We start from the raw sequence: 57671 nt of genomic DNA, 5'->3' as shown, positions 1-57671 counted from the left end.
AAATAAAGGTTACGGTTATGCAAATGTCGAGAAGAAAATTAAAGCAAAGCCTACAACACGATATGAAATTGCATCAAATACCAAAGCATTTACAGGATATGCCATTTTAGAATTAGCTAAAAATGGCAAACTTAGCCTTAATGATCATGTATCTAAATATATTCCAGGCTTTTATATGAAATACGATGGTAAAAAACAAGACATCACGATTAAACAATTGCTTGGTCAGAAAAGTGGTATACCCGAAGATATTACAAGTGAGGATCAAACCGAGGTATATGGTGACTCTATCAAAAATTTAGTTCAAAGTATCAAAGGCAAGGAACTCAATCATAAACCTGGAGACACATTTGAATATTCCAATATGAATTACGATGTATTAGGTCTCATTATTCAGAACGTATCTAAAGAATCTTATAACACGTATATTAAAGATCATATTTTAGAGCCGCTACATATGGAACACACAACATTTAAAAAGACAAACTCTAAAAATAAGCACGAAGCCGTTGGTTATGAACAATCAGGTGGAACGATTAAAAAAAGTGCACCTTCATTCAATATTGGCGATACACCTTCAGCCTTTTTAATGTCTAATACAAAGGATTTAGAACATTGGATTAAAATGCAATTAGCACCATCATCTAAAACAAAAGATATTGTTAAAGCCTCTCAAATAACAATAAATGAATCACAAGGTGAAGATGATGCCAATGGTTATGCTGCTGGATGGTTCACTAATTCACACGCAGATTATGTATACCATACCGGTACACTTGATAACTATTCATCAGTTATATTGCTCAATCCTAAAAAATCATATGGTATCGTCGTATTAGCAAATATGAATTCTAATAAAGTAACACAACTCGCTGACCATTTGAATGCACAAGTCATGAACCACAAACACTATACAACGATTGAGACAAAAATAGATCAAGCTCACAATATGAACGTCATCATCTCTATCATATCCATGATAGGCGTTATTATAAGTCTCTACTTTATCTTACGTCGCTTATTTGCCATCAAACACGGCAAATACATGGTCCAAAGAAGCAAAGTTTCACTATATGCTTTTATTTTAGTCATGGTAGTATTCGTATTAATAAGTGTTGCGATTTATTTATTACCGTACTTTGTCTTAGGCAATAATAGTTGGTCGTTTGTGATGACATGGTTACCTGCACACGCAAAATGGGCTTTATTTAGCTTTTATAGTTGTATCATCTTAATTACTATATTACTTGTAATCATCATTTTAAGTCAGAAACGCACACTTCATTCTAACTAACATTTATGTTTAAAAAATGAACAGTTAAGAATAAGTAACCAAAACGATGTTCAAAGTTTGTTATATTAGATTAAAATTGTATGTAATGATTGATTTCATACCTTTAAAACAAAGATATTTCATATGAAAAGGAAGTCAATGATGGCCAAACGAATTTCTCTATTATTAATCACTGTTTTATGTTTATCAGGATGTGACTATTCAAAATCTGATAATCGTACAGGATTGTTTTATAATACATTTGTACAACCTATGGATCGGTTATTACATTTATTTGGCCGATTATTTAATTATAACTACGGTTTAGCTATTATAGCTATTGTCTTAATCGTGCGTTTTATTTTATTACCATTTATGCTTATTCAAGTAAAAAATATGCATATCATGCGTGAGAAAACGAAGGTCGTTCAACCTCAAATTGATAAAATTAGAGAGAAGATTAAAGAAGCAGATTCTCAAGAGGAACGAAACGCAGCAAATCAACTATTGATGAAAAAATATAAGCAATATGGTATCAATCCATTTAAAAATATTATCGGTTGTTTCCCTGTCATTATACAAATCCCTATCCTTATGGGATTATATATGAGTTTAAAATATCCAAGTAGTGATGGTATTACAAAATATCCACACTTTTTATGGTTTAATTTAACCGAACCGAATATTATGATGACGCTAATAGCAGCACTCATGTATTTGATTCAACCTTTAGTGAATTCAATTCATTATCCTAAAAATGAACGTAAAACGTATTATGTGATGATGATTTTATCACCTATCTTCATTACTTATGCATCTTTACATTCCGCTTCAGCTTTAGGACTATATTGGTCGTTAAGTGCGGCATTTCTAATCATCCAAATGCATTTTGCGCATCGTCATTATGCCAAGGTTGGACGGTCAGAAGCACAACAACTAAGACAATCATTAGAGCAACATAAAGAACAACGTTAAAACTCATTCATAGTAAAAAGCACGACTTAAACCATTAGGCTAAGTCGTGCTTTTTCATATACGCTATTTAATTGGGTTCATTCCATCTTTCCAAGTTGAGTAAATTAATTTACCACCTTGTGCTTTGAACTTATCGTTAGTAATACCACGTTCAAATGGTTGTGCAGGTTGAATGTTAATTTCTGGATCAACATTTAATTGTTGTTTATACCATTCTGCAAAATCTGATCCTTTAACAGGCTCGTCATCTGCCACGTTATAAATACCATTATCAAAGTTTAAAGCTTGAATTGACGTTTCAACTGCATCATCTAGATGTACAAATGATGTAACACCATCTGATAATGTAACGTTACCATCTACGAATTGATTGTATATCATACCATCTTTACCGTACCATGTACCAGGTCCGTATAACCAACCAAATCTTAATACAACATATTCATCCATACGAGATGTTTCTTCCTCAAGTCCAATTACACCATCAACTGTTACTTTACGGTCACCACTTGATTCTAAATCTAATGGTGTTTCTTCTGTAGCAAGGCCTTCCCCTGCTTCGTACATAAAGCCTATACTTTGTGCGATGACTTTTTTAACATTGTATTTCTGAGCTGCATCGATTAAGTTTTTAGAACCTTCGACACGAACTTTAGTATTGGCTGCCATATCTACATTTTTTAAATCTGTAATTTGATTAATAATAATCTCTGGTTGGAAATCCGCAATTGCTGATTCAATCGTATCGTATTTCAAAATATCTCCGACATACGCTTTGACATTTGCTGATTCTAATTTATGTTTACCATTTTCAGATGTTGTAAAGCCAGCTACATCGTGACCTTCTTCTAATAATCTTTTTGTTAATTTGGTACCGATTAAACCAGTTGCACCAGTTACAAATATTTTACTCATAGTCTCACCTTTTCTCTATTTATATAGGGGGTATTTAATTACTTGCTAGACGAGTGTACAAAATCTATCGTATTCATCCAAATAATATGCCCAAGCAATTCTGAAAACCTTTCTTCTTTAGGTAAATCTTCTACTTTAGGTGTTAATGATAATTTTGGTAGTAGGTATTCATGAAAGGCTATGTTTACTAACACACCAAAAATACTTCCTCTTAATACTTTTACTTGAGGACATTTTTCTGCAAGTAGTGCATATCCTAATGCATTCGCTATAGAAAATCCATAATGAACACCCATTATTGTGAGTGGAATCTCATTACCGTTATAATGATAACTTGCATGTTTAACATTCTCCGGTAAATCTAATTGATGAAGCATTGTCATTGGTGGTGGCTCTTCATCACGCTCTGGCGTTCTAGGTGGTAATAATGCTTCCCAACCCATTTTAACAGCGCCTCCTAAGAAGCCACCAACCAGACCAGTCATAATTACTTTCTTGTATGATATAGACATACAAACATCTCCTTAAACTTATCTTTCCTTTTATCATTACCCTTTCATATATACTTAAGACACAATTTATAAATCCTTTTTAAGTATTTTCATGTCTTTGAGCAATTTTCCATTGTCATAAATAGGCTGTTCATATTGGCTAATAAAGAAATTTTTTCTAATATCATAGTCTTCAAAGCCTAATCGATAATAAAAGTTGAGCGTACTTTCAGTGTCACTAGTACCAACATACATTGTCATGTTTCGATATTTATTAAATAACCATGTCATTAGGTAAGTACCTTGTCCTTTTCTGCGATATAAAGGATGAACAGCAATGTTTTTCAGCTCTATCTCTGCATCAGATAATTTTTCTACTGCTGCAATAGCTAGTGTTTGGGATTGGTGATGATCACTAAGTAAATAGACCTGACATTGATTAATATATTGTTCTATTGCCTGTTTTTCAGGATCTGCTAATAATAGTAAATTCATATATTTTTTGACCACCGTATTTTCTAATTCATTAACGATCATATACTCACCTCAAATATTAGAATGTCACACGTCATTTTTCAGTTTAAAAAAGCTTATAAGCAATTCATGGATTTTGCTTATAAGCTTAATAAAAGGTTTCTTACATTTATTGTGCATCTAATTGTTGTTCTTTAGCATGAATCATATTAGCTACGAAATGATTGACTGGTGCATCGATATGGTGTTCCATTCCCAAACGAGCAACCGCACCATTAATATAGTCAATTTCAGTTTTACGATGATTGTTTATTAAATCTTGGTACATCGAAGGATAATGTGGACCTACTTTATCATTTAAGTCGATGAGATATTCAAACACTTCATCTAAGTTCAAATGTACATCATCAATCGTTGCTACGTGCACAATTTCCTGGGTAATTTTATAAATAAGGTTTTTAGCATCATCGCTTTGATTTAACGTTGCTAAATTACATTCTAAAATTGTACATAGTGCATTGGCTGTCCCATTCACACAAATTTTCTTCCATATAGATTGATGTAAATCATCACTCAATACACCATTTAGCTCTGCCTGATTCAAAATGTCTACGATTGTTTTTACGTTATCAGTACCCTCTGTAACTAATGCACCTACTTCAACTGGGCCACTACCCATTAGATGCGTATAACCTGGACTTTCGATACCTGCTGTCCAAGTTGTTACACCTCTCACAATTTGTGGTAATTCGACATATTGCTCAATCAAACGCTCATGTTTTAGCCCATTCATCGTACATACTACGATGGTTGATTGATTTATATGTGTTTGTATATAATCTAACACCTCTTTAAGCTGCATTGATTTTGGAAATAAAAATACAACATCATATAACACATCTTCAGGTATGTCTCTAGAATCATACATTGGTATTTCTAAATGACAATGTTCACCATTAATATCTATGTGTAATCCATTCGTTTGAATTGCCTTAACATGTGATTCCCAACTGTCTATTAGCGTTACATCATATCCATTTTGGAATAATTTAGCACCAAATCCACTTCCTAATGCACCTGAACCTGCAATAGCTATCTTCATTCCAATCCCTCATTCCTCGATAAAGTTACCTTTAAAATACTATTTAAGACTAACATCGTCAATGAACATAACTTAATTTTCATAATTTTCTAACATTAAAATTAATGCTATAAAAAAGGTCGAAACTTTTTCGTTTCGACCTTTCACTAGTAATTATAAATTTCTTGCTTTCTTTGGAACTAATAATAAAATGGCGAAGAATGCAATGATGGCAATGACCGCATTTAAAATCACACCCATAAAGCCGCCTAATTCCATATTCATTTGTGATGCAAACACACCATATATTGTTCCTGAAATAGCAACACCAAATGCATTACCTAAAGATGATGCCATTTTATAAACACCTGAAGCAACACCCACTTTTTCGTCAGGCGCTTGTGCTACAGCTGTATCTGTAGATGGAGTGGCATAGATACCTAGGCCAGTACCAAATAATAAATAACCAATGACACTAGACGTAATATACCAAGGTTCTGGTAAAAACGTTAATGACAGTAATACTAAACCAAGTGCAGTAATTCCGCTACCCATTAATAACGGACGTTTAGGACCAAGTGCTTGTAGTATTTTTTCACCTACACGAATCATAATTAATACTGCTATCAAATAAGTTAATGAAATCATACCTGTTTGTGATTCATTAAAATCTAATTGTTGTTGATAGTAGGTATTAACAACAATGAGTGTCCCACCTGCAACACCATTCAACATAAAGTTAGAAACTGTTGCACCACTATATCCTTTATTTGAGAACAAACTAAAATCTACTAAAGGATATTTAATCTTATTTTCATAGATAATAAAGCCGATAAGTGAAACAATGAAAACCACGATTAGACTTAAAATAATGGGTGAGAATAAGCCTAGTTTAGATGTTTGCGTAATAATCACGTTGATACTTAACATACAAATAATCAAGATCATTAAGCCAACAATATCGAATTTCTTTTTCTCACCATTTTCAGTGATAACTGGTTCAGCTTTTGTTTCAGGTGTATGTTTAATTAAATACATTGATAATAATGTTAATACAATAGAAACGATGAAGATGGTTCTCCAACCAAAGTGCGTTGACATTAAGCCACCAAAGAGTGTACAAATACCACTACCACCCCATGATCCAATTGACCAATAACTTAACGCTCTTTGTCTCGCTGTACCAATATAATATTGGTTAATAATAGCTAGTGTTGCTGGCATAATACATGCAGCAGACAACCCTTGGAATATTCTTCCAGCAATTAAAAATGGTGTAAATGGCGTGATAATAATTAACAAAGAACCAATAATATTTAAAATTAATCCAATATATGTGACTTTCACACGACCAAATTTGTCCGCAAAGTCACCGGCACCTACAATAAATAAGCCTGACATTAAAGCTGTAAGACTGACTGCTATGTTAATCGTACCGATATCACTTTGATATGTAGATTGCAAAGGGACAACTAGATTCACAAGTGTTTGTGCGAATAACCAAAAGGTAATCACACCTAAAATGATACCAAGAAGAAGCCTATTATCTCCTTCAAATTCTCTTGAAGCTTTGTTCATAAAATATCAATTCCTCCTACAAAAAACACTTTCCAACTTTTACTTACTTGGTTTTAAATCGACTTAATGCTATGACCTTTGATTTAATAACAATCTCTTTCCTTCTATTTGTCTAAATTATTAATCTGTTTATATAAATCGATTTAATACTTCTTTACCTTTACCCTTTAATTTCTTTTAATATTTAGAATATTTGTATATATAAATCTATATTTTACACCAATTACTTTTATTTTTCCATAACGTCTTGAACTATACAAATGATAGTATTATCGTTAAAAATAGGTAAGCGTTTTCGATTTGATAATACGAGGATTTGTTAAATTGATAACGATGATCCCTATTAATTATTTTGAAAATTGTCACTGAAATGACGAATTCAATATACAAATTAATATGAAATGTATTGTATAATCACTTGTGAATTACTTCACAAAAGATTCGTTTGAAATTTGCAATTTAAGCTTTATTTATTTTTTTAAAACCTAATAACAAGTCAGTCGCTTTTTTTGTTTTAAATGAGTAAGTGAGTCGTATTTTTGACAAATCCAAACGTTCTTACCAAATCATTTTATACAAATAGAACAGGAGGAATGTATGTTATGGCTAACTCACCTTCTCAAAGTGAACGAGTTCAACATACATCTGGAAGAGTGTATCATTTCTTCCAACAGGCTTTAACACTTGCAGTTATTTTATTTATTTCCAAGATCATTGAAGCAGTCATGCCTATCCCAATGCCCGCTTCAGTAATCGGTTTAGTTTTATTATTTATAGCTTTATGTACTGGCATTGTTAAATTGGAACAGGTTGAATCCGTAGGAACTGCTTTAACGAATAACATCAGTTTCTTATTCGTTCCAGCTGGGATTTCAGTTATCAATTCATTACCGATTTTAAGTAAAAGTCCAATACTGATTATCTTACTTATTATTATTTCAACTATTTTCTTATTAGTATGTACTGGTTATGCATCTCAGTTACTTGTGACTAAATCACTATTCCCAAGTAAAGAGAAAAATGAAGAAACTAGTCGTATAGGAGGTTAATCATGGCGGACTATTTAGGTATTAATACACCCTATTTCGGTATTTTATTATCATTAATCCCATTTGTTATAGCTACATATTTTTATAAAAAGACAAATGGCTTTTTCTTACTTGCACCTTTATTTGTAAGTATGGTTGTAGGTATTGCTTTCTTAAAATTAACAGGTATTAGCTATCAAAGTTACAAAATCGGTGGCGACATTATATATTTCTTCTTAGAGCCAGCGACAATCAGTTTTGCTATACCTTTATATAAAAAACGTGATGTGTTAAAAAAATATTGGTTACAAATATTCGGTGGTATCGCATTAGGTACAGTTGTAGCTTTAATATTAATTTACTTAGTTGCTTCATTATTCCAATTTGGTAATCAAATTGTTGCATCAATGTTACCTCAAGCTGCTACAACAGCGATTGCTTTACCAGTATCTGAAGGTATCGGTGGAGTAAAAGAGTTAACATCATTAGCTGTTATTCTTAATGCTGTTGTTATCTCTGCGCTCGGTACTAAGATTGTACAATGGTTTAAAATTACCAATCCAATTGCACGTGGTTTAGCGTTAGGTTCTAGTGGTCATACACTAGGTGTTGCAGCCGCAAAAGATTTAGGTGAAACTGAAGAATCAATGGGTAGTATTGCCGTTGTTATCGTTGGTGTCATCGTCGTCGCAATTGTGCCAATATTAGCACCTATTTTATTAGGTTAAATCATTTGATATAAGATAAGAGGCCTGAACAAAAATCATAGTTCAGACCTCTTTTTTATATTTTATTTGATTTGTTGTGGTTGATGTTCCAATTTCTTTTTATTTTTACGAGTAGGATCTAATCGTTTTTCTAAAAATCTTAAACCTAAATCAATTAAAATGGCTATTAATGCAATAGGGATTGCCCCTGCAAGGATGAAAGTCGTACCGTCTGTTGAATTGGTACCTCGGATGATAATATCACCAAGCGTTGGCGCTCCGATAAATGAACCAATTGCCACAATTCCAATTGCTACAACGAGCGCAATACGTATACCACCAATGATGACTGAAAGAGATAGTGGTAATTCAATCATACGTAAAACTTGGTTTCTCGTCATACCCATGCCTTTACCAGCATCTTTAATATTCTCATCTACATCTACAATGCCCGTGTACGTATTCTTAATAATTGGTAATAATGAATATAAGAATACGGTAACAACTACTGTAGTTGGACCAAGTCCCATCGCTAACATTAAAATGGCCAACATGGCAATGGCTGGAACAGTTTGAATGATATTAGCAATCGTGATGATTGGCCATGCTAATTTTTTATATCGTGCAATGACAATACCAATCGGTATCCCAATGATACATGCAAAGAGCACACCATATACTGACATAAGTAAATGTTTAAAGAATAGTTCCATTAGGTAGCCAAAGTTTAATGAGTAATATTCAATAATAGATTGGAATAAATTACCTTTCATGATTATTGACCACCTTTCTTACTATTTTTGTCGTTTTCGAAATAGTTATGTTTTTTCAAGTATTCTTCAGCAATGATAGCTGGTTCTTTACCTTTACCATCTGCTTCGTAATTTAATTTCTGCATTTCTTTTGTTGACACTTTACCTTCTAACTTTTTCAAGGCCGTATCAATTTTCGGATTATCTTTAATCACTTTTTCAGTCGCTAGTGGACTACCATCATATGGTGGGAAGAATTTAAGATCATCTTTTAAGATTTTTAAATCATATGCTGCAATACGACCATCAGTAGAATATCCTACAGCAACATCTAATTTTTTATTTTTCAGTGCATCATATACTAGTCCAATTTGCATTGGTCGTGCACTAGCAAATTTGAATCCATAATCTTTAACGAATGCTGGATAGCCATCGCCTGCTCTATTCATCCATTGCGTATCCATACCTAATCGTAATTCGTCTTTATGTTTTTCTAAGTCTGATACTTTTTCTAAGTGATATTTCTTAGCTGTTTCTTTTGTCACCATAAACGCATACGTATTCGCAAAACCTAATGAATTATAATACTTTTGATCATATTTTTTCTTAAATAGTCTTTGTGACTCTGCCATGGCTTTTTTAGGATCTTTCGTCGGTTTGGCATCCAATACACTTGTTAATTCGGTACCTGTGTATCTTACCGCAGACATATTGACGTCACCGCGCTGTAATGCGTTATGTTGAATAATACTAGAACCTAAGTTACCTATAATTGTAGGTTTAATTTTGCCTTTAGTTTCATGTTCAATCATTAATTTTTCCATATTAGCAATGATTTTAGTTTCACTCGTCTCAGTTGTTGTAATTTTTACATCATTCTTTGAATTGCCGTCCCCTAAACCTGGCAAACTACACCCAGATAATACTAAGAGGGACAACGCAATAAGAATCACTGTATATTTGATATGTTTCTTCATATTGATAAATCCTCCCTTTTCTTATCTAGATACTTTTAAACCTTTAGGTACTGCCCATTTTTCAACTAATGATAATAAAAAGTCGACAATTAGTGCTAGTAACGTAACTAATATTGCTGCACTAATAATCATTGGTGGTTGATATAAATTCAATCCGTTAAATACTAAATCACCAAGACCACCTGCGCCGACATAACTCGCTAATGTAGCCCAACTAATAACATATACACTTGAAAGGCGTATACCACTAATAATCATAGGTAACGCCAATGGCATTTGAACATCTTTCATTAATTGAAATTGTGTCATTCCCATACTTTGTCCAGCTTGTATTACATTTTTATCAATGTTTTTCACGCCGAGTACCGTATTATTTAATATTGGTAATAAAACATAGATAAACAACGCCACAATCGCTGGTGTCTTCCCTACACCAAAGATAGGTATCATAATAGCTAATACTGCTAATGTTGGAATAGTTTGTAAAACACCCGCAATAGTTAAAACTACATTGGCCGTTTTCGTTGTTCTAGACAATAGGATGCCTACCGGAACAGCTACGACGATTGCAATCAGTAAAGCAATGATAGAAATATAGAAATGTTCAATCGTCTTAGATACGAGCTGACTTCCATATTCATTCAAGAATGCTTTCATTATCGCTCATCTCCCGTTTCATGCTTATTCGCCTCTTCTGTAACACTAGCATCATTTTGTTGATGAGCTTGATGTTCTGAATTTGCTATATCACTATTAACAGATTCGTCAGAAGGTTGAGTTAGTTGTGTGTCGCTTGCTTCACCCCAAATAGAGTCATAAACGATGTCAACTAAGTTAGCACGTGTAATCAAACCAATGAGGATATTGTCGTCATCAACAACTGGAATATTTCTAACATTACGTTTTAAAATTGTACGTACTGAGTCTTGTAATTTCGAATCGATATGTACTTTATAAATATCACGTTGCATCGTATCAATCAGTTCTTTTCTTGCACGGAGTCCTTGATTGATATCCTCTATGTCTAAAAATCCTAATAATTTGTGATGGTTGTTTACAACAAATATGGTATCTACACGTTTCTCTCTCATGATATTGACCGCATCATTAAGTGAATCATCTGCGTGTACTGTGATCGGTTTAATCATTGCGCCTTCAACCGTTTTCATATTTGGTCTATCTTGAATCAATCTATTCTGACCAATAAAGTCTTTTACAAAATCATTTGCAGGATTTCTTAAAATATTGTCAGGTGTATCGAATTGTACGACTTTACCTTTCGACATAATACAAATTTTATCGGCCAATTTAATAGCTTCATCCATATCATGTGTCACAAAAATAAATGTTTTACCTAATTTTTGTTGAAGTTCTTTCACTAAATCTTGCAATGTATCTCGTGTAATTGGATCAAGCGCACCAAATGGTTCATCCATTAAGATGATGTCTTGTTCAGCCGCAAGGGCTCTTACTACCCCAATACGTTGTTGTTGACCACCAGATAGTTCAGCCGGATAACGGTCTAAATATTCGACTGGTAGGTCTACAAGTTTTATGAGTTCTTCTGCCTTTTGGTCTTTCTTTTCTTTAGACCATTTTAGTAATTTCGGTACAAGTACAATGTTTTCTCTAATAGTCATGTGAGGCATCAAACCAATTTGCTGAATGACATAACCAATACTTCTTCTTAATTCAACTGGGTTCATATTACGTACATCTTTGCCGTTCATTTGAATTTGGCCATCTGTTGCTTCAATCATTCGGTTAATCATTCTTAAAGCAGTGGTTTTACCGCTACCACTTGTCCCAATAAAGGCGATAAATTCACCTGATTCAATATCAAGCGTTAAATTATCTACTGCCTTTTTATTCCCAGAGTAAATCTTGGTTAAATTCTTAATGCTTAACATGATTGTTTTCCCCTTCCATATTGTAAAAAATGACGAATTAATACGATGACAATTAAAAAAGGCCTACAGAGCAGTTGTTAACAAAATAAAATATTAGTTGAACAAGAGCACGAAGGCCTTTCTTTTAAAATTTGTAACTACGATAAAATGCGAATCACACTTCATTAATGTTGTGCTCCCAACACTTAATGCTATTTTAATTGCACGCATATTCGACAACGATATAAATATATACCCTATATAATTTTAGTAAACCTATTGCATTTTTACAAAATTTAACTGTTCACCCTTAACATTTTTATAAAGTTCTTATTTCAATTGATTAATTATATAAAAGGATAAATATGCTTAGTATTTTATAACCTAATGAATTATGAAAATTATTTTAAGAAAAATTGACAATACATTGAATTATACTTTTATGTTACACATTTATAATTTTTTATTTCATTTTTGTGCTATGTTGAGCTTGTAACCAAAATATAGACAAAGAAGGGTTTTATATGAGTCAAGAAAGCAAAGTATCAGTTGTAACAGGCGGTGCACAAGGCATTGGGTATCAAATCGTTAAACGTTTATTTGATGATGGATTCAAAGTTGCCATTGTGGATTTCAACGGAGAAGGCGCAATTCAAGCGGCACAATCTTTAACACAAGATGACTCAAAGGTTTTAGCCATTAAAGCTGATGTAGCCAATCGTGATGATATATTTAGTGCTATAAATCAAACAGTTGAACATTTTGGTGATTTCCATGTTTTAGTGAGCAATGCTGGTTTAGGACCCATGACACCGATTGATTCCATTACTCCTGAAGACTTTGACAAAGTATATGGCGTCAATGTCAAAGGTGTTTTATGGGGGATTCAAGCCGCACATGCACAATTCAAACAATTAGGTCATGGCGGAAAAATTATTAATGCTACGTCTCAAGCTGGCGTAGAAGGTAATGCAGGCTTATCACTTTATAGTAGTAGTAAATTTGCTGTGCGAGGTTTAACTCAAGTTGCTGCACGTGATCTAGCACATGAATCTATTACAGTAAATGCATTTGCGCCTGGTATTGTTCAAACACCAATGATGGAAGGTATTGCTAAGAAAACTGCTGAAGAAGCTGGACAACCTGAATCTTGGGGTTGGAAACAATTTACAGATCAAATCGCTTTAGGCAAACTTTCACAACCTGAAGATGTATCAAATGTTGTTAGTTTCTTAGCTGGCAAAGATTCAGATTATATTACTGGCCAAACGATTATTGTTGATGGTGGGATGAGATTCCATTAATCCTCTTTATTAAATGCTTAAACACTCATAAAAATAAGAAGAGGGACAGAAATATATATTTCAAGTTACATTCATATTTAGGCAGTAGTTGACTGTATAGTCATTCATTTTCTTTAGAAATTAGTATTTCTTATGCATGAGTTTCACTCATGTATTCCTATTTTAAAGTACACATTAGCTGTGGCTAATGCGTAAGAACCACTAAATAAATGATTAGTGGTTCTTTATTATTTCGGTCCCACTCCCTCTTGCTATTTGTCATGCATACCTTTTCCTTCTAAAATGTGATTAATATATTTGTCCACTCTTTTTTGTCTGGTATCTGCTCGTTTGGCATCACCAATATGATGCAAGTATTGACGTTGTCTTCCAGGTGTTAATTGATCGAACGCTTCTTTTAATTCTGGCATCGCATCGAATTGTTGTTGTAATTCCTCTGGCACCTCAAAATCTTCTGTTTTCTTTAATTCAACTTGTTTACCAGACTTTTCAATGTCAATAGCTTGTTTCACATAATCAATAATTTCTTCTTTACGTGATTGAATTTCCTCTAAAGTTGTAAATCGTAGCTGTCTTGCGGCTTGTACATTTTTAGTTTGTCTAATTAAAGTATTTTTAGAATCTTCAATAAGTGCACCTTTAAAGAATAAAAGTGCTACATACGTTTTAAAACCATGAATAAGAACCACATTTTTATTATTAATAGTGTAACAAGGGTGCATCCATTTATAATCTTCGTCCAACTCGTCAAAATCAACTATAAGTTCTCTTAAATAGTTATATTCTTCTTTCCATTGACTATCTTTTTTCAAAAATTTTTCTACTTCCAAATTGTTATTTTTCTCTACCATGTCATTGCCCTACTTTCTATTGATTCTGCCATTTCTCCACTATTATAAACTATAATATTAAAAAAACTAATTTTATACATTTAAATAAAAATTACAATATACACATTTGACTAATATTTTAACTAGCGTATAATAATGGCGTAGTATTTTCAGAATATAAAAGAATGAGGAGTCAATATGGCAAATAAAAATGAAACAGAATCGAATAACAGTAAGATTAATCTGCCCCAGTTAGTGTTACTCGGATTAGGGTCATTAATTGGTTCAGGCTGGTTATTTGGTGCTTGGGAAGCATCGTCAATTGCAGGACCAGCATCTATCATTTCTTGGATTATTGGATTCGTCGTTATAGGAACCATCGCCTATAACTACATTGAAATTGGAACTATGTTCCCACAATCTGGTGGTATGAGTAACTATGCTCAATATACACATGGTTCATTACTCGGTTTCATAGCCGCTTGGGCAAACTGGGTATCACTCGTAACAATTATACCTATTGAAGCAGTTTCAGCTGTTCAATATATGAGTTCTTGGCCTTGGGATTGGGCTAAACCGATGGGTAGTTTAATGAAAGATGGTTCAATCAGTACAACAGGTTTAATCGCTGTTTATGCTATTATTATTATCTTCTCTTTATTAAATTACTGGTCAGTTAAACTATTAACTTCATTTACAAGTTTAATTTCATTCTTCAAACTTGGAGTTCCATTATTAACAATTATTATGTTAATGATTTCTGGCTTTGATACAGGAAATTATGGTCACTCAGTAGGTACATTCATGCCTTACGGTAGTGCACCAATATTCGCAGCAACAACAATGTCAGGTATTATTTTCTCATTTAATGCATTCCAAACAATCATTAATATGGGATCAGAAATTAAAAGCCCTGAAAAGAATATTGCGCGTGGTATTGCTATTTCACTTACAATTAGTGCTGTGCTTTATATCGTGTTACAAAGTACATTCATCACTTCTATGCCACAGTCAATGATTCATGAACATGGTTGGAGTGGTATTAACTTCAACTCTCCATTTGCTGACATGGCCATTTTATTAGGTTTAAATTGGTTAGCCATTTTACTTTATATTGAAGCTGTAGTGTCACCATTTGGTACTGGTGTATCATTTGTTGCTGTAACTGGTCGTGTATTACGCGCCATGGAAAAAAATGGGCACATCCCTAAATTCTTAGGTAAAATGAACGAAAAATATAAAATCCCACGTGTTGCAATTGTGTTTAACGCAATCATCAGTATGGTAATGGTTACACTATTCCGTGACTGGGGTACGTTAGCAGCAGTTATTTCAACTGCAACATTAGTTGCTTATCTAACTGGTCCAACGACAGTTATTGCATTACGTAAAATGGGTCCTAAGATGACACGTCCATTTAGAGCTAGAATTTTAAAATTCATGGCCCCATTATCATTCGTTCTTGCGTCACTAGCTATTTATTGGGCCATGTGGCCAACAACAGCAGAAGTTATATTAATCATCATTTTAGGTTTACCAATTTATTTCTTCTATGAATATAAAATGAATTGGAAAAACACTAAAAAACAAATCGGCGGAAGCTTATGGATTATTGTTTATCTCGTCGTACTTTCATTCCTATCATTTATTGGTAGTAAAGAATTCAAAGGTTTAAACTGGATACATTATCCATGGGATTTCTTAGTTATCATCATCGTTGCACTTATTTTCTATCAATTAGGTGCAATTAGTTCATTCGAAAGTGTCTACTTCAGACGTGCTAAGAAAATGAATAGTAACATGGGTGATAAACTTAAGAAACGTAAACGTCGTGAGAAACGCGAAAAAATCGCTGAAAAACGTCAAGAACAACAAGATAAAGAAGAAAAACGCCAAAACAAAGAAGAATAAACTCATAAATCAAATTAAAACTGCTAACGATTGTAAACATCGTTAGCAGTTTTTTTATACATATAGCTGACTTTAATCATTTATTATATAGTGTTATTAAAGATGACTTTGAAAGGACGATTGACAATGATGGTTAACATAACTTTAAATAACCGTATCGTTAAAGGTATTTATAATAATGAAAATGATATTGACGCATTCCTTGGTATTCGTTATGCCGATCTCAAATATGGTCGATTTAAACATTCTGAATTGATTACATCATTGCCTAAATCGGTAGACGCAACCTTTTTCAATAACATCCCCCCACAACCGTATAACCAACTTGAAGATTTTTTCTCAAGTGGTGTTTACTTTCATTTCAATCAATTTACACAAGATGAAGATTGTTTATATTTAAATATATGGCGACGTCATCACTCTCAAAATAAAACTCGACCTGTCATCATCTATTTTTACGGTGGCGGATTTGTCAATGGCCACGGTAGCGCTGAACTATATCAACCTCAATCTGTCGTCGAACAAGAAGATGTGATTGTCGTCACATTTAACTATCGATTAGGTTCTTGGGGATTTTTAGATTGGTCCTTTTTCAATTCAAATTACGAATGTAATAATGGGCTTTCTGATCAAATCAATGCGATCAAATGGGTACACCACCATATTAAAAATTTCGGTGGAGATCCTAATAACGTTACGTTAATAGGGCAATCTGCAGGGAGTATGAGTATCATGGCTTTGATGCAATTGCCAGAGACAGAATCCTATTTCCATAAAGTCATGTTATTAAGCGGTACATTGCGCTTAGACAGTCGAAAGATAGGCTATGAAAAAGCACAAAATTTTAGTGAAATCATAGCGGAAAACTACCCTAACTCAACCATAGATTCATTAACTACAGAAAATATCATGAATATCATGAATTTAGACCAAACAACTCGTGGCCAGTCCAAAGGTTTAGAATTAATTTACGCACCTATTCAAACATCATCAATGACAATGAATAATCCCAATTTCTCAAAGCCGATATTTGTTTCTTATACTCAAAATGAAGGTGATATTTATATAAAAAATGAATCTCGAAAGTTATCACCTGATCGCTTTGTTAAAGCTATGGCTTTTAATGGTGTAGAAATAGAAATCAGTGATGCCATTAGTGCGCAACAACAATCTACATGTATTACTGACTATATTTTTCAACAACCCGCACATGACTTTTTGAAAAGCATCAGTCATAATCCCAACAGATGGCTAGCTTCCTTTCAATGGCACCAACCAAATAACACTTATTATCACTCTGCTTATCATATATTAGATATAGTCTTTTGGTTCGGTCATTTGGACATTTTAAAAGCTAATGGCTTAGATGTCACGACTCACGAACGTGAATTAAGTATGAAAATGATTCACGACCTTGCATACTTTGCAAGATTTAGTAAGATGCCGTGGCTACCATATCAAGTGGGTCATACAACACCACATATTTATGACTAAAAAAGGAGTAGGACAGAAATAAATTTTTAAGAAAATATTATTTCTGTCCCACTCCCTTTCATTATGCTTCTTTTTTAGCAAAGTGAATATTCTTTAATGTAAGGGTAACGACTAATCCTAGAAAGCCAATCAAGGCACTTGTGTATGTCACTGCATGTACTGATAGATGTGATACGACTAAACCACCGATTATACCACCCATTCCGATACCTGCGTTTAAGCTAGACATGTTCCAACTCATCACCTGGCTTGTATCTCCTTCAACATGTTCTATAAGACCACTCTGCACTGCAGGATTCGTACTCCATTGCATAATATTCCAAACAAATAATCCGATTAATAACATGATCGTACCTGATAGAATGAAATTTAAGACAAGCATCATAACGATAAATATCGTAATAGAGATGATTAACCAACGCTTACTTGTCCATTTATCTGCAAAGATACCTCCCAATGATGTACCTATCACACCAGCAACACCATTAATTAGTAATGCCAGTGATACAAATGACATTTCATGGCCATTTGATAAAATCAGTGGATTAATATATACAAATGTGACTGAGTTCGCTACTAAAATTAAAAATGTAATTATAATGAATTTTGCTACTTCAGCTGGACGTAATACTTTAGATATTACCTGATTAGAATGGTCAGCGTCTGTATGATTAGCATGACTCAGTTCATGTTCTTTAGGTAAATACAACATCATTAGTATACCTACAATGACACTGACAGCCACAATAAATATAAAAGTAAAACGCCAACCTACCCAATCGCCTATTAATGTTCCAATAGGTACACCAAATACATTGGCACCACTAAATCCTGAATAGACAACACCAATCATCTTACCTCGATTTTTAGGTGAAGTTAACATTGCAGTCAACGCAAGTACTTTAACAATAATGAGTGATGCTGCTGCAGAGGACAGAATACGTCCTATCACTAAAATAGTGAAATTAGGCGCTATTGCTATAATTAAATTCCCTATAATAAAAGTCACTAATGTCCAAAGTAATATCGATTTAGCTTTAAAACGTTGCGTCACTTTAACCAGAATCGGTCCACAAATGGCAAATGTTAAAGCATATAACGTAACAAGTTGGCCAATGACGGCTTCAGATACATGTAAATCTTGGCTCATTAAATTCATAATACCTGCTACCATCATCTCGACCATACCAACGATAAACACACTAAAAATGAAAGTAACGATACGCATCATCGACATTTTTCATATCCCCCTTTCATAAATTTTTCAATGTTTATAGCATAAAAAAACAGCTACAAACCCATTTAACTAAGATAAGTAACTGTTTCATTATATAATATTTTTTCATTATTTTGTTTGTCAGGAAATCAAAAGTTTAAAACTTTTCTTCATTAACTTGACTTAATGTCTGTATTTCTTGCTATTAATTGGTGTCTTGCATTAAAGAATTGGCCGTAGCTCATGTATGTAGCAAGGAGTGCAGACATAATCGTAGCTGTTGTATGGATAAATACCACTAACAATTGAAATTTAATAGCTTGTAATGGCGGCACCCCACCGATAATCAATCCTGTCATCATACCTGGTATAGACACAAGCCCATATGTTTTAACGGAATCAATCGTTGGCACGATAGCTAATCTAATACTTTCTCTAATTGATGATTTAGAAGCAAGTTTCGGTGTCGCTGCTAATGTTAATTTCGATTCTATTTCGGAAACATCTTGTACAAATGCACGATCTAAATTTTGATAGGCTAAATTAATCGCAATTAAACCATTATTGGCTAACATCCCACCTATTGGAATCACTTCATTAGCAGTAAAATCAATGGCCCCTGTTGCAATCGTACCTGCTAGTGGCAATGCAGTACCTACAAATATTGCAACAAATGAAATCCAAAACACATGATGCATCACTGGGGATGCACGTTGAATGGTATTCCAAGATGCATTAATGATTATCACTAACACACATAAGATAAGTAACCATTTATCATTTATTTTAAAAATATAATGTAGTAAGAAGCCAAGAATGAGCAATTGAATGGTCGCTCTTATCGTTGCTACCACTAAATCTTTAATAATATGTAAGCCTTCCTTATAAGAAATGAGGATAGGAATAAACAGTAACAACGCTGTTAAACATAATGCCGTATTACTCATGTTGATTCAACTCCTCTATCTTAGCAATTTCACCATCAATGATTGTCATTCTCTTTTGAAAATGTCTCATACTTTGGTCATCGCTATGTGTAATCCATAAAATCGCTATACCTTCTTCAGCCATTTTAAAAATAATATCTTCTACGCGTTCTTTATTATGTGTATCTAAAGCACTTGTCGATTCATCTAATAATAAGACTTCGGGTTCAAACATTAATTGTCGTGCAATTGTGATACGTTGTTTTTCCCCTCCTGACATATGTTCAATTTCTGCAGATAAATCATAGTCTCCTAGGCCTACTTTTTCTAAAAGGTTAAGTGCTTTATCTTTATCAAATGCTTGGTTTCTCGATTCTGAAGGAAACTTCATATTATCTTCAATCGTTGTACCAATCATCTCACTTTGTTGCATTAAGTAACTCACCTTCATACGAATACTTTCAGGTGTGTAGTCATGATAAGGTTTGCCGTTTAAATACAATGTGCCCAATGTAGGTTCAATCAAATGATTAAGTTGCTTTAAAAGTGTACTTTTGCCACTTCCTGAAGGGCCAATAATCGCTATAGTATCACCTTTATCCACCTTAAAATTAATATCCTTTAAAATTGTTCGGTGATCCGCTTCGTAAGTTAAATGTTCAATTTCTAATAACATGTTACACGCTCCTTTAAATCCCATTACACTACTCATTCCCGTTTTCCCACGTTAAATAACAATATAATTAATTTTTATGATAATTTAAATTATAAAAAAAGAGAATGTGCTTTTATACACATCCTCTCATTATTTATTTCTAAAATTTTATAAAGTAAATAAAATCACAACAAAAGATATCGCGTTGTTAATCATATGCAGGGCTATTGAAGCTGCTAAATTACGTTTCGTAAGATGATAAGCAGCTACGAAACCACTTGCCATAATTACATAAGGTCCTAATTCAAATGGAGATTGCGCTTCTGTCACATGTACCCCTGCAAACATCAGAATCGAAACCACATACATCAAACCATATGTTAATTTCTTACCTAACTCGTGAATTAATAAGTGTCTGAATAACAGTTCCTCTACTATAGGTGTCACAATGACAATATCTAAAAACAATACCGGCCACATCCATGCAGAAGTAAACATTTTTTCTAACATTTTATTATTTTCTGTATCACTAAACTGATATTTCTCTGGTAAAAATTCAACCATTATACCATACAACATATTCAATATGTACATGATAACGATAATGATGATTAAAGTTACTATATATTTTTTAAGATCTTTCACTCTTTGAATAGCTAATGGAATAAGTGTCTTTCGATGCATTAAATAAAATAATAATAGGACTAAACACATTCCAATGAAACCAAATACAGTAGCAAAATTGATACCAATCTCATTAATCCTACTATCAGATTTGATTTCCAGTGACATCGCAACGATGGCACCAATCATCATACCAATCATCGGAAATACGTATTGTCCCACAATGAGGTAAGCAACTATAAGCCAGAAATCTCTTTTAACTATCTTCTTGGACGCAAATTCATTTTTGTGTTGCTGTGAATCTAAGGGTTGTTGTGTGGATTGGTTTTCCATAAAAGACTCCTTTTCACTCTTGAATTAGTTTTACATAATTAACATTTTGAATACCATGATGATAAATAACACGCCTTGTATCCCCGACTGATAAAGATATGCGGCGGCTAGATTCATACCTGATTTAATATAAATCAATGTTGAACCTATTGCCATTATTAAAAATGGTAACATTTCCCACACACTCATCATATCGTACACATGAACCAAAGTCTCAATCATAATAGAAAGTATGATAGTCACAGTAGTAGGCCATATCTTACTTAATTCATGTATGATGAGATGCTTATAAATGATTACCTCCACCATTGGACGTAAGATAACCATTGAAATCATGGTAAAACATAGCGCTGATGGATAATGAAATAATCCCTCAACTCTTCTTTCGTATTGAGTTGGCCCTATACCCAATATGTTAAAGAGCCATCGCAATATACACATTACTATCATTACACCGATAATCATTAACAATATATGTAAGGTCTTGTTTCGTGCAAAATGAAATTGCCTTTTCATGACTTGAGCAATATCAAATTTATGCATCGCAAAAAAGATAAATAATACTAAAAATTGAGCTAAGACAAATCCTATGCTCAAAGATAAGTTATATAAAAACTGGGCTGGTGGCTTTTGGGTGATCATAGCTGTTAATCCTAGTGTGCCAAACACTACGATAATAGGTACCACCATTTGAAATAATATGTATAACGGTATCATTAAAAAATCTTTTTTCATGATTTTGGGTTGGTTCCAAATGTCATGTTGTCTTTGTTGTTGGTTCATGTGTCACCTCCTCCATCGCATTCTATCATAATTACTTTATCATTTTATTATTCATATTAATACATTATTTAAGTTAAATTTCCTTATATAAATATTTCATAAACTTATACAATTAAAATTCTACAATATAAATTTAACCGGTTTCATTGTAAAACATAAAGAAAAGTGTATCATAGTGTTGGAGTAATGATTAAGGGGGGCATTTTAATGAGTGTATTGACTACAATGCAGTTTATCGTCAACATCATTATTATGATTTTTTTATTGGGTGCATTATTGCTAGGTATCATCTGGCTAATCAAAGATAAAAGACAAACACAACACAGTGTGTTAAGAAACTATCCACTATTAGCACGTATTAGATACCTTTCAGAAAAAATGGGACCTGAACTTAGACAATATTTATTTTCTGGTGATAATGAAGGCAAACCATTCTCTCGTACAGATTATAAAAATATTGTATTAGCGGGGAAATATAATTCAAGAATGACTAGTTTTGGGACAATGTCAGATTATAAAGATGGTTTTTACATACAAAATACTATGTTTCCATTACAAGCGAGTGAATTAAAAGTTGATAATACGACACTACTTTCAACTTTTATTTATCAAATCGAGAATGAACGCTTATTTAGTCGTGATGAGCATCGTAAAGGCAAACAGATTGATCCGTTCTACTTAACTGATGACAATGCAGTGGTTCTTGGTGAACATCTAGAACATCCTTATAAAATTAAGCGTTTAGTCGGCCAATCAGGTATGAGTTACGGTGCCTTAGGTAAAAACGCTATCTCAGCATTATCTAAAGGTTTATCTAAAGCTGGTACATGGATGAACACAGGTGAAGGTGGCCTATCAGATTATCATCTTAAAGGTGATGGTGATATCATCTTCCAAATTGGACCTGGGTTATTCGGTGTTAGAGATAAAGAAGGTAATTTCAGTAAAGAACAATTTAAAACAGTTGCCGAACGTAAGAATGTACGTGCTTTTGAATTAAAATTAGCACAAGGTGCAAAAACTCGTGGTGGACATATGGAAGGTAATAAAGTAAATGAAGAAATTGCTAAAATACGTAATGTAGAACCATTTAAAACCATTAACTCACCAAACCGTTTCGAATTTATTCATAATGCTACAGACTTACTCAATTGGGTAGACGATATACAACAGTTAGGCCAAAAGCCTGTTGGATTTAAAATTGTTGTCAGTCGTGTTGAAGAGATCGAGACACTAGTCAAAACCATGGTGGAACTCGATAAATACCCAAGCTTCATCACTGTTGACGGAGGTGAAGGTGGCACGGGGGCAACATTCCAAGAACTTCAAGATGGTGTTGGATTACCTTTACTAACCGCCCTACCTATTGTTTCTGGCATGTTAGAGAAATATGGCGTACGAGATCGTGTGAAAATTTTCGCATCTGGTAAACTGATCACACCAGATAAAATCGCTATTGCTTTAGGATTAGGTGCCGATCTAGTTAATATCGCGCGTGGTATGATGATTAGTGTAGGTTGCATCATGAGTCAACAATGTCATATGAATACATGTCCTGTAGGTGTTGCTACAACTGATCCAAAGAAAGAAAAAGGATTAATTGTTGATGAAAAGCAATACCGTGTAACTAACTATGTCACTAGTTTACATGAAGGTTTATTTAATATTGCTGCAGCTGTAGGCGTATCAAGTCCAACAGAAATCACTGCAGACCATATCATTTATCGAAAATTAGATGGTGGCACACAAACCATCCACGATTACAAATTAAAATTAATTTCATAATAAAGTGTATTTATAAGGCGATCACTTAACAAGTGGTCGTCTTTTTCTGTGCTTTTATCATAGACACTTATCTATATAGATGATAATCTATATATGTTTTGGAGGTCATTATGTCATATCAACAATTAGCATCTATATTAAAGGTACTATCTGATGAAAATCGATTGGAAATTCTAGATATTTTATCATGTGGTGAATTATGTGCGTATGATTTACTACAACATTTTCAAATTTCCCAACCTACCTTAAGTCATCACATGAAAGTTTTAGTTACATATCAATTTGTCTCAATCAGAAAAGAAGGCAATAAACGTTTTTATCAATTAAATCATGAATTTTACACACAAATCATTGATAATTTAAAACTTATTAATACAACACATGATCAATGTGTATGTCAGTCAGTGAAACGAGGTGATCAATCATGATGACCATTCTTGCTATCGTCATATTCCTTATCACACTCGTCTTTGTAATTTGGCAACCTAAAGGATTAGATATTGGTATTACTGCTGTCATTGGTGCCATCGCCGCAATCATTACAGGTGTTGTTAGCCTTTCAGATGTGGTTGAAGTAACTCAAATTGTTTGGAATGCCACATTAACCTTTGTTGCAATTATATTAATATCGTTAATTCTAGACCAAATCGGCTTTTTCGAGTGGGCAGCATTGCATATGGTGCGAGCATCTAAAGGTAATGGTCTCATGATGTTTGTTTTAATCATGGTTCTCGGTGCAATCGTCGCTGCTTTCTTTGCCAACGACGGAGCCGCATTAATCTTAACTCCTATCGTTTTAGCTATGGTTCGTCATTTAGGATTCAATGAGAAAATGGTCTTTCCATTTATTATTGCCAGTGGATTTATTGCAGATACGACGTCGCTACCAATGATTATTAGTAATTTGGTTAATATTGTCTCAGCCGATTACTTTGGCATAGGTTTTGGTGAATATATGAGTCGTATGATGATACCTAACATATTCTCATTAATTGCCAGTATCGTCGTTTTATGGATTTATTTCAGAAAATCAATTCCAAAACGTGTCGATACCACTCATATCAATCATCCGTCATCTGCCTTAAAAGATTTACGTCTATTCCGAATCTCTTGGATTGTCCTTGTAGTATTGATGATTGGTTATTTTGTAAGTGAATGGCTACAAATACCTGTTTCATTGATTGCAGGTGCCATTGCTATCATATTTGTATTACTCGCAAGACAATCGAATGCTGTTCATACGAAACAAGTCATTAAAGGCGCACCATGGAATATTGTCATCTTTTCAATTGGCATGTATTTAGTCGTTTTCGGCTTGAAAAATGCCGGTATCACAACTATATTAGCTCATACACTTTCAAACATTTCAGTTCATGGTTTATTCGCTAGTATTATGAGTATGGGCTTTATTTCAGCTATTCTTTCTTCAATTATGAACAATTTACCAACTGTCTTAATTGATGCGATTGCAATTGGTCAGTCAGGCGTATCTCATTCACTCAAAGAAGGTATGATCTATAGTAATGTGATTGGTTCAGATTTAGGTCCTAAAATCACACCAATAGGTTCACTTGCGACATTATTATGGTTACATGTATTAGCACAAAAAGGCGTCAAAATTTCTTGGGGAACATACTTTAAAACAGGTGTCGTAATCACCATTCCAGTCTTATTCTTCACGTTATTAGGACTATATTTAACACTAATCATTTTTTAATAAGGAGTTCTAAGCATGGCAAAGAAAATCATTTATTTCATCTGTACTGGTAATTCGTGTCGTAGTCAAATGGCTCATGGCTTTGCTGACAATATATTAGATTCAAATTGGGATGTATATTCAGGTGGTATTGAAACACATGGTGTGAATCCAAAGGCTATCGAAGCGATGAAAGAAGTCAATATCGATATTTCACATCATACATCCGATTTAATACAACAAGATATTCTAGATCGTGCTGATTTAGTTGTTACATTGTGTAGCCATGCAGATCAACATTGTCCAACATTGCCACCTTCAGTTAAGAAAGAACATTGGGGTTTCGACGATCCAGCTGGTAAAGATTGGTCAGAATTCCAACGTGTTAGAGATGAAATTAAAGCCGCTATTGAAGACTTTAGTCAAAAGCAATAGAACAAATAAAATTAAGAGCCAGTACATGCGTTGCCATTTGCATGTACTGGCTCTTGTATTTTAATCATCATGATCGGTCATATTACTTTTTTCTTTTAAACCGTTACGTTTCATTTGGCTAACGGTTTTATCTAAACTTACTTTATTATTTTTACCTTTAACTGATACAAAGCCTAATTTTTTCTTCAATTGATCGATATCGGCTTTTTCATAATCGATATCTATATGTTCAACTGCTTTATCATCTTTGTAATCAATTTTGAATGATACACCTTTGTCACCTTTAAAGGCCTTCTCATCTTTCTTTAACATGTCTTTGGCTTGATCTTTATCAATACCTAAATCATCATATTTCAAAGTACCTATTGTAGATTGTTTCAGTACTTCGTCTCCTTTATATGTGAGCGACGTAATAATCTGTTTACCATTAACGTCACCCTCGAACGTTTTCGTTTGCTCTTTACTACAAGCAGCTAGTGTGATTGCGCTTAATGCGATAACCACTATAAGTGAAACTAGTTTTTTCATATGATCGCCTTCTCTCACCTGTTTGTTGGGGCAATGGTACCATTACCTGATTTATTATTGATATTAATATACCCTTATTCCATAAACATTTCCATCAATACATATCAATAAATGTGCTATGTTAAACTATAAGTAACTAATGATTGGGAGGATGATGGTATGACTGATTCAATACAATTACTGAAAGAACTGACTGCCGCCAATGGTATTGCAGGTCGAGAAATGCAAGTTAAGTCTATAATGAAAGATTATTTATCACCAGTTAGTGATGCGATTGTAGAAGATAATTTGGGTGGCATATTCGGTAAAAAGACTGCAACAAATGGTTCTAAATCTATTTTAATATCAGGACATATGGATGAAGTGGGTTTCTTAGTAACCAAAATTGATAAAGATGGCTTTTTATCTTTTAATCCAATTGGTGGTTGGTGGAACCAAGTGATGCTTTCTCAAAAAGTCACTGTTACAACAGATGATGGTAAAGCATTAAGAGGTATTATTGGTTCTAAGCCACCACATATTCTTTCACCTGAAGAACGTAAGAAAACCGTAGATATTAAAAATATGTATATCGATATTGGTGTGAATAGTAAGGAAGAAGCTGAACAAGCCGGTGTGTCTGTTGGCAATATGGTCACACCATACAGTGAATTTGAAACACTAGCGAATGATAAATATATGACTGCTAAGGCATTTGATAATCGATATGGTTGTGCATTAGCTATCGATGTTCTCAATGAATTAAAAGATGAAGCTATAGATATTAACTTATATTCGGGTGCCACAGTACAAGAAGAAGTTGGATTACGTGGTGCGAAAGTGGCTGCACAAACTATTCAACCTGACTTAGCCATTGCAGTAGACGTGGCAGTCGCATTTGATACACCAGGCATGTCTGGTCAAACAAGTGATAGTTATTTAGGTGGTGGCCCTGTTGTCATTATGATGGATGCTTCAAGCATTGCGCACGAAGGATTGCGTCAACATGTCAAAGATGTCGCCAAACAACATCATATCGACGTTCAATGGGATACAACGCCAGGTGGTGGTACAGATGCAGGTAGTATCCATGTTGCGAATGAAGGTATACCTACTATAACACTGGGCATCGCCCTGCGTTATATGCACTCTAATGTATCAGTGATTCATAAAGATGATTATGATCGTTCGGTACGTCTAGTTGCTGAAATTGTACGATCATTAAATGATCATACTTATAACAATATCAAATGGTAAGGTAATCCTTTGGGAGGTGACTTTATGAGACTATTTGGCGCTTTAAAATGTTCTCATTGTCAACGTGAACTTAAAGAAGATGAGCCTATCTATATTAAAGTTAAAGGTAATGATCTTCATGGATATACTCACTTAAGCGGTTGGGCCGACCAACAATATAAGTTATGTGAAGCATGTGCGAAACAACTTAAATAGTATTTAAGCCAAGATGTCTGCTATTTCCTGGGACATCTTGGCTTATTATTTTTAATAATTTTGCTTTATTATTTGATTGATTTTTTCCAACTATCATCACTTAACATTTCACCTGGCCATGTGTACGCCATCACGCCACCGTCAATACGAATCGTTTCACCTGTAATAAATGAACTATCATCAGATGCTAAGAATGTTACTAATTTACCTACTTCATCTGGTGTACCTAATCGTCCTAATGGTGTCACCCATTTTTGATTTTCACGGAATGTTTGACCCGCTTCATCTTGAGCCGTACCAGCTAAATTATCTACTAATGGTGTTTCTATTGTGCCCGGTGCAATCGCATTAGCACGGATATTGTCACGACCATATTCAATAGCAATGGATTTCGTAAAGTTAATCACTGCACCTTTAGCAGCATTATAACCAGAACGATAAAGATCTGCTGCTTGCCCAGAGAATGAAGCTGTATTAATGATTGAACCACCATTATCCATCATTAACGGTAAAAGGAATTTCGTTACTAAGAATGTACCTCTCATATCTACACCCATAATTTTATCAAATACTTCAACTGGGTATTCATGAATACGTCCTGCACCATTATCAACACCCGCATTATTAAATAGTACATCTACATGCCCGAATTCTGATTTAATCTGATTAGCAAACGCTTGAACTTGTTGTTCATCAGAAATATCTACTTGAAATGCAGTCGCTTGTCCACCTTGTTGTTTAATATCTTCAACTGTTTGATCTAATTGATCAGAAATGTCTAAAGCCAAGACGTGTGCACCTTCTTGGGCTAATACATTGGCAGAAGCTTGACCAATACCTGTACTTGCACCTGTCACAACTGCGACTTTATTCTCTAAACGTTTCATATAACGTCACTCTCCTCAATATTTTGCTAAAATGAAATCTTACTATTGTTGTTCCACTTTCATAATAGGACTAAACGCCGTTATGACAATGATAGCGTTTTAATTCAAAATGAATATTTCATATCTCGCACATACACATCGAATTTACATTTACTAACGAATCATATATACTTCTTTTTAAATTTCAGAAAATTCTTATCATTATATGTAATATTTGCTATACTTTTAGATAATTTAACTAAGGAGTGGTTCATGAATGGCAACAAACTCAAAACAAAAACCATCAATCGTTAGTAAATTTTTAAATGGGGTCGAATGGGTAGGTAATAAATTGCCTGATCCGACGGTACTCTTCTTCTTAATGTGTGTCGGCCTTGCTATTATTACATGGTTCGTCTCTTTATTTAATGTTTCCGTTAAACATCCAGGTAACGGTGAAACTATTCATATCAAAAGTATTCTCAGTCATGATGGCTTTGCCATGATTATGAATGATGCTATTAAGAACTTTTCTGAATTCCCTGCACTTGGCCTCGTATTAGGTGTCATGATTGGTATTGGTGCCGCTGAAAAATCTGGGTATTTCGATAAACTCATGATTTCAGTAGTAAACAGAGCACCAAAGAAGTTAATCGTTCCTACCATCATTTTAATTGGTATTGTCGGAAGTACAGCTGGTGATGCAGCAACGATTATCTTACCACCTTTAGCGGCTATGCTATTTATCAAGATTGGTTATCACCCTATCGCAGGTCTAGCAATGGCATATGCATCAGCTGTGGGCGGATTTGCTGCCAATTTAGTCGTAGGTATGCAAGATGCGTTAGTCTATTCATTTACTGAACCTGCCACAAGAATCGTCTCAGATCATATTAAAACCAATGTGGCTATGAACTGGTATTTCATTGCGGCCAGTGTAGTTGTGTTATTACCTACCATCCACTTAGTGACAACAAAGTTAATTATTCCTAGGCTTGGTAAATATGATGATTCAGATGCACACGATGACATGGAAGAGACGTCTTCTCACATCACACCTATAGAGAAAAAGGCATTATTTTGGGCAAATATGAGTTTTATCGTCTTACTTGTATTACTCATCATTTGCGCTATCCCAGAACATAGTTTTTTAAGAAATGCTAAAACAGGTAGTCTACTTGATGATGCACCTTTAATTAATGGTGTCGGCCTCATTATCTTAGTCATCTTCTTAGTACCGGGCGTGATATACGGCGTCTTAAGTCATGAAATTAAAAATACTAAGGATTTAGGACAAATGATTACTGATTCAATGTCATCTATGGGTTCATTCATTGTCATTGTATTCTTTGCAGCACAACTACTCGCATTCCTAGAATGGAGTAACCTTGGTGTGATTACAGCAGTCAAGGGTGCCAAATTACTACAACATCAAAATGGTATTGTACTGATTATTGGTGTCATCTTCCTAAGTGCACTCGTCAATATGCTAGTGGGTAGCGCCTCTGCTAAATGGGGTATCTTAGCACCTATCTTTGTGCCAATGCTCATTTTAGTCGGCTTCCACCCTGCCTTTACACAAGCTATATACCGAGTAGGTGATTCCATTACCAATCCAATCACACCAATGATGCCTTACCTACCGTTGTTGTTATCTTATGCTCAAAAGTATGATAAAAACATGAAACTCGGCACCCTACTTTCAAGTCTAATGCCATATTCAATCGCCTTAACGATTGTATGGACACTATTCACACTCATTTGGTTCTTACTAGGTATTCCAGTCGGACCTGGTGGACCACTACATGTAAAATAAATAGAATGCATCATCTTAAAGCCACTTCCAACAGACATGGAAGTGGCTTATTTTCAAGTACAATTAATAAAGAAAACATGTTGAACTTAGACAATCTTTTTTGATTTACAAAAAGATGAAATTTTCTTAGAAAAATACCTTAAAATTCTTTTCATTTTATATAACTCATGTAAAATAAAATTAAACAGGGGTATGACAATTGTTCCCATAAAACATAGGAGGCAGTGATGGAAGAACGTATTGGTTTAATAGATATTGGTTCAAATACCATTCGTCTTGTTATTTTTGGATTTGATAAAGACACAGGCTTGAATGAAATACTGAATATTAAGACACCCGCACGTCTAAGTCAGTATTTAACTAAAGATAACGACATGAACGATGAAGGGATTCAAGTACTTACAGACGCGTTAAGTAGCTTTAATAAAGTAGCAACGAAATTCAAAGTAGACGAATTACATCCAATTGCAACAGCAGCGATTCGTCAATCAAATAATCAACAAGATATTATCAAAAAAGTTAAAAAAGACACAGGGGTAGAGATTAAAATTGTCCCTGAAGAAGATGAAGCGTTTTACGGTTATTATGCCATTTCGCATACAACTGATATTGAAAATGGTGTCTCCGTCGATATCGGGGGCGGATCTACAGAGGTCACTTTATTTAAAGATAAAAAATTAAAGGCTGCACATAGCTTTCCATTTGGTGTTGTCTCACTCAAACGTCAATTCTTTGGTGATAAAGATCATAATGATAAATCAGCGATTAAAAGTATGGAGAAATTCTTATCAGAGCAATTCGGTCAACTTGACTGGCTTAATGATCAAGATGTCGCACTCGTTGGCGTAGGTGGCTCAGCACGAAATGTAGCTCGAATTCATCAATCAGAACATTCTTACCCTATCGGTGGCGTTCATAACTACACGATGTCCGATAGAGATATCGAGGAAGTCTATGATTTAATTCGAAAAAGCTCAAGAGACGACTTAACAAATCTAGACGGATTAAGTCGCGACCGTGTAGATATTATCCTACCTGCCGTTTCAGTCTTTAAAACACTATACAAGAAAGTGGATGCGACACAATTTACATTCTCTAGAAAAGGTATTCGCGAAGGTTATGTAATGAATCTCATTCGCCAACGTTATCCAGAAGAATTTTCAAAAGATAATGTAAGACAAGATGCTTTACGCCATTTAGCAAACGAATATCACATTGAAGAAAGCAGTGCTAATGGTCGTCTTAAACTAGCAGAATCACTATTATCACAACTATTAAAACGTTCAGATCTTAAATTAAGCGACAAAGATAAAGAGCTCTTCGTTGAAGGTGCGTATCTTTATTATCTAGGTAGCTTTATCGATTCTGATTCAAGTTCACCACATACCTACTATCTAATTGCTAACTCAATGATCAACGGCTTTTCACATAAAGATCGTGTGAAGTTAGCATTACTTGCAAGTTTTAAAAATAAATCACTACTTAAGTTCTACTGCAAAGAAACACATTGGTTCGGTAGTAAAGAGACCGAAACGATTCAATCCTTAGGTGGTATTATCAAATTTGTGAATGCACTCAATATTTCTCATACAAGCTTTGTTGAAGAAGTTGAACTCAAAGCGAAGAAAGACGATAAATATGAGCTTCACGTGTTCTACAAAGGGGAACCCATCGCCGAAGAATATCAAGCAAATCGTCAGAAAAAGCATATTGAAAAGATATTAAAAGGTAAAGTAACGATCGTCTTTACAAAATCTTAATAATTGTATGATATTTTTAAACTATATGAGTATATAAAAAACGATGAGGTGTTTTAAGCGTATGCAAACTCAATTGGGAGAAAAGGATATTAATTTACCACAATACTATAACAACCGGGAGTTAAGTTGGTTAGACTTTAACTATAGAGTTTTAGAAGAAGCCTATGATTTTAGTAATCCACTACTCGAGAAATTAAATTTCGTATCAATTTTTAGTTCAAATTTAGATGAATTTTTCATGGTGCGTGTTGCAGGACTCAAAGATCAGGTCAAAATGGGCTATGATAAACCTGAAAACAAAGCACAAATGACACCTCAAGAGCAATTAGAAGCTATTAAAAAGAAAAATACAGAGTATGTTAACATTCAATACAATCGCTACAATGAATTAATTGAAGAGTTGCGTAACTATGAAATTGAAATGGCTCAACCTGAGGACTTATCAGAATCTCTTTTAACTAGACTAGAGAATGAATTTAAAACGAAAATTCTACCTACATTAACGCCATTAGGTATAGATGCCTATCATCCATTTCCAAAATTGAATAATAAAAGTTTAAATATCTTTGTAGATATCGATACGGAAGATGCAATTAATTCAGCAATTGTTCAGATTCCATCATTAATACCTAGATTTTTAACTTTAAACGAGGGGTATAAGCAATATGTGTTAATGGTTGAAGATGTTGTTACATTCTTTATTAATCAACTGTTCGTTGGTTACGAAGTATTAAACACATTTGCTTTCCGTATCACAAGAAATGCAGATTTAACAATTCACGAAGAAGGTGCAGAAGACTTATTAATTGAAATAGAACGCTTCTTAAAAGAACGTAAAAGTGGTTCGGCCGTGCGTTTAGAAGTGGATGGTCGTACTGCTGTACGTGAAGATATTGGTTGGATTATGGATCAACTCGAAGTTAAAGATGACGACGTCTATTTTGTAGACGGTCCTTTAGATTTAACTTTCTTATTTGGTTTAGTTGATCACTTATCTCACAAGTTAAGTTATTTAACTTACGATAAATACACACCGCAAGTGCCTCGTTCACTTGGCTATAACAACATTTATCAATTAGCTTTGGAACGTGACATTTTCTTCCATCATCCTTATGAATCATTTGAACCTATTGTCGATTTTATTAGAGAAGCTGCCGAAGATCCTAATACCATTGCGATTAAACAAACGTTATATCGTGTAAGTAAAGATTCCCCTATTATCAAGAGCTTGAAAGAAGCTGCCGAAAAAGGTAAACAAGTAACGGTACTTGTAGAATTAAAAGCACGTTTCGACGAAGAAAATAACGTTCATTGGGCACGTATGTTAGAAGATGCGGGTTGCCATGTGATTTATGGTATGACTCATCTGAAAACACATAGTAAAATCGCATTAGTCGTGAAGAAAATTGCTGGTGAATTAACATCATTTGTACATCTTGGTACAGGAAACTATAATGACAAAACTGCAAAATTATATACTGATATGGGTATTATTACGACGAACAACGAAATTGCAGAAGATGCGATTAACTTCTTTAATTACTTAAGTGGCTATTCGGTTAAACCACAATATAACAAGTTGATTGTGGCACCATTTGATATACGAGATGTCTTTATTGATCGCATTGATAAAGAGATTAGTAGTCATTTAGAACATGGTAATGGGAAAATCATGATGAAGATGAACTCATTAACAGATAAAGCGATTATTGAAAAATTATTTGAAGCATCACAAGCTGGTGTGAAAATCCAATTAATTATTCGTGGTATTTGTTGTTTAAAACCAGGCATCCCTGGCATCAGTGAAAATATTGAAGTTGTAAGTATCGTTGGTAGATTACTTGAACATTCTCGAATTTATTACTTCCATAATAATGGAGACGAACGTATCTACCTATCATCAGCCGATGTAATGACACGTAATATGATCAAACGTGTAGAAATCTTATTCCCTGTTGAAGATAAAAACATTGCCGCACGTTTATTAGACTTTATGAACTTACAGTTATCAGATAACCAAAAAGGTCGTTATCAAGATCAATATGGTAATTATCATTATATCGAAAATAATTCGTCACCATTAAATTCTCAAGCCTACTTGATGCAAATTGCACTTAAATATGGACAAGAATTAAAACGTCAAAGCGCGCAACCATCTGGTCGTGCCGTGCGTTCTAAACGTGGTGGCAGTTGGGTCAGTCGTTTACGCGATACGCTCAAACGTTAATATGATATATAAATTAAGGGTTGGAACGTCGTCGTTCCAGCCCTTTTACTTATTTTTCAGGATATTCATACCAATGTTTTAAAAATTGATATAGTACTTCACTATATTTTTTAAGTTCTTCATTTTGTATTTTTTCATTAACGCTATGCGCTTCTTCTAGACTGCCCGGTCCATATAAGATGGTTGGAATATCAAAATGTGCAATCCATCCACCATCAGTCACTGTCGTACTCATACCATGTCTTAATGGTGCTTGATGTACTGTTTGGTGTGCTTGTTGTAATTGATGAAAACCAGGGTGATCTACTGGGACGGTAAAGCTAGGGAATATTTCTCCCTTATCTTCAATCATAGATGTACCGCCCCACTCAAACTCAAGTGGATTGTCCTTTAGCCACACATCAGCTTGCGCCACACGATTTAAATAATCTTCGATCTCAGTTACTACATCTTCGTATGACTCATTTGGTAAATAATGTACTGTAATCCATAATCGACATTCATCAGCAATAAATGCTGGGTGTCTGCCACCTTCAATCACAGCAGGGTTAATGGTATTGGCCCCTGCTGGCATATCTGGATAATGCTTCATTACAGCCCAATGTCGTTCGAGTTCATTCAATGCTTGGATGATTTTAGTCATTTTTTCAATGGCACTCGCACCAAATAATCCACCACCTGCGTGAATAGTTTGATGACGGGCACCATCATGTATTGTATTTTTACTTTTAACTGTAATCCAACCTGTAATGACACCACCCTGTCCTAGCACTTGATTCTCACTAGTATCTAATACAAGCGCTAGATCACCTTTAGGTCCTACTTCACACGCACGTTTAGTACCTGCTTCACCTACTTCTTCACCAACCACTGACTGAACAATAATGTCACCTTTAGGTCGATGTCCTTCTTGATGTAATCGTTCTAAAACATAAAATAAAGATGACATGCCACCTTTCATATCACTGACACCTCTACCATATAACCAATCTTGGTGCTCCGTAAGTTGGAATGGTGGATACGTCCAGTATTGATCATCTTCTACAGAGGCAACATCGATATGACCGTTTAAAATTAATTTAGGTGCTTGGGCATCTGTGCCTTTAAGCGTGCCAATGACCACACTATCATGCTCATACATTGCTTCACGTTGTATGGTAAAGTCAAGTTGTTTTAACAATTGTACGATATCATCTTGTAATGGATCTGTGTTCCGACCTGGTGGACTTTCCGTATGATAACTGACTAACCATTCTAATAACTCAAATTGAAGTTGATTCAATTTACATCCCGTCCTTCATGTAAAATGATTTTATAAAAACGTTTACAATTTAAGTCTATCATGGTTAGGATTTGAATTAAATATTATACAGGTCGTACAGTTACTTCGTTAACATTCACATGACTAGGTTGTGTTAATGCATAAATGGCAGCATCAGCAATATTTTGCGCTTCTAACTTTTTACGACCATTAAAGTCGTAATGCTCTGTTAATGGTGTTTCAACCATACCTGGTGAAATGCTAGTGACTTTGACACCTGTTTTAGCTAATTCTTTTTCTAATCCTTGAGTGATTGTATGCACTGCCGCTTTCGTAGCACTGTATATCGCACTACCTTTCGTTACTTCAAATCCTGAAATAGATGCGATATTGATAATATGACCACTTGATTGTTCTAATAATGTTGGTAATGCCGCTTGTACTGTATATAACGTACCTTTAATATTCACATCAATCATTGAATCCCAATCTTCTACTTTATAATCTGTGATTTTAGAGGATTTCATTTGACCTGCGCTATTTACAACGATGTCTAATCCACCAAAGCTTGTTTTAGCAGTATCAATTAATGATTCTACTTCACGTTGATTAGTTACATCTGTAGCTACCACTTTAACTTGATTGCTATCAAATTTTGTAGCAACTGCATTGAGTTTATCTGTATTTCTTCCAGCTAAAACAACTTTAACACCTTGATTTCCTAGAGCAGTTGCGATTGCTTCACCAATACCGCTTCCTGCACCTGTAACGACTGCAACTTTATCTTTTAATTGATTCATCTTCAAAACTCCTTTTTATTTATCATTATTTTATAATTACCAATGACACTACTAAGTTAAACGTTTGTGAATTCTTATCATTACTTAGCATGTTTCAAACATTTGAAAATCATGATTGTAAAAATCATTTATAAGTTATAAAGTTAATATGTAACTATCATACATGTTTTGGAATTATAGGGGGCAAATAATGACTTTTCATGATCGTATATTAAAATTAAGAGAACACAATCACCGCACAGCATTTGAATTTCGTTTCGAAGACTTATTTAGTAAAGAAGAATGGTTAGATATGTCTATCGCTGATCAAAAATCTGCAGAAAAGCAATTCCAACGTGACATTAATCAAATGAGTGATGTCAGAATGCCATTCGCTAGTGCAGATAAAGCAAAAAACAAAATGTTCAATCTTATCTATGCCTATAACGGTATCAAAAAGAACTTTAAAGTCGTAGAAGACCAACAACATTCAAAATAATTCAAAAAAGACCGTACCTCATTTGAGATACGGTCTTTATAAACATTTCCAGAATTATACGGGGGGTATAATAATGATGCCTTCAATTGCTCACCAATGAAGGCAAGGTGTTAATTTACGATTAGGAGTCAAAATGAATTAGTTTGTCACTAATGTTTTTCGTTCTAAGCCATAGTAGTATAGTCTTTCAGCATCGATATAGGGGATTGAATCGATAGTTAAATAGCCATCTTTAATGTCGCCAATAATACCTTGGTTCACACCGGTATTGACATAGATTTCATAGCTACTTACATCAGAGAAAACAAGCTCTTCAATTACTTTTCTCACTTTTATCACTCCAACATGTCTTATTCCTTACAATTCATATACTACACCATTTTTCAGAAAATAAAAGGTGTTTGTGATTGTTTTCACAAAAATATCACTTTTTAAAGATTGTAAAAATAATGTCAACTTTCATATAACCTCTACCGTTGCAAGATCAATCGTGATTTGAATGATTCATTTCTATTTTTTACTAACTACTATCTCTTTATTTTTTATTCAATCCTCATTATTTAAAGTCTATTCCATAACTGAAGTGAAAAAAGCTGTCATTTGTTCTGCAGCGTCTTTACTAAACATCACTTCTAAATTATCTTGAGATTCTTGAGCACTTTCTTTGGAAACAGCATACATCTCTTGTTCATATTGTGCAACTGCAGTATCTAAATCTTGAGATTCTTTGATTGCATTGGCTAATAAATAGGCATCATATAAAGCCATATTGACACCTTCACCTGCAAATGGACTCATTAAATGGGCTCTGCATCACCAATCAGTGTGACGTTACCAATACTTTCCCAAGTAAATCCTATTGGCAATTTATAAATGCGTCGTAATAGCATATCATCACTAGCATATTCGATATAATGTTTTAATTCTGGTGACCAATCTGCAAAGTCTTGTTGTAATAATTGTTGTTTAATTTCATCAGAAGACATCGCTTTATATTGATCCAATTGATTCACATCCATTAAATATGATACATAAGCTTTAATACGTCCGTCACCATTCAATTGTCCTAATATTGCCTTATGATCACCAAATGCCATCATTTTTCCATTTTTATTGAATTGAGCTAAATCTGGATGGTCTTCTTTAACATTATTAATATTTAATTCAACCATTGATATATCATTATATTCTACATCTACATCTGTAATATGGTTTCGAACTTTAGAAAAGGCACCATCTGCACCTATAACTAAGTCAAATGTTTGTGATTGTCCTTCTTTAAACGTTACTTCTACTTGACCATTATCAAGTTGATTTAAATGACTAAATGTATAGCCATATTGTACCGTAGAAGGTGCCAATTGATTCATGATAATATCACAAAGTTCTCCACGATCGATTTCAGGACGTGAGCCTTCACCTTCAGCATCTTCTTCAAATAAGATAGTACCATCTTTGGATACGACGCGTGTGTCTTCACCTTCATAACGTGCTAAATCTTTAAATGCTTGATAAATATTCGCTTCCTTCAAAGCAAGTTGACCACTATCATCATGAATATCAAGTGAACCACCACGATCTTTGTTTACATTAGGATCTGCTTTTTCATAAATAGCAACTTCGTGCCCTTGTTGTTGTAATAATAGACCAAGCATTAATCCTCCAGGTCCGCCACCCATAATTCCAATACGTTTTAACTCTTTCATATTCAACACTCCTTAGCATTTTTGACTATATTTAATATTGCTCGTTGATTGCTTATCTTTGTTTGTTTATTTAGTTAGATATCTAACTATTTATTGGATGTTGTCATTCTATTCCTTTTATTTGTAAAGTGCAAGTATTAAATACAAATTTTTATATTTAATATTAAAAAGGAGAACTAAGCTCAATAGATAGCTTAATCCTCCTTGCTCTGAAAGTATCTTTACTCTTCTTTTGAAAAAACATCGGCTATATTTGTATCATTTTTAATTATATTTTGAGCTGTTTCCCAACTATCATGTTCGATATCAAGGATATGTCTCAAATATGCCCATGTCGTATGTTGTAGTAAATCAATTCTTTGTGGGTTTTCGTCAGTAGTTTCCTTTGCCTCATATCCAGCAATACCACCAAGTGAATGTTCTGCATCATATAATTTTAATAAACTTTTCTTCCCTGGACTTAGGTAATAAGGATCTTCCATCCATTCAGGTCCTAAATGAGTTAATGGCGATTGATCTTTATCACCGACCACAACAAGTGCTGGTTTCGTCATATATTGAAATGTTGGATTTAAAAACGGCATATGGTCTTTTGCAAATTGAGTTAAATTGTCGCCACCTTCTCCAGCTGTCGCTAATAAAATCCCTCCTTTTACTCTATCATCTGATAAGTCCGTCGTCTCTTTAGTATCAGGGTACATGACTTGTAAACCTAGTAAGTTTCCAGCCGTTTGTCCACCGAATGAATGACCAATTGTAGCTATTCTATTCTTATCTAACCTTCCACTTAAACCTGGAACTTGCGCTTCAATATATGATAGATGGTCTAAAATTGATTTTAAATCTTCGACTCTATGACGCCAAATATCTGGTTGTCTAGAATCATCCTGAGCTAAACCTATTGTTCTAGAATCTAAATGTGTCCCTTGAATTACGACAAATCCATGTGATGCCCAAAAATCAGTAAGTGGTTCATATGCATGCATAGATGAACCAAATCCATGCGCAAATAAAATAATAGGTAAATGCTTACCTTCAGATGGCATACTCACCTTAACCTGTAATTCCTCTCCACGATTAGATGGGGTAGGAATAGAAATTGGCTTAATCGTCATCATTGGCACTTCATTATTTATGTCAAATTTAAATTCATTCATTTTAAATACCTCTCGATTTATCTTGATTTTCATTATTTTGCAATAAGTATAAAAAATATACTTATAATTGGAGTTTAAATTCATATTTACCTAAATGCAAAAATTTTACCTTCTTATATATTTTAAAGTACAAAAAGAAATGTCTTGAGGTTTCTATAATAGATAACATCAAGACATTTCCTTATTTTAATATCAAGTTTTCTAATTTTATAAAATGAGTAAATATGGATTTTCGATATATTTAGCTAATACTTTTAGGAATTCTGCTGCGCCTGCACCGTCTAATATTTGATGGTCGAATGTTAAACTTAGTGGAATTCGAGACACTTGTTTAACATTGCCGTTATCCATAACAACTTCTTGTGCTAATGCGCCTATACCTAAAATACCTGTTTCACCAACATTTAATATTGGTGTGAAGTATTCAATTTCACTTGCCCCCATATTCGTAATCGTAAACGTAGCGCCTTGTAATTGTATATCATTTGTTCTACCTTCACGCACCGCTTCAGAAGACTGTTTAATTTCATTGGCAAGTGCACCAACACTTTTAGTATCTGCTTGTGTGATAACGGGTACCATTAATCCATCTTCAAGTGATGTTGCTATACCTAAGTGGACGTCATCATATTCCGTTAATGTGCCATTTTCATAACGTGCATTAATAGCGCCATAATCTTTAAGGGCTAAGACCACTGCTTTAGCAAGTAATGTTGTGACAGTTAATTTAACATCTTGCCCTGCGTTTTGTAGCTCACCTTTTAATTTATCTTTAAATTCTAATAGGTGATCAGCATCTACTTTACGATGTAACGTCAACTGAGCAGTATTTTGAAGACTTTGTCTCATATTTTGAGCAATATTTTTACGCATTGGACTTAAGCCTTCACCGACATTTCCTGCTGCTAAGTTTGCAGTTTCAGATGTATCTTGTTGCGATTCGCTAGACTTATGATCTGCTTGATCATAACCATTTTCAAGTACACGTTGGATATCTAATTTAGTTATACGTTGATTACCACCTGTACCATTAATACGTGTAATATCTAGGTCTTCTTTGTCAGCCATTTTACGTGCTAATGGAGAAATAAATAGACGTTGTTCTTGAGATGCGTCTTCTTGACTAGGCTGCTGAACTTTGACTTCTTGATTTGCATTTCCGTTATCTGCATCACTTTCTTTTGCTTCATCATTAGTTTCATCTTTAGAATTATTTTCTTCAGATTGTTGCTGCGTTGATTCGCCTTCTTCTCCAATAACACCAAGCACTGCTTTAACTTTTGCTTCTTCTCCTGCTTGTACATTGATTTTTAATAATGTACCTGATGCTGGTGCTTCTACGTCTTGTGTTAACTTTTCAGAACTAATTGTGACAATACTGTCTCCTTCATTGACTGTATCACCTTCTGATTTAAACCATTCTTCAACAGTTCCTTCTTTCATTGTCATTCCTAATTTCGGCATTATAATATTTTCACTCATGCTTCACACCCCCCATACTTATGATTTAGCTTGTTTCAAATCATCGATTAATTCTGATGCGACATCTAAAACTTTATCTGTATTTGGTATATAAGCTTCCTCTAAGTTAGCTGCAAATGGTACTGGTGTGTCTGGTGCAGTGACCTTTTTAATTGGACCATCTAAATAATCAAATCCAATATCACCAATCACTGATGCCACATCACCAGCTACATTACATTGTGGGTTAGATTCATCGATGACGATAAGTCGCCCTGTTTTCTTAACTGAATCTAATACTGTATCTTTATCCCAAGGTGATACTGAGCGTAAATCAATCACTTCAACAGATACATTGCTTTCAGCCAATTGGTCTGCCGTTTCTAAAGCGACAGCTACCATTTTACCTATAGCTACAATGGATAAATCGCTACCTTCTCGAACAACATTGGCTTTACCAATTTCTACCTTATAATGTTCTTCTGGCACCTCGCCTTTTTGACCTAATAGTGTTTTATCTTCAGAGAATACGACTAAATTGTCATCCTCAATGGCAGCATTTAATAATCCTTTAGCGTCGTATGGATTAGATGGCACAACGACCTTAACGCCTGGAATTGCAGCAAACATATTATATAGTGATTGTGAATGTTGTGCCGCTGCACCTGCGCCTGCACCATGTACAGTTCTAACAACTAATGGAATTTTAGCTTTCCCACCAAACATATAGCGCATTTTTGCCCCTTGGTTCAAAATAGGATCCAGACCAAATCCAATAAAGTCATTGAACATTAACTCTGCGATTGGTCGTAAACCAGTAGCTGCCGCACCAACTGCTGTACTTAAGGTAATATGTTCTGCTATCGGTGTGTCAATAACACGATCACGACTATACTTTTTAGCCAAACCTTTGGTTACACCAAATACACCACCAAATGTATCATCATCTTTGATATGTTCCACATTGGCACCACCAGATACATCTGTACCAATTAAAATGACATTGTCATCCTTTTCCATTGATTGATCGATTGCTTCGTTGATTGCTCCCATAAATGTTAACTTACGATTTTCACTCATAATGATATCCCCCTTTGCTTATGCAAATACATCTTTATATAGTGATTCGACATCTGGTAACTCACTTTGTTCTGCGTATACAACTGAATCTTCAACTGCTTGTTCTGCAGCTTGTTCAATTTTCGTTGCTTCCTCTTCCGTTAACCAACCTTCGTTGATTGCTACTTTTCTAAACTCTTCTGTAGCATTTTTATCTGCATTACGATCATTAGGTGATTTAACCTTTTGTTCATCACCTTCAAAGTGACCATATTTTCGATACGTATCACATTCGATCAGTGTTGGTCCTTCTCCATTTTTAGCTCGTTCAACCGCTTCTTTAGCAGCATTTCTCACTTCAATCACATCCATGCCGTCCACTCTAACACCAGGCATGTTATACGCTTTAGCACGTTCTGCAATGGTTTCAGACGCACTAGCATAATCATGTGTTGTACCTTCAGCGAATTGGTTATTTTCACAAACAAATATCACTGGTAAATTTAAAATAGATGCAAAGTTTAATCCTTCATGGAAATTACCTTCATTAGCTGCACCATCACCAAAGAAACATACGGCAACATTTTCTTTTTTCTGATTTCTAATGGATATACCTGCACCCGTCGCAAGGCCAAAGCCACCACTTACAATTCCATTGGCACCTAACATACCTTTGTCGATTTCGGCTACGTGCATAGAGCCACCTTTACCATGGCCAAGTCCATCTTTCTTACCCATAATTTCAGCCATCATGCCGTTTAAATCACAACCTTTAGCAATTGCATGACCATGTCCACGGTGTGTACTTGTAATATAATCATCATCTTCTAACAATGACATGACACCCGTAGCAACTGCTTCTTCACCCACATACAAGTGAACGAATCCTGGAATTTGACCATCACTAAAAATTTTATGCACTTTTTCTTCAAAGTATCGAATTTCATTCATTGTTTTATAAATCCAACGTGCTTGTTCCTTTTCCATAGTCATTTCCTCCCCTTTAACCGATTCAAAACATCACATTTTTGTCACAAAATTCAGAAATTTAAATGTAAATTACATGTGTATAGCTTTTTTAAATAATGCCTCTGCACCTTCACCTATTGCTTCTAATAAAGATGGATGAGGTTGGATAATTTGAGATAGTTCATTCATTGTACCTTCTGAAGCTTTGACACCTAAAACCTCACCAATGAGATCTGTCGCATGCGGTCCCACTATAAATGCGCCCAAGATTTCATTGTATTGCATGTCTGACACTATTTTAATAAATCCTTGAGGCTCGCCTTTAATCATTGCTTTCGCATTACCTTGAAAACTTGATTCAGTAACTGCTACATCATATCCTGCGTCTTTCGCCTGTTGTTCTGAAAGCCCAACGGATGCCGCTTCAATTCTTGTATAAATACATCTTGTAATTTCATTCGGATTAACAGGTTTTGGATTTAAACCAGCTAACTTTTCGGCTACTACCACGCCCTGTGCACTTGCAGTATGCGCCAATTGGTAACCTTTGACTAAGTCTCCAATAGCATAGATATGGTCGTTACTTGTCTGATTAAACGCATTCACTTGAATGAACGAACCATCCATATCGATATTAAGTGCGTTTACGACTTGTGTATTTGGCTTTCTACCTGTCGCAATTAATAATTGATCGAATTCAACTGCGTCACCGGTTTCAAGTTGAATAGCAGAAGATGTTACTTGTTTAATTTGCGCTTGTGTAATGATATGAGCACCTTGTTCTTCTAGATGTGCTTTCAAATATTCACGTACTTCTTCAATTTCAGTCAATAAGATATCATCAGCTACTTCAATGATCGTCACGTCTACGCCTAAATCAGCCATGGATGATGCTAATTCAGTAGCAATCACACCACCACCAATAACGGCTAAACGTTTCGGTAATGACTGTAGATTAAAGAAGGTATCTGTCGTTAGATAATTTACATCTTCGATACCTTTAATAGGCGGAACAAATGGTTGACTGCCTGTTGCTAATATGATGTCTTTCGCCTTCAGTGATTGTTGATTCACTTCAATTGTTAGTCCATCTTTAACCACAGCTTCTCCTTGAATCAGTTCAACGTTATTCTTCTTAAGCAATTGTGTTACGCCACCGGTTAATGTATGAACGATATTGTTCTTATGTTCAAATAAACATGAATAATCAATATTCAAATGATCCGTTGTGATACCTAAATCATTAGCAGCATGGATTTGATGTACTTGAGACCCAAACTCAAGTAACGTTTTAGAAGGAATACAACCCACATTCAAACACGTTCCCCCAACATGTTGCTTTTCAACGATTGCGACTGATTTACCAAGTTGTGCCGCTCTAATTGCAGCCACATAACCACCAGGTCCCGCACCAATCACTACAAGATCATAGTTACTTGCCATATCACATCCCCCTTCCATATCATATTCATAAAAGCCATTTAATAATGAAAAGAAAACCCAAAAGAAACAAGAAAATAAAAAGCAAAGAAAATATTATAGATTGTGTAAGCGTTTTCTTATTCCTTTAATTACATATTACAACTAAAAGGATATTTGAGCAAATGAGAATAATAAAATAAATATTATTTAGGAAAATAAAAAAGTAAGATGAACAATTCGTTCACCTTACTTGGAATGATAAAACTATTAATTTTCAGTTATATATCTATAAATATCGTCTTTAACTGCTTGATGCATAGAAATTTTCATTGTTACCACGGAATTACCATTAGGCATTATATCTTCTTCTTCCGTACCTTCAATATAATTTGCTGTACCTAAATAATAGAAATACTTGCCATCATCATCTTTTTTCTTAACAAAAATATACATCGTTACATTATCTTCCGCATGTTTCAGTATATTTTGTACTTCAGGAGAGGTAATCTTTCTTGGAGAGCGCGTATACCATTTCAATTCATCCTGACTCAAAAATTCATCTTCATATTTTGTATTATCACTTATATCTTCATGTTTGTCATAAGTTATAAATATAGGTAATGTCTGATGTTTCATTTTATATCCATTAATTGTACCTGACTCATCACTATCCCAATTTAACAATTTCACGAAATCTTCTCTAGAATATTTGTTGTAAATAATCATTTTATTTCCACTATCTTGATATCGCATATTATTGTATTTAGATAGATCGATCAAATCTAAAAAGTATTTCTTAAATAATGGTTTCTTTAAGGCACTAGAAAAATCATTTGTTAGCTCTACGTTTTTATCATTAATAGCTATAAGGGGACTTCCATAAGTATCTCCAATTGTTGCTTTAAATAATGTAAAATCTAAGACTTTTAATGATGTCATCACATCTTTTTCAGTTATATCATCATTTTGATATCTCATACTTTCAATTAAATTATCAATTGAAGTTTCGCCTTCGACTAAAGTTTCTAATACATCAATATCCACCTTTTTTAATCCTGGTGTTAACTGTCTAGATAAAAATGTTAAATTCTTAAATTCATTAATACTTAATGTATCTTCAATATATTTATTTTTAGTTAAAAATTCATGATAATTTTTGTATTTAGAAAAAATAACACTTGGGTCCACTGAATTTTGTCTAATGAAATCCATTAACATAGGTTGCTTACCTATTCTTTTCTTAACCGTTTCATATGCTTCTCTTAATAATTTTGGTTGATTAAGTTTAACAGCATCTAAAGAATCATAAATTCTTTTTTTAGCTATTTCTTCAAAGTTAATTGTAGAAACACCATTCAGTTCGCTATTAGTTGTTAAGAATCTTTTATAATTATCCTTATTTTGAGATTGATCACCTGATAAAGCAACCGGTATTAAGTAATTTGTTTTATAGTTTCCTATAAAATCAATTACTGTAACATAATCCTTATTAGAACTTTTTCTTAATCCTCTACCTAATTGTTGAATAAAAATGATGCTTGATTCTGTAGGTCGTAGCATTACAACTTGATTCACTTCCGGTATATCGATACCTTCATTAAATAAGTCGACAGTAATAATATAGTTGATTCCCCCATTTTTCAAGCGATCAATTGTAGTACTTCGTACATTGATATTATCTTTACCAGTCAAACCAACAGAAGGGATGCCGTAGTTAGTTAGTTTTTCTGCTAACTCATATGCTTCATCTCTCCGACTAACAAAAATCAGACCCTTTAATTCTTCTCCAGAATAACCATAGTAATCTGTTTTTTCTAAAATGTTATTTAATCTTTCATCAGATGTTAAGTTCTTTAAATCAGTAACATCCTCATTTATTTCTCCGTTAAGTGAATAATCCGTGACCCCAAAATAATGGAATGGGCATAAAATTTCACTTTCTAAAGCCTCTTGTAATCTAATTTCAAAAGCCACATTATAATCAAATAATTCATATATATTTAAATCATCTGTTCTTTCTGGAGTTGCTGTCATACCTAACATAAACTTAGGTGTGAAGTATTTAAATACTTTCTGATAACTGGCTGCAGCCGATCTATGTGCTTCATCAAAAACAATATAATCAAAATGATCCTTTGCAAATTCTTTATAATTTTCATTATTAGATAATGTTTGAATAGTAGCAAATAAATATCTCGCTTTGATATCTTTATGTTTCCCAGTTAATAGTCCAAATTCTTTTTCATCAATATGAGGCATTACTTTTCTAAACTCTTCTTTAGCTCTATTTAAAATACCTTCATTATGTACTATAAACAAGAACCTATTTGGATTGAATGCCCTAACATCTAAGGCACATAATATTGTTTTACCAGTTCCTGTAGCCGAAATAATTAAGCTTTTTTCTTTCCCTTCTTTTCTAAGAGCCTCTAAACATTTTAATGCTTCTTTCTGCATTTTATTAGGCTGAATATCTATAGCATTTTTATAATTTTCTGTAGATATCAATTGTTCCTTTTGTATTTCTAATACTTTCTTTATTGACTTATACTCAAACGTTTCTTGATATTCTTCAACCCAACTTGGTGTCAGTGGTATACTTTCGTCCCACAGATCATTAAATTGTGATTTCACATTATGAACTAATTCACCATTTCTATGCGTTGATAAAAGAATATTGTGCTCATAGTTAATTTTCAATGCATTGGAAGTTAAATTTGAGCTACCAATGATCATCGAAGAATAATTGTCATGATCAAAAATATAACCTTTGGCGTGAAATCCTTCTACATCTGTTAATCTTACCTCAACATTTTCTAATTTAAGTAGCTCATAATACATTTTAGGACTATTAAATCCCAAATAATTTGAAGTAAGTATTTTTCCTTTTATTCCTTTTTGGTTTAAATCATATAAATAAGATTTTAAACTAGCTAAACCACTTTCAGTAATAAAAGCCACTGATATACTAAAAGATGAGCACTTTTTTAATTCTTGTACTATTGTTGATAAAACATTTTCTTTTTTATTATTAATTAATAGCTTAGGCGTAAAGTTACCCTGATGCGATACATCTTTATCGATAAAACCTTTATATAGCGATTGTGTAAAATCTTCGATTAGCCTATTCATAGCTATTCCCCTTCTATTAATAATTTAACTGCTGGAACATCAGCTGGAGCCCATTCTATTGAATCAAGTTGATTAATTAGTAACCACTTTATCTCCTTATGTTCTGTTAAAGTAGGTAATTGTTGATTTAAATGACATTTAAAAGTTGTTAAATTAACAATACCAAAATCATATTCATGTTCTGTAGTTGTCAATTTTTCTTTGACTGAGATATCACACTTCATTTCTTCTTTAATTTCTCTAATTAACGCTTCTTCTTCTGTTTCCCCTTTTTCAATCTTCCCACCAGGAAATTCCCATAATAACGGGAGACTCATATTTTCACTTCTTTGTGCACATAAAATTTTGTTATCTGAATATATTACTGCGCCAACTACATTTATTACTTTTTTCATAACTATCACCTTTTAAATTTGTTTATATATATTCATTCTATCAAATAAATTGAATATAGTAATTTATCTAATGAAAATTTAAGATCAATACTATATTTAATCATAAAAAACTGGACAGATTGTCTTATCTAGGTTTCTGTTTGTTATTTTTCAATTATTACCAATCTATCATTTTTTCTTAACTTTTTAATGTAACTTGCAATAAATGTACTATATAATAAAGTTAACTTACATGCGTACATTACAATGTTTATACACGTTACATGGTATATTTAATTTTAAATTAAGCATTCAATTTTATATGTCGCATCATTATTTTTTAAAGGGGAATTTATATTTATGAAAGATAATTGGATTAATGTCATAGACGACAGTTTAGTTAAAGACTTTTATAATCAACAATCTTCAGAGGAACAACAAGAAGGATTTGAAACAACGCTTGCTTTTGGTACAGCAGGTATCAGAGGTAAATTAGGTCTTGGTGAAGGACGTTTAAATCGATTCACAGTTTCTAAAGTTGCTCTTGGTTTAGCGCAATTTTTAAAATCAAAACATGACTCACCTGTAGCAGTGATTCACTATGATACAAGACATTTATCACCTGAGTTTGCTCAAATCATTGCGACGATTTTAGCAAGTCACGATATCAAAGTTTATTTATCAGATACGTATCGTACAACACCTGACTTATCATATGCTGTAAGATTTTTAGAAGCACATGCTGGTGTCATGATTACTGCAAGTCACAATCCTAAAGACTATAATGGTATCAAAGTTTATGGTGAAGATGGTGCACAACTATCTACAGAGCCTTCTAATGTATTAAGTGATTACATCAATGCTTTAGGTGATCCACTTACGATTGAATTACCTCAATTATCGAATGAACAACAATCATTGATTTTATCTGTACCAGATGAAGTAAGAGCATCTTATTTTAAGGAAATTCAATCATTAGTTGGTGACATACCACAATCTGATTTACAAGTGGTATTCACAAGTTTACATGGCACAAGTGTACCTGTAGTCCCTGAAATATTATCTCAATTAAACTTCAATCAATTTAATTTAGTCGAAGCACAATGTAAACCAGATCCTAATTTCAGTTCTGTCGCTAGTGCTAACCCAGAAGATCACAAAGCATTTGATCAATCTATCGCGCTTGCAAATCAAGTCAATGCAGATTTATTAATCAGTACGGACCCTGATGCAGACCGACTAGGTATAGCTGAACGCGATCAAGAAGGCAATATCTATTATTATAATGGTAACCAAATCGGCGCTCTTTTATTAAATTATCAAATCAAAGCAACTTCACATTTAAATAATAGATTGATGATTCAATCCATTGTAAGTAGTGAATTAGCTAAATCTGTGGCACGCCATCATGGTGTCGCATACAAAGAAGTTTTAACTGGGTTTAAATATATTGCTGAAGCAATCAGAAATATGCCTGAAGACCAAAATTATTTATTAGGCTATGAAGAAAGTTATGGTTTCTTAGCAGGACCTTTCGTTAGAGATAAAGATGCCATTCAAATCGTTCCACTTATCATCAAATATGCATCTGAACTTAAAAATGAAGGCAGAATGTTAAAAGATGATTTAGAAGACATTTATCAACAAGTTGGACGTCATAATGACCAATTATTCTCACATAAATTTGAAGGCGCTAAAGGTAAAGCCATTATTGATGACATTATGAAATCTTATAGAAACAACCCACCACGTACAATCAATGGATTAGATGTTGTTGCTATTGAAGATTATGAAACTGGTGAAAAAGTTGATTTCCAAACTAATGAAACAACACCAATCACGCTTCCAAAAGCAAACGTTCTTAAAATATATTTCAAAGAAGGTTTTATTGCCCTAAGACCATCTGGTACTGAACCTAAAATTAAATTATATGTCTCATTAACGATTGATCATTTCGATGATGTAGCACAACAAATTAATGAAGAAATATTTAATTTAAAATAATGCTTTAAATATCAAAAGTATATTATTATTTATTAAACCCAAATTAATGTACACAATATTTATAATGCTTTATAATTGGGTAATATTTTAATCAATGCATTAATTTGGGAGGTCTTACCATTAATAAATTAATTTCAATTGTGGTATCAGTTTATAATAAAGAAAAATTTTTAGATAAGTGTATTCAATCTATTATTGATTTAAATATGGATAAATCACAGTTAGAAGCCATATTTGTAGACGATGTGTCGACTGATAATTCTTATAATATTTTAAAAAAATATGCAGATGAATATGATTTTATTCGTTGCATTCAGCTAGAAGAAAATTCTGGTGGTCCTGCCGATCCCAGAAATTTAGGTATACAAGAATCTAAGGGTAAATATATTACAATTGTTGATGCAGATGATTGGTTAGAACCTAATGGCTATCCAAATCTAATTAATCAAATGGAAGAACATGGCTCTGATATTGGATTTGGACAAGCTTTTAAAAACAGAAACAAGGATATTGTCAAGGTAGCCAACTTTGCTTCATATAAAAAAGCGAATGGTCTAGTCCCATATGAAATCTACAAAATCTTTAGAGGTATGGGACCTTGGGGCAAGATATTCAAGCGTTCCACAACTATTGACCATAACATTAAATTTAGAAATTTAAAATTCGCTGAAGATAAATTATTCTATGCAGAATTAATAAGTAAATCAAAAAGTGCTTCTATGACAGATGAGCACGTATATCATGTAAATAGATATTCAGATAATATTTCTTTAGTAAAAGAAACAGATGATATTGAAAAAGCCAATTTTAATATTGAAGTACTTAAAGATTTAATTAAAATGGATTTACCTGAATATGCTAAGAAGCAAATCATTAGTCGAATTGTTGAAATGGATTTTATTTCTAGAGTGTTTATTAAAAAATCATTTCTCAAATCAAATAACAAAGATGTTTACTACAATATGTTCGAAGAAGTTCAAAATATCATTAAAGAACATGGATATGACATAGAAGACTTTTTAGAAAATGAAAGATATACAAATGCTTTCCATGCGTATCAGCATAGTAAAGAACATTTTGAAGAATATATCAAATTTATGCTTTATAATGCACATGCTCATAAATACATTAAAAACAATGTTGTGCATTTCAACTACCCGGATAAATTTAATTACTTACCAACATTAACTTCGAAATGTGTAGCAGTTCATGATGGTACGCATTATATGAATGAAACATTTTATGAAGTACTTCATGTATATAAAAAGCCAAACACTACTATTGAAGGAGTAGAATTAGTAAAAATCAATGATGAAAGCACTCGTAAGACATTAAAATATGAAATTCACGATAATCAAATTTATTTAAAAACAGATGATTTACATCTAGATAATTATGATTTTAATATTGTGATTAAATTTAATGACTTTGAACACTCAACTGTTTATGCTTCACACCCTATTGATAATAAAAATAGTAAATTCAAAAATAAAAGTGCTAAATTAGACCTTGAATCAATCAATAAAGCTAAAAAGGCGCCTAAAAAACCAAGTTATTTAACTACTCCACCTTCTTATATCGTTACAATTAAAAAAGCTAATTTATACCATGACGTTAACTTTACTAATCAAGTGAAATCTGTGGCTAAAGGAAATATAGTAGAAATAGTTTCAATTGAAGAAACAGTAAATAAGACACCAAGATTAATCACTAGAGATGGCTATTATATCTCAGCAAATACTGATATCGTTACACCTGTTAACCTTGAATCATTTATTAATGAACAGTCTAAACAAACTACTGCTGACAAGGTAAATGAGAATAGTAAAAGTAACAATAAATTTTCCAATATAAAAAACAGATTATTAAAACGTTAAATAAAAATGAACGTACAGAAATGAAGTGCATCCCAGAAGATAATCTTTCTTTAAAGGATGCACTTTTTTTGTGAAATATATTTGAAGTTTTCGGGTTTAAACAATGGTAATTCAGGAATATTTAAAATGTAATTACATATAGACATTTAATGTTCACCAATCATCTATAGTTGAAGTATATTTTGTTTTACAAAAAGCTAATAAAGTGACTTTTCTATTTATTATATATACTACTATACCCAAATGAAATGTGTTACTATTTGATTGTGTAATATAAATAAATGATTTTAAAAATAAAAATGGTAAATAATGTTGGCAATTAAAATACTTATAATTATAGATATCTATTGTTTAATTTTAGATTGCTATCATTTTACAAATTAAGGGGATAATAATGAAAATAATTACAGAAAACAAAAAGTCTAACAATGTCAAAGTTAGTATTTTAATAAGCACGTATAATAAAGGGAAATTTATTAAAAAAACATTAGATAGCATTTTAAATCAAACGTTCGATTTAAAAAAGCTAGAAGTCATTGTTGTAGATGATTGTTCTACTGATGATACTTTAGAAGTCGTTGCTTCAAATTTAACTAATTTCTACAACTATAAATTAGTCCAATTAGATCAAAATTCAGGGACACCTGCTCAGCCTCGTAACCTATCTATTGATCTAAGCAGAGGGAAATATCTGATGTTTATTGATGGTGATGATTGGTTACCTGAAAATGCTGTTGAAACCTTATATAATCTTTTGAAAAAGAACAAAACAGATTACGCTACCGGTCTAACAAATTATGTATTTAATGATAAAGTAGCTCGTGCTGGTGTCGCTTTATCTAAAATCGCACATTCAAAATTAGATTTGAATCAAAATAGTAAATCATTTTATCATTTAGCTCCTCATGGCAGAATGGTTAAAGCAAGTATCATTAAAAATAATAATATTCGCTTCCCTGAAATGATTTTCGCTGAAGATTTACAATTCTTTGCTGAAGTCTTTTTCCATGTAGACAAAATTAGCACTACAGAAGATGTTGTTTATTTCACAAATAGATATCAAGATAATGTATCTTTAGTAAAATCTAAAGAATCTACGATGCCAAATAGAATGAAACTTCAGATGGACGCATATAAATATCTATCTAAGAAATATAAAAATTTAAAAGTATTTAGAAATTTACTTATCCGTCTTATCAACAAAGATATATTAAATGGTAAATTTTATAAGAAAACATTCATTAGAGAAATAGACGTTATGTTACCACTATTACAAGATGCTATCAATACAATCGAAAAAGATTTTGACGTAAACAAGTATGTAGATGACGAACTAAACAAAAAAGCAATAGAATTAATTAAAAAAGGTGACAAAGCGGAAATCATTACCTTTATTAAATGGTACTCAGATAAAGACGATGAACAATTACAGTTCAAAAGAAATAAAGCGTATTATTCATACAACAATGAACTTTTCCTAAAGCATATGCACGTGACTTTACAAAATATTATTCGAAAAAATAATAGTATTACATTAAAACTATATTCTAAAAATTCTCATATAGAATTTATGGAACTTAAAAGCAGAAAAAATCCTGAACAGTATCAAATTTTAAAGATTAAAAAGAACAATTTAAAACCAGGTGAATACTCTGTTAAGTTTGATACTAGTCACCTTCCAAAAGGAAAATTAGCAATTACTGTATTAGATGCAGACTTAAATTCTACTGTAGTTAAAACGAATGACCAATTTAATCTTTATGAAACGGTTAATGGTAACCTTGGATATAAAAGTTAAACAAACCTCATAACTTTATCGATATATATTTAAAACACTTTCTTATGGCTCAATTATGATGATCCTTGGGAAAGTGTTTTTCTATGCTTAAATCTCTAAATTCAGTAATTATGTAGGCAAGCAACCGAGTCAGTTACAGTCATTTCAAAACAACATTCACTTTAAACATAATGACTTTATGTCTGTCTTAACGTATAATGATGTTAAGTTATTTTGAAAGCGTTTCACTTATATAGAATAACTTACTACCACACTTATATTTTCATGAGATTTTTATTCTTATTAAAAACGGAGATGACTAGACAAACATGAAACAATATCTTACAGAAACACCTCAACATATTGTCGTATTAAAAAAGATTAAAAAGTATGAAGATGCCAATTTCACTAAAGACATAGCTGTCATCAATAAAGGACAATGCATAGAAGTAAGTAGTATGGAAAAGAGTGACAAAGGAACGCCTAGATTGGTAGCTAAAGAGGGTTACTATATTACCGCTAATGAAGATTTCGTTGCACCTATTAATCTTGATAGTATCCAAGGCTATATTACTCATGCACCTAAAGCGATTGAAATTGTTAAAAAGTGTAAGTTATATGAGGATGTCGGATTTAAGAAAGATCCTATTAAATCATTAGAATTAGGTACAAAATTAGATATTATAGATATTGAATTTACGAGTAAGTTAACACCTAGATTAAAAACATCGGATGGACTTTACGTCACTGCTAATCAGAGTTTCGTTAAAGTAGTAAAATAAAGCAAAAGCACCAACCATAAGATTGCTATGGTTGGTGCTTTTTGATTTTATAAGTCTAATTGCTTAATAAATGCTTTTAAGTCATCTTTCATATCTTCGTCTTTTAATGCGTATTCAATCGTTGTTTTAACGAAGCCTAGTTTTTCACCGACATCATAACGATCACCTTCGAAATCGTATGCGTATACTTGGCTTTCGGCGTTCATACGTTCAATTGCATCTGTTAATTGAATTTCGTTACCTGCACCTTCTTCTTGTGTTTCAAGATAATCAAAGATTTCAGGTGTTAGTACATAGCGTCCCATAATCGCTAAATTAGATGGTGCTGTACCTTGTTTTGGTTTTTCTACGAATTTCTTAACTTCATAACGTAAACCCGATTTTTCTAATGGATCGATAATACCGTAACGATGTGTGTCTTCTTCAGCTACTTCTTGAACACCAATTACGGATTTACCTGTTTCATCGTAAACATCCATCAATTGTTTAATTGCTGGTGTGTCTGATTCCACAATGTCATCACCTAATAATACAGCGAATGGTTCATTTCCAATGAATTGACGTGCTGTATGAATGGCATGGCCTAAACCTTTTTGCTCTTTTTGACGAACATAGAAGATGTTAGCTAAATCTGTTGAGTATTGAACCTTTTCTAATAGGTCATTTTTCCCTTTTTCTTGTAATACCATTTCTAATTCTTTTTGGTTATCGAAATGATCTTCAATCGCACGTTTATGTTTACCTGTAACGATAATGATATCTTCGATCCCTGCTCTTGATGCTTCTTCAACAATATATTGAATTGTTGGTTTATCTAAGATAGGTAACATTTCTTTTGGCATTGCTTTCGTTGCTGGTAAAAATCTTGTCCCCAAACCAGCTGCTGGAATAATTGCTTTTTTTATTTGTTTCAAAGTCTCTACTACTCCTTTAAATTAAAGTATGAAGCTTAATTATATTTACCTTATCTTATCATTAAATAAACATTGTGCCTAGTTTTAGCCATATTATGAATAATCATCTATTTTAATATTTGATTTTAATTGTCTAAAACTTATCATTGGTTTTATTTCATTATCTGTTTATTGCAATCAAATCGATGGCTTAGTATAATTGAAGCATAAAAATACACCTAGCAACCATTCGACTAGTCACTAGTTGGAAAAACTAAGCAACATATTTTGAGCGTTAACTCAATTCATATGTTTTACATAAACAGCTTTTAAACTCGTCTTATTCACAGTAAGACGGGTTTATTTTTTCGCTCGAATGTGCTTGATAAACAACATAACAATACATGTAATAGTCATTACTAGTGGTATATACACAATAATGTGTAAAGAAAACTACCGACTGTTTCCAGCCGGTAGTTACATCCCCAATGTTATACAAATAAACTAATAAATAAGATAAAGATGATGCCTGAAACTGAAATGATTGTTTCGAGTAATGACCATGTTAAAAATGTTTCTTTAACTGTTAGTCCGAAATATTCTTTGAACATCCAGAATCCTGCATCGTTCACATGAGATAAAATCACACTTCCTGCACCAATTGCTAGCACAACAAGTGCGACATTGGCATCTGAAGCTTGTAATAATGGCATCACAATACCTGTCGTAGATATGGCGGCCACAGTTGCAGAACCTAGTGCAATTCTTAGTACTGCAGCAACAATCCATGCAAGTAGAATTGGTGACATGTGTGTACCTTCGAACATTTTGGCGATCGTATCACCTACGCCACCATCAATAAGTACTTGCTTGAATGTACCGCCACCACCAATGATTAATAACATCATGCCTATTGGATAAATTGCTTGAGTAACTGATTCCATGATATTTTCCATTTTTCTATGTCTTAATACACCCATTGTAAATATAGCGAAGATAACTGCAATTAACATGGCTGTACCAGCATTCCCAATTAAATAAATAATTGATTCGAATGCATTTTTAGGAGAATCATGTCCTGTGATAAGTTGTACTAATGTTGAAACAAGCATTAAGATGACTGGTAATATCGCTGTTAAAATACTAATTCCAAATCCTGGCATTTCTTCCTCAGTAAATTCCTTTTGAGCACCTAATGCTGAAATATCTCCCTCTCTACCATATGCAGATGGAATGATTTTTTGTGCGATTTTATTAAATAATGGACCTGCGATTAAAGTAACAGGAATTGAAATAATAATACCGTAAAGGAGTACATGACCAATATTCGCTTTTAATTCTTTAGCTATAACAACTGGTCCTGGATGTGGCGGTAAGAAACCATGTGTCACTGATAATGCTGTAACCATTGGTAATCCAAGTTTAAGTGTAGATACATTCGCACGTTTGGCTACTGTGAATACTAATGGAATTAATAACACTAATCCCACTTCAAAGAATAAAGCGATACCGACGATAAATGCAGCAACGAGCATCGCCCACTGTACATGTTTTTGGCCAAATTTGGCGATTAATGTATCGGCAATACGTGTTGCGCCACCTCCATCAGAAAGTAACTTCCCTAATATGGCGCCTAGTCCAAAGATAAGTGCAATATGGCCTAATGTACCACCCATACCTTTTTCTACAGTTTCCATAATTTTATCCAGTGGCATACCTAATAACAAAGCAGTAACAATTGATGTAATGATTAAAGAGA

At 33.4% G+C, this 57671-nt stretch carries 49 protein-coding genes and 3 pseudogenes (2 of these 52 running past the window's edge); 21 read left to right on the top strand and 31 right to left on the bottom strand.

Going from position 1 to position 57671, the window contains the following annotated elements; translation table 11 throughout:
• Both EL082_RS02085 and yidC read left to right on the top strand, forming a co-directional pair.
• Positions 1–1294, top strand: partial view of a serine hydrolase domain-containing protein gene (locus tag EL082_RS02085; protein WP_103286177.1) — the 3' portion only. The gene continues 215 nt to the left of window position 1, outside the view; the window shows 1294 of its 1509 coding nt (coding positions 216–1509); its start codon lies off the left edge, out of view; its stop codon occupies positions 1292–1294.
• A 141-nt stretch (positions 1295–1435) separates the two neighbouring features.
• Positions 1436–2248 (top strand): membrane protein insertase YidC, encoded by an 813-nt coding sequence (gene yidC / locus EL082_RS02080; protein ID WP_002466468.1) that lies wholly within the window; start codon positions 1436–1438, stop codon positions 2246–2248.
• Between the two features lie 63 nt (positions 2249–2311).
• On the opposite strand, the gene EL082_RS02075 is transcribed toward yidC, so the two are convergent.
• The 5 genes from EL082_RS02075 to EL082_RS02055 all read right to left on the bottom strand — a co-directional run bounded on the left by EL082_RS02075 (position 2312) and on the right by EL082_RS02055 (position 6787).
• Positions 2312–3163 carry an NAD-dependent epimerase/dehydratase family protein gene (locus EL082_RS02075; RefSeq protein WP_002466459.1) on the bottom strand — a complete coding sequence of 284 codons (852 nt, stop codon included), beginning with the start codon at positions 3161–3163 and terminating at the stop codon, positions 2312–2314.
• 38 nt (positions 3164–3201) lie between these two features.
• The gene (locus EL082_RS02070; protein ID WP_002466454.1) at positions 3202–3675 is read right to left on the bottom strand and encodes a DUF1440 domain-containing protein; all 474 of its coding nucleotides are present in this window, start codon (positions 3673–3675) and stop codon (positions 3202–3204) included.
• 66 nt (positions 3676–3741) lie between these two features.
• Positions 3742–4191 carry a GNAT family N-acetyltransferase gene (locus EL082_RS02065; protein ID WP_002466465.1) on the bottom strand — a complete coding sequence of 150 codons (450 nt, stop codon included), beginning with the start codon at positions 4189–4191 and terminating at the stop codon, positions 3742–3744.
• 106 nt (positions 4192–4297) lie between these two features.
• Positions 4298–5230 (bottom strand): 2-dehydropantoate 2-reductase, encoded by a 933-nt coding sequence (locus EL082_RS02060; protein ID WP_103286178.1) that lies wholly within the window; start codon positions 5228–5230, stop codon positions 4298–4300.
• Between the two features lie 153 nt (positions 5231–5383).
• On the bottom strand, positions 5384–6787 hold the full coding sequence (locus EL082_RS02055; protein WP_002466463.1) for an MFS transporter: 1404 nt from the start codon (positions 6785–6787) through the stop codon (positions 5384–5386).
• Positions 6788–7389: 602 nt separating this feature from the next.
• On the opposite strand from EL082_RS02055, the gene lrgA reads away from it, so the two are divergent.
• Together lrgA and lrgB are read left to right on the top strand one after the other, a co-directional pair.
• Positions 7390–7836, top strand: a complete 447-nt coding sequence (lrgA, locus tag EL082_RS02050) for an antiholin-like murein hydrolase modulator LrgA (RefSeq protein WP_002466455.1) — start codon at positions 7390–7392, stop codon at positions 7834–7836.
• 2 nt (positions 7837–7838) lie between these two features.
• A complete protein-coding gene (lrgB, locus tag EL082_RS02045; protein ID WP_002466453.1) occupies positions 7839–8543 on the top strand; it encodes an antiholin-like protein LrgB in 705 nt (234 codons plus the stop codon).
• 62 nt (positions 8544–8605) lie between these two features.
• Here lrgB and EL082_RS02040 read toward each other — a convergent pair whose 3' ends face one another.
• From EL082_RS02040 to EL082_RS02025, 4 genes are read right to left on the bottom strand one after another with little or no spacing between them, the layout of a single operon-like run.
• Positions 8606–9295 (bottom strand): ABC transporter permease, encoded by a 690-nt coding sequence (locus EL082_RS02040; RefSeq protein ID WP_103286179.1) that lies wholly within the window; start codon positions 9293–9295, stop codon positions 8606–8608.
• A gap of 2 nt (positions 9296–9297) precedes the next feature.
• Positions 9298–10251 (bottom strand): osmoprotectant ABC transporter substrate-binding protein, encoded by a 954-nt coding sequence (locus tag EL082_RS02035; protein WP_103286180.1) that lies wholly within the window; start codon positions 10249–10251, stop codon positions 9298–9300.
• 21 nt (positions 10252–10272) lie between these two features.
• Complete coding sequence (locus tag EL082_RS02030; protein ID WP_015364713.1) at positions 10273–10908, bottom strand: ABC transporter permease; 636 nt, start codon at positions 10906–10908, stop codon at positions 10273–10275.
• Positions 10908–12161, bottom strand: coding sequence for a betaine/proline/choline family ABC transporter ATP-binding protein (locus EL082_RS02025; RefSeq protein WP_002466464.1), 1254 nt, complete (start codon positions 12159–12161; stop codon positions 10908–10910). Before EL082_RS02025 ends, EL082_RS02030 begins: the two co-directional genes overlap by 1 nt.
• A 503-nt stretch (positions 12162–12664) precedes the next feature.
• Between EL082_RS02025 and EL082_RS02020 the strand changes: the two genes are divergently transcribed.
• Positions 12665–13444 (top strand): (S)-acetoin forming diacetyl reductase, encoded by a 780-nt coding sequence (locus EL082_RS02020; protein ID WP_015364712.1) that lies wholly within the window; start codon positions 12665–12667, stop codon positions 13442–13444.
• Between the two features lie 251 nt (positions 13445–13695).
• Here EL082_RS02020 and EL082_RS02015 read toward each other — a convergent pair whose 3' ends face one another.
• Positions 13696–14295, bottom strand: coding sequence for a YdeI/OmpD-associated family protein (locus EL082_RS02015; RefSeq protein WP_015364711.1), 600 nt, complete (start codon positions 14293–14295; stop codon positions 13696–13698).
• A gap of 177 nt (positions 14296–14472) precedes the next feature.
• Here EL082_RS02015 and EL082_RS02010 point away from each other — a divergent pair, with 177 nt between their 5' ends.
• Together EL082_RS02010 and EL082_RS02005 are read left to right on the top strand one after the other, a co-directional pair.
• On the top strand, positions 14473–16185 hold the full coding sequence (locus EL082_RS02010) for an APC family permease (protein WP_103286181.1): 1713 nt from the start codon (positions 14473–14475) through the stop codon (positions 16183–16185).
• A 129-nt stretch (positions 16186–16314) separates the two neighbouring features.
• The gene (locus EL082_RS02005; protein WP_026088936.1) at positions 16315–17679 is read left to right on the top strand and encodes a carboxylesterase family protein; all 1365 of its coding nucleotides are present in this window, start codon (positions 16315–16317) and stop codon (positions 17677–17679) included.
• Positions 17680–17740: 61 nt separating this feature from the next.
• Here EL082_RS02005 and EL082_RS02000 read toward each other — a convergent pair whose 3' ends face one another.
• The 5 genes from EL082_RS02000 to lnsB all read right to left on the bottom strand — a co-directional run bounded on the left by EL082_RS02000 (position 17741) and on the right by lnsB (position 22216).
• Positions 17741–18916 carry an MFS transporter gene (locus tag EL082_RS02000; RefSeq protein ID WP_015364710.1) on the bottom strand — a complete coding sequence of 392 codons (1176 nt, stop codon included), beginning with the start codon at positions 18914–18916 and terminating at the stop codon, positions 17741–17743.
• A 152-nt stretch (positions 18917–19068) separates the two neighbouring features.
• Positions 19069–19842: an ABC transporter permease gene (locus tag EL082_RS01995; protein ID WP_002467069.1), complete on the bottom strand. Its 774-nt coding sequence runs from the start codon at positions 19840–19842 to the stop codon at positions 19069–19071.
• Complete coding sequence (locus EL082_RS01990) at positions 19835–20497, bottom strand: ABC transporter ATP-binding protein (protein ID WP_103286182.1); 663 nt, start codon at positions 20495–20497, stop codon at positions 19835–19837. The genes EL082_RS01995 and EL082_RS01990 overlap by 8 nt, the downstream gene beginning before the upstream one ends.
• 147 nt (positions 20498–20644) lie before the next feature.
• On the bottom strand, positions 20645–21433 hold the full coding sequence (locus EL082_RS01985) for a CPBP family glutamic-type intramembrane protease (protein WP_002467090.1): 789 nt from the start codon (positions 21431–21433) through the stop codon (positions 20645–20647).
• Between the two features lie 30 nt (positions 21434–21463).
• Complete coding sequence (gene lnsB, locus EL082_RS01980) at positions 21464–22216, bottom strand: CPBP family lipoprotein N-acylation protein LnsB (protein ID WP_002467084.1); 753 nt, start codon at positions 22214–22216, stop codon at positions 21464–21466.
• Between the two features lie 207 nt (positions 22217–22423).
• On the opposite strand from lnsB, the gene EL082_RS01975 reads away from it, so the two are divergent.
• The 4 genes from EL082_RS01975 (at position 22424) to arsC (ending at position 26132) form a co-directional block, all read left to right on the top strand.
• Complete coding sequence (locus EL082_RS01975; RefSeq protein ID WP_002467074.1) at positions 22424–24001, top strand: FMN-binding glutamate synthase family protein; 1578 nt, start codon at positions 22424–22426, stop codon at positions 23999–24001.
• Positions 24002–24111: 110 nt separating this feature from the next.
• Positions 24112–24429 (top strand): ArsR/SmtB family transcription factor, encoded by a 318-nt coding sequence (locus EL082_RS01970; RefSeq protein ID WP_002467078.1) that lies wholly within the window; start codon positions 24112–24114, stop codon positions 24427–24429.
• Positions 24429–25718, top strand: a complete 1290-nt coding sequence (gene arsB, locus EL082_RS01965) for an arsenite efflux transporter membrane subunit ArsB (protein WP_026088937.1) — start codon at positions 24429–24431, stop codon at positions 25716–25718. The genes EL082_RS01970 and arsB overlap by 1 nt, the downstream gene beginning before the upstream one ends.
• 15 nt (positions 25719–25733) lie before the next feature.
• Positions 25734–26132 carry an arsenate reductase (thioredoxin) gene (gene arsC, locus EL082_RS01960; protein ID WP_002467075.1) on the top strand — a complete coding sequence of 133 codons (399 nt, stop codon included), beginning with the start codon at positions 25734–25736 and terminating at the stop codon, positions 26130–26132.
• Between the two features lie 60 nt (positions 26133–26192).
• Here the strand turns inward: arsC and EL082_RS01955 are convergent, their stop codons facing one another.
• The gene (locus tag EL082_RS01955; RefSeq protein WP_015364708.1) at positions 26193–26660 is read right to left on the bottom strand and encodes a YehR family lipoprotein; all 468 of its coding nucleotides are present in this window, start codon (positions 26658–26660) and stop codon (positions 26193–26195) included.
• A gap of 159 nt (positions 26661–26819) precedes the next feature.
• On the opposite strand from EL082_RS01955, the gene EL082_RS01950 reads away from it, so the two are divergent.
• Both EL082_RS01950 and EL082_RS11895 read left to right on the top strand, forming a co-directional pair.
• Positions 26820–27896: a M42 family metallopeptidase gene (locus EL082_RS01950; protein WP_002467092.1), complete on the top strand. Its 1077-nt coding sequence runs from the start codon at positions 26820–26822 to the stop codon at positions 27894–27896.
• Positions 27897–27920: 24 nt separating this feature from the next.
• Positions 27921–28091: a hypothetical protein gene (locus tag EL082_RS11895; protein WP_002467070.1), complete on the top strand. Its 171-nt coding sequence runs from the start codon at positions 27921–27923 to the stop codon at positions 28089–28091.
• 68 nt (positions 28092–28159) lie between these two features.
• On the opposite strand, the gene EL082_RS01945 is transcribed toward EL082_RS11895, so the two are convergent.
• Positions 28160–28978 carry an SDR family oxidoreductase gene (locus EL082_RS01945; RefSeq protein WP_002467067.1) on the bottom strand — a complete coding sequence of 273 codons (819 nt, stop codon included), beginning with the start codon at positions 28976–28978 and terminating at the stop codon, positions 28160–28162.
• Between the two features lie 256 nt (positions 28979–29234).
• Here EL082_RS01945 and EL082_RS01940 point away from each other — a divergent pair, with 256 nt between their 5' ends.
• The 3 genes from EL082_RS01940 (at position 29235) to EL082_RS01930 (ending at position 34760) form a co-directional block, all read left to right on the top strand.
• Positions 29235–30773 (top strand): AbgT family transporter, encoded by a 1539-nt coding sequence (locus EL082_RS01940; protein WP_002467085.1) that lies wholly within the window; start codon positions 29235–29237, stop codon positions 30771–30773.
• A 227-nt stretch (positions 30774–31000) separates the two neighbouring features.
• Positions 31001–32533, top strand: a complete 1533-nt coding sequence (gene ppx / locus EL082_RS01935; RefSeq protein WP_103286183.1) for an exopolyphosphatase — start codon at positions 31001–31003, stop codon at positions 32531–32533.
• A 61-nt stretch (positions 32534–32594) separates the two neighbouring features.
• On the top strand, positions 32595–34760 hold the full coding sequence (locus EL082_RS01930; protein ID WP_103286184.1) for an RNA degradosome polyphosphate kinase: 2166 nt from the start codon (positions 32595–32597) through the stop codon (positions 34758–34760).
• A 49-nt stretch (positions 34761–34809) separates the two neighbouring features.
• Here the strand turns inward: EL082_RS01930 and EL082_RS01925 are convergent, their stop codons facing one another.
• Together EL082_RS01925 and EL082_RS01920 are read right to left on the bottom strand one after the other, a co-directional pair.
• Positions 34810–36042, bottom strand: coding sequence for an acetylornithine deacetylase (locus tag EL082_RS01925; RefSeq protein ID WP_103286185.1), 1233 nt, complete (start codon positions 36040–36042; stop codon positions 34810–34812).
• Positions 36043–36125: 83 nt separating this feature from the next.
• Entirely contained in the window at positions 36126–36821 is a 696-nt protein-coding gene (locus tag EL082_RS01920; RefSeq protein WP_002467073.1) for an SDR family oxidoreductase, read from the bottom strand.
• A gap of 190 nt (positions 36822–37011) precedes the next feature.
• Here EL082_RS01920 and EL082_RS01915 point away from each other — a divergent pair, with 190 nt between their 5' ends.
• Positions 37012–37299: a DUF1413 domain-containing protein gene (locus EL082_RS01915; protein WP_002467066.1), complete on the top strand. Its 288-nt coding sequence runs from the start codon at positions 37012–37014 to the stop codon at positions 37297–37299.
• A gap of 138 nt (positions 37300–37437) precedes the next feature.
• On the opposite strand, the gene EL082_RS01910 is transcribed toward EL082_RS01915, so the two are convergent.
• The 10 genes and pseudogenes from EL082_RS01910 to EL082_RS01870 form a co-directional block, all read right to left on the bottom strand.
• The gene (locus tag EL082_RS01910) at positions 37438–37629 is read right to left on the bottom strand and encodes a hypothetical protein (protein WP_002450408.1); all 192 of its coding nucleotides are present in this window, start codon (positions 37627–37629) and stop codon (positions 37438–37440) included.
• Positions 37630–37866: 237 nt separating this feature from the next.
• Positions 37867–39005 (bottom strand): annotated as a pseudogene (locus EL082_RS01905) (FAD-dependent oxidoreductase).
• 221 nt (positions 39006–39226) lie between these two features.
• Positions 39227–40162, bottom strand: a complete 936-nt coding sequence (locus tag EL082_RS01900) for an alpha/beta hydrolase family protein (RefSeq protein ID WP_002467091.1) — start codon at positions 40160–40162, stop codon at positions 39227–39229.
• A 207-nt stretch (positions 40163–40369) separates the two neighbouring features.
• A pseudogene (locus EL082_RS01895) lies at positions 40370–41260 on the bottom strand (dihydrolipoamide acetyltransferase family protein); the annotation flags it as partial.
• 216 nt (positions 41261–41476) lie between these two features.
• Positions 41477–41605 (bottom strand): annotated as a pseudogene (locus tag EL082_RS12155) (biotin/lipoyl-containing protein); the annotation flags it as partial.
• A gap of 57 nt (positions 41606–41662) precedes the next feature.
• Positions 41663–42703, bottom strand: coding sequence for an alpha-ketoacid dehydrogenase subunit beta (locus tag EL082_RS01890; protein ID WP_002467071.1), 1041 nt, complete (start codon positions 42701–42703; stop codon positions 41663–41665).
• A gap of 18 nt (positions 42704–42721) precedes the next feature.
• Entirely contained in the window at positions 42722–43675 is a 954-nt protein-coding gene (locus tag EL082_RS01885) for a thiamine pyrophosphate-dependent dehydrogenase E1 component subunit alpha (RefSeq protein WP_002467083.1), read from the bottom strand.
• Between the two features lie 66 nt (positions 43676–43741).
• On the bottom strand, positions 43742–45094 hold the full coding sequence (gene lpdA / locus EL082_RS01880; protein WP_103286186.1) for a dihydrolipoyl dehydrogenase: 1353 nt from the start codon (positions 45092–45094) through the stop codon (positions 43742–43744).
• Between the two features lie 246 nt (positions 45095–45340).
• A complete protein-coding gene (locus EL082_RS01875) occupies positions 45341–48205 on the bottom strand; it encodes a DEAD/DEAH box helicase (protein WP_002467099.1) in 2865 nt (954 codons plus the stop codon).
• A gap of 2 nt (positions 48206–48207) precedes the next feature.
• Entirely contained in the window at positions 48208–48600 is a 393-nt protein-coding gene (locus EL082_RS01870; protein WP_002467079.1) for a (deoxy)nucleoside triphosphate pyrophosphohydrolase, read from the bottom strand.
• A gap of 339 nt (positions 48601–48939) precedes the next feature.
• Here EL082_RS01870 and EL082_RS01865 point away from each other — a divergent pair, with 339 nt between their 5' ends.
• The 4 genes from EL082_RS01865 to EL082_RS01850 all read left to right on the top strand — a co-directional run bounded on the left by EL082_RS01865 (position 48940) and on the right by EL082_RS01850 (position 55019).
• Positions 48940–50583, top strand: coding sequence for a phospho-sugar mutase (locus tag EL082_RS01865; RefSeq protein ID WP_103286187.1), 1644 nt, complete (start codon positions 48940–48942; stop codon positions 50581–50583).
• Positions 50584–50723: 140 nt separating this feature from the next.
• Complete coding sequence (locus tag EL082_RS01860) at positions 50724–52460, top strand: glycosyltransferase (RefSeq protein ID WP_019236076.1); 1737 nt, start codon at positions 50724–50726, stop codon at positions 52458–52460.
• Positions 52461–52854: 394 nt separating this feature from the next.
• Positions 52855–54258: a glycosyltransferase family 2 protein gene (locus tag EL082_RS01855; RefSeq protein WP_103286188.1), complete on the top strand. Its 1404-nt coding sequence runs from the start codon at positions 52855–52857 to the stop codon at positions 54256–54258.
• Between the two features lie 308 nt (positions 54259–54566).
• Complete coding sequence (locus EL082_RS01850; RefSeq protein ID WP_002467081.1) at positions 54567–55019, top strand: DUF5776 domain-containing protein; 453 nt, start codon at positions 54567–54569, stop codon at positions 55017–55019.
• 47 nt (positions 55020–55066) lie between these two features.
• On the opposite strand, the gene galU is transcribed toward EL082_RS01850, so the two are convergent.
• A complete protein-coding gene (galU, locus tag EL082_RS01845; RefSeq protein ID WP_015364703.1) occupies positions 55067–55933 on the bottom strand; it encodes a UTP--glucose-1-phosphate uridylyltransferase GalU in 867 nt (288 codons plus the stop codon).
• 470 nt (positions 55934–56403) lie between these two features.
• Positions 56404–57671, bottom strand: the 3' portion of a protein-coding gene (locus tag EL082_RS01840) for a gluconate:H+ symporter (protein ID WP_002466931.1). The gene runs 91 nt beyond the window's last position; the window shows 1268 of its 1359 coding nt (coding positions 92–1359); its start codon lies beyond the right edge, outside the window — the gene reads right to left on this strand; its stop codon occupies positions 56404–56406.

This window comes from Staphylococcus warneri (assembly GCF_900636385.1).
Lineage (GTDB): Bacteria > Bacillota > Bacilli > Staphylococcales > Staphylococcaceae > Staphylococcus > Staphylococcus warneri.
Note: the sequence above shows the minus strand (reverse complement) of the source record. Positions and strands in the feature narration are given on the sequence as shown.

Coding starts and splice junctions, on each gene's coding strand:
- EL082_RS01940 (WP_002467085.1), top strand. CDS start 29,235: ATGGCAACAAACTCAAAACAAAAACCATCAATCGTTAGTAAATTTTTA.
- EL082_RS02035 (WP_103286180.1), bottom strand. CDS start 10,251: ATGAAGAAACATATCAAATATACAGTGATTCTTATTGCGTTGTCCCTC.
- lpdA (WP_103286186.1), bottom strand. CDS start 45,094: ATGGCAAGTAACTATGATCTTGTAGTGATTGGTGCGGGACCTGGTGGT.
- EL082_RS01995 (WP_002467069.1), bottom strand. CDS start 19,842: ATGAGTAATACGGCATTATGTTTAACAGCGTTGTTACTGTTTATTCCT.
- EL082_RS02020 (WP_015364712.1), top strand. CDS start 12,665: ATGAGTCAAGAAAGCAAAGTATCAGTTGTAACAGGCGGTGCACAAGGC.
- EL082_RS01950 (WP_002467092.1), top strand. CDS start 26,820: ATGACTGATTCAATACAATTACTGAAAGAACTGACTGCCGCCAATGGT.
- arsB (WP_026088937.1), top strand. CDS start 24,429: ATGACCATTCTTGCTATCGTCATATTCCTTATCACACTCGTCTTTGTA.
- EL082_RS01945 (WP_002467067.1), bottom strand. CDS start 28,978: ATGAAACGTTTAGAGAATAAAGTCGCAGTTGTGACAGGTGCAAGTACA.
- EL082_RS01975 (WP_002467074.1), top strand. CDS start 22,424: ATGAGTGTATTGACTACAATGCAGTTTATCGTCAACATCATTATTATG.
- EL082_RS01985 (WP_002467090.1), bottom strand. CDS start 21,433: ATGGAAAACCAATCCACACAACAACCCTTAGATTCACAGCAACACAAA.
- yidC (WP_002466468.1), top strand. CDS start 1,436: ATGGCCAAACGAATTTCTCTATTATTAATCACTGTTTTATGTTTATCA.
- EL082_RS02070 (WP_002466454.1), bottom strand. CDS start 3,675: ATGTCTATATCATACAAGAAAGTAATTATGACTGGTCTGGTTGGTGGC.
- EL082_RS02015 (WP_015364711.1), bottom strand. CDS start 14,295: ATGGTAGAGAAAAATAACAATTTGGAAGTAGAAAAATTTTTGAAAAAA.
- EL082_RS01955 (WP_015364708.1), bottom strand. CDS start 26,660: ATGAAAAAACTAGTTTCACTTATAGTGGTTATCGCATTAAGCGCAATC.
- EL082_RS01850 (WP_002467081.1), top strand. CDS start 54,567: ATGAAACAATATCTTACAGAAACACCTCAACATATTGTCGTATTAAAA.
- EL082_RS01970 (WP_002467078.1), top strand. CDS start 24,112: ATGTCATATCAACAATTAGCATCTATATTAAAGGTACTATCTGATGAA.
- EL082_RS11895 (WP_002467070.1), top strand. CDS start 27,921: ATGAGACTATTTGGCGCTTTAAAATGTTCTCATTGTCAACGTGAACTT.
- arsC (WP_002467075.1), top strand. CDS start 25,734: ATGGCAAAGAAAATCATTTATTTCATCTGTACTGGTAATTCGTGTCGT.
- EL082_RS02010 (WP_103286181.1), top strand. CDS start 14,473: ATGGCAAATAAAAATGAAACAGAATCGAATAACAGTAAGATTAATCTG.
- EL082_RS01930 (WP_103286184.1), top strand. CDS start 32,595: ATGCAAACTCAATTGGGAGAAAAGGATATTAATTTACCACAATACTAT.
- EL082_RS01875 (WP_002467099.1), bottom strand. CDS start 48,205: ATGAATAGGCTAATCGAAGATTTTACACAATCGCTATATAAAGGTTTT.
- EL082_RS02030 (WP_015364713.1), bottom strand. CDS start 10,908: ATGAAAGCATTCTTGAATGAATATGGAAGTCAGCTCGTATCTAAGACG.
- EL082_RS01855 (WP_103286188.1), top strand. CDS start 52,855: ATGAAAATAATTACAGAAAACAAAAAGTCTAACAATGTCAAAGTTAGT.
- EL082_RS02060 (WP_103286178.1), bottom strand. CDS start 5,230: ATGAAGATAGCTATTGCAGGTTCAGGTGCATTAGGAAGTGGATTTGGT.
- EL082_RS01890 (WP_002467071.1), bottom strand. CDS start 42,703: ATGAGTGAAAATCGTAAGTTAACATTTATGGGAGCAATCAACGAAGCA.
- EL082_RS02075 (WP_002466459.1), bottom strand. CDS start 3,163: ATGAGTAAAATATTTGTAACTGGTGCAACTGGTTTAATCGGTACCAAA.
- EL082_RS02040 (WP_103286179.1), bottom strand. CDS start 9,295: ATGAAAGGTAATTTATTCCAATCTATTATTGAATATTACTCATTAAAC.
- lnsB (WP_002467084.1), bottom strand. CDS start 22,216: ATGAACCAACAACAAAGACAACATGACATTTGGAACCAACCCAAAATC.
- EL082_RS01865 (WP_103286187.1), top strand. CDS start 48,940: ATGAAAGATAATTGGATTAATGTCATAGACGACAGTTTAGTTAAAGAC.
- EL082_RS01920 (WP_002467073.1), bottom strand. CDS start 36,821: ATGAATCAATTAAAAGATAAAGTTGCAGTCGTTACAGGTGCAGGAAGC.
- EL082_RS02005 (WP_026088936.1), top strand. CDS start 16,315: ATGGTTAACATAACTTTAAATAACCGTATCGTTAAAGGTATTTATAAT.
- EL082_RS01870 (WP_002467079.1), bottom strand. CDS start 48,600: ATGAAAAAAGTAATAAATGTAGTTGGCGCAGTAATATATTCAGATAAC.
- lrgA (WP_002466455.1), top strand. CDS start 7,390: ATGGCTAACTCACCTTCTCAAAGTGAACGAGTTCAACATACATCTGGA.
- EL082_RS02025 (WP_002466464.1), bottom strand. CDS start 12,161: ATGTTAAGCATTAAGAATTTAACCAAGATTTACTCTGGGAATAAAAAG.
- EL082_RS01885 (WP_002467083.1), bottom strand. CDS start 43,675: ATGACTATGGAAAAGGAACAAGCACGTTGGATTTATAAAACAATGAAT.
- EL082_RS02000 (WP_015364710.1), bottom strand. CDS start 18,916: ATGTCGATGATGCGTATCGTTACTTTCATTTTTAGTGTGTTTATCGTT.
- lrgB (WP_002466453.1), top strand. CDS start 7,839: ATGGCGGACTATTTAGGTATTAATACACCCTATTTCGGTATTTTATTA.
- EL082_RS01990 (WP_103286182.1), bottom strand. CDS start 20,497: ATGTTATTAGAAATTGAACATTTAACTTACGAAGCGGATCACCGAACA.
- EL082_RS01915 (WP_002467066.1), top strand. CDS start 37,012: ATGACTTTTCATGATCGTATATTAAAATTAAGAGAACACAATCACCGC.
- EL082_RS02055 (WP_002466463.1), bottom strand. CDS start 6,787: ATGAACAAAGCTTCAAGAGAATTTGAAGGAGATAATAGGCTTCTTCTT.
- EL082_RS02065 (WP_002466465.1), bottom strand. CDS start 4,191: ATGATCGTTAATGAATTAGAAAATACGGTGGTCAAAAAATATATGAAT.
- EL082_RS01900 (WP_002467091.1), bottom strand. CDS start 40,162: ATGAATGAATTTAAATTTGACATAAATAATGAAGTGCCAATGATGACG.
- ppx (WP_103286183.1), top strand. CDS start 31,001: ATGGAAGAACGTATTGGTTTAATAGATATTGGTTCAAATACCATTCGT.